The following is a 56,354-nucleotide window of genomic DNA, read 5'->3' on the forward strand; positions in this document are numbered from 1 at the left end:
AAGGGACGGGTCCTCATCGACTGGGGCCCGATTCCCGGCAGTTACGGCTGGGTCTTCCCGAAGGGGGACACCCTCACGGTCGGCGTGATCTCGGCGCGCGGCGAGGGCGCGGCGACCAAGCGGTATCTGGAGGACTTCGTCGCCCGGCTCGGCCTGTCCGGCTTCGAACCGAGCATCTCCTCCGGCCACCTCACCCGCTGCCGGGCCGACGACTCCCCGCTGTCGCGGGGGCGGGTGCTGGTGTGCGGTGACGCGGCGGGGCTGCTGGAGCCGTGGACGCGGGAGGGCATCTCCTTCGCCCTGCGCTCGGGGCGGCTCGCGGGGGAGTGGGCGGTGCGGATCGCCGAGGCGCACGACGCGGTGGACACCCGCCGCCAGGCGCTGAACTACGCGTTCGCCGTGAAGGCCGGCCTCGGCGTCGAGATGAGCGTCGGCAAGCGGATGCTGACGGTCTTCGAGCGTCGGCCTGGCCTGTTCCACGCGGCGCTCACGGGCTTCCGGCCCGCGTGGAACGCGTTCAAGGAGATCACCCAGGGGTCGACCTCGCTCGGCGAGATCGTCCGCACCCACCCCATGGCCCAGCGGGCCCTGATGGCGCTCGGACCACGTCCGGAGAGCGCCGGGGCCGCCGGGGGCGTGGACGCCGGTGAGGGCGGCCGGGGTGCGGAGGGCGCCGGGGGCCGCGCCGGCGGCGAGAGCGGGGAGGGGCGCGAGGGACGCGAGGGCGCTTCCTGAGCGTTCAGCTCGCGACCGTGATCCGGAAGACCGGGTGGTCGGGTGCGATGCGGCGCAGGTCGGCGTCGGGAGAGTCGGGGCCGACGCCGTTGAAGAACACGCCGACCTCCGCCTTCCACCGCTTGAGGTAGGCGCGCAGCAGCGGGACCTTGTCGTCGTCGCCGACCTCCGTGGCGGTGAAGACGTCCACGTGCTTGCCGAGGTGCAGCTCGCCGCCGCCGGCCGCCCGCATGTTGTGCGTCCACTGGACGTGACCCCGCGGCGCCACCAGGTACTGCTGCCCGTCCACGACCAGCAGGTTCACCGGCGTGGTGCGCCACTCGCCGCTCTTGCGGCCGCGGACCGCGAGCACTCGCGAGCCCCAGACGCTGATCCCGCGGCGGGTCATCCACGCCACCATGCGGTTGAAGACGTTGACCGTGAACCAGCCGGGCTTCTTGACGTGCGTGGACATGGTGACCCCCATGGAGTGCCGGGTATCGAGTACCGGGTGAGTGAGTGGCGCTCTCTTTTGTGAGCACTGCTCTCGCTTGATGAACAGTCTGCATGAAACGGTGCTCCGAAGCAAGAGCAGTGCTCTCGCTTTATTGCACTGCTCTCGTCTGCGTGCACTGCTCTCGTCTGCGTGCACTGCTCTCGTTTCATGGGACACTGCCACCCATGAGCACCGCACACAGCGCCCGCGCCCGAGCCCGGATCGAGATCACCGCCGCCATCAAGGACGCGGCGCGCAGACAGCTCGCCGCCGAGGGCGCCGCCAAGCTCTCCCTGCGCGCGGTGGCCCGCGAGCTCGGCATGGTCTCCTCGGCGCTCTACCGCTACTTCCCCAGCCGCGACGACCTGCTGACCGCGCTCATCATCGACGCCTACGACTCCGTCGGCGCCGCGGCCGAGGCGGCGCACGAGGCCGCCGCCGACGCCGCCCCCGTCGAGCGCTGGACCGCGGTCTGCGAGGCCGTACGCGCCTGGGCCCTAAACCACCCCCACGAGTACGCCCTGATCTACGGCTCCCCGGTCCCCGGCTACACCGCCCCCGACACCACCGTCCCCGCCGCCTCCCGCGTCGGCCTCGTCCTGATCACGATCGTCCGCGACGCCCTCCACGGCCCCGGCGTGACCTTCCCCCCGCTCCCCGCCGACCTCCGCCCCGAAGCCGAACGCCTCCGCGCCGACATCGCCCCCGACCTCCCCCCGGCGGTGGCCACGGCCCTGGTCGCGGCCTGGGCCGAGCTGTTCGGCCTGGTGGGTTTCGAACTGTTCGGACAGTTCAACCGGGTGATCGAGGACCGGGACAGATTCTTCCGCCACGCGGCCGAGCGACTGGGCCGCGGCGTGGGCCTGCGGTAGGCGTACTTCCCCGGGAGTACGGGTGATCGCCACGCCCGGTGGACGCCGTGGGGGTGTGGGGGCGTCTAGCGTGGCGGCATGGACGAGCAGGGCGTACGCGGAGGGGGGCCGCCGGGGCGGTGGCGCGGGGCGCCGTGGGCGGGGCGTTGGGGTGGGGAGGAGCAGGCGGGGCGGTGGCCGTGGCGGTCGACCGTGGCCCTCACCGTCTTCGTGCTGGTCGGCTCCCACTTCGCAGCGCAGCAGCAGGAGGGCAGGCGGGCCGACCTCGACGTCTTCGCGCGGGTGCTGCTGCTGGCCGGCTCGGGTCTGCTGCTGTGGCGGCGGCGCCACCCGGTGCTCGTCGTGTACGGCACGGCCGCCGCGGCCATGGTGTACCTGGGCGCCGGATACCCGTACGGGCCGGTGTACCTGACCGTGGCACTGGCCTGCTTCAGCGCGGTGGCCGCCGGCCATCGCAAGGCCGCCTGGGGGGCGGTGGGGATGCTGTGGGCCGGGCACGCGCTGGTCGCCCACTGGCTCTATCGCCGCCTGCCACCGGCCGGCGACGCGGCGGCCTCCTGGGGGCAGGAACTCGTGATCGCCGCCTGGGTGGTGGCGATCGTCGCGGTCGCCGAGCTGACCCGGACCCGGCGCGAGCAGTGGGCCCGCGAGCGGGCCGAGCGCGCGCAGGCGGCGCGGCGGCGGGCCGACGAGGAACGGCTGCGGATCGCCCGCGAGCTGCACGACGTCCTCGCCCACAGCATCTCCGTCATCAACGTCCAGGCCGGCGTCGGCCTCGCCCTCCTCGACACCGACCCCGAACAGGCCCGCACCGCGCTGACCACCATCAAGGCCGCCAGCAAGGAGGCCCTCGGCGAGGTGCGCCAGGTGCTCGACACGCTGCGTACGCCAGGGGAGGCGCCGCGTGCGCCGGCCCCCGGCCTCGACCGGCTTCCCGAGCTGGTGGCGCAGGCGGCGAGCGCCGGACTCACCGTGGACGTCGAGGGCCGGCCGCCCCGGCTCGCCCCGGGCACCGACCTCGCCGCCTTCCGTATCGTCCAGGAGGCGCTCACCAACGTCGTACGGCACTCCGGCTCACGGCATGCGCGGGTGCGCCTCGACCACGACGCCCGCGCGCTCAGCCTGCGCGTCGACGACGACGGGCCCGCCACCGGCGCCGACGCGGGCGGCAGCGGCAACGGGCTGGCCGGAATGCGGGAGCGGGCCGCCGCGCTCGGTGGCACGATCGAGGCGGGCCCACGCCCCGACGGGGGGTTCCGGGTGCTCGCCGTGCTGCCGCTCGACGGGAGCGCGGTGGGCGGCGCCCCCGAGAACGCTAAGGAGGACAACCGGTGATCCGCGTACTGCTCGCCGACGACCAGTCGCTCGTGCGGGCCGGTTTCCGGGCGCTGCTCGACGCGCAGCCCGACATCGAGGTGGCCGGCGAGGCCTCCGACGGCGAGGAGGCCCTGCGCAAGGTGCGCGAACTGCGCCCGGACGTCGTCCTGATGGACATCCGCATGCCCACCCTGGACGGGCTGGCCGCGACCCGCCGTATCACCGAGGACGCGGCGCTCGGCGAGGTGAGGGTGGTCATGCTGACGACCTTCGAGCTGGACGAGTACGTCTTCGAGGCGATCCGCTCGGGCGCCTCCGGCTTCCTGGTCAAGGACACCGAACCGGACGAACTCCTGCGCGCGGTACGGGCCGTGGTGGGCGGCGACGCGCTGCTGTCACCGGGGGTGACGCGCCGGCTGATCGCCGAGTTCGCCGCCCGCTCCAAGGAGCCCGCGGCCGAGGGCGTCCTCGCCGGACTCACCGACCGGGAACGGGAGGTGATGGCCCTGGTCGGCATCGGCCTGTCCAACGAGGAGATCGCCCGCCGCCTGGTGGTCAGCCCGCTCACCGCCAAGACCCACGTCAGCCGCACCATGGTCAAGCTCGGCGCCCGGGACCGGGCCCAACTGGTCGTCTTGGCCTACGAGTCGGGCCTGGTCCGCCCGGGCTGGCTCGGCTGATCCCCCGCAGCCGTGCGCCCGGCGAGGCAAGCAGCCCTCGCCGGGCGCACGTGGGGGAGGCGGTCCCCCTCAGTCGCGTACGGTGACGCGCTCCGCCTCCAGGGAGGTGGACTTGGCGACCACGAGGGACCGCTGCGGGCGGCGGGTGCGCAGACCCGTGAGGGTGATCAGCAGGCCGGCCACGGCGATCCCGGTCACCACGATCAGCCCGGGACGGTAACTGTCCAGGACGGCCTGCGCGTCGGCGTGCGCGGGGGCGTTCGCGGTCACCACCGCCGTCACGACGGCCAGGAAGATCGCGCCGCCGACCTGGACCGAGGTGTTGAGCAGCCCGGAGACCATGCCCTGCTCGTGGTCCTCGACCCCGGTGGTGGCCTGGATGTTGAGCGAGGGGAAGACCAGCGCGCAGGCCGCGCCGATCAGCAGCATCGACGGCAGGACGACGGCGGCGTACGCCGGGCTGAGGTCGACGCGCAGGAACAGCGCGTACGCGCCGGCCATCAGCGCGAAGCCCACCAGGATCAGCCGCTGTGTGCCGAACCGGTCGACGACGGCGCCGACCTTCGTGGAGGACACCGCGACCAGCGCGCCGGCCGGCAGGAAGGCCAGCGCCGTGTGCAGCGCGGACCAGCCCAGCAGCGTCTGCATGTACAGGGTGGCCAGGAACTGGAAGCCGACGTACGACCCGAAGAACGCCATCGCGCCCAGCTGGGCCCGGATCTGGTTGCCGGAGCGCAGCACGCCCAGCCGGATCAGCGGGCCGGGCGAGCGGCGCTCGACGGCGACGAACACGGTGAGCAGCACGGCGACGGCGAGGAAGGACAGCAGGGTGCGCGCCGACCCCCAGCCGGCCTCCGGTGCCTGGACGACGGTGAACACGAGCAGGAGCATCGAGGCGGTGCCGAGGACCGCGCCCGGGACGTCGTAGCCGTTGTGGTCCTTCTCGCGTTCGCTGCGCGGCAGCAGCTTCAGTCCGGCCAGCAGGGCGAGTACGGCGATGGGCGCGGGCAGCAGCATGGTCAGCCGCCAACTGGCCTCGGTGAGCAGGCCGGAGAGGACCAGGCCCATCGAGAAGCCGGTGGCCGCGCAGGTGGTGTAGATGGACAGGGCGCGGTTGCGCAGCGGGCCCTCGGCGAAGGTCGTGGTGATGATCGACAGACCGGCCGGTGCGGTGAAGGCCGCGCTCAGACCCTTGACGAAGCGGCTGGCGATCAGCAGCGGACCGGAGTCGACGAGCCCGCCGAGCAGGGAGGCGACGGCGAAGACGCCCAGGGCGACCAGAAAGACCTGGCGCCGGCCGAGCAGGTCGGCGGTGCGGCCGCCGAGGAGCAGCAGACCGCCGTAGCCGAGGATGTAGCCGCTGACGACCCATTGCAGCGCCGAGGTGGACAGATCGAGATCGGAACCGATGGACGGCAGGGCGACGCCGACCATCGACACGTCCAGCGCGTCCAGGAACATCGCGGCGCACAGCACCAGCAGGGTGCCCCACAGCCTGGGCGTCCAGCGTCCCTCGGAAACGGTGGTGGTGAGCGGAGAGGTCATGCCCCCAGACACTACATGCACGTGCATGAGATGCAAGCGCATTTAATTCTGATGCAACGAGTTTGTTTCTCTGCTAGGGTCCGGCCATGGCGGCGAAGAAGGCCGAGCAGGCGCTCGTGGACCAGTGGCGGGACATCCTCGCGCTCCATGCGCGCACCCAGTGCGAACTGGACCGCGCGCTGCACGGGCACGGCCTGTGCGCCAGCGACTTCGAGGTGCTGGACGTGCTGGCCGGCGACGCCTGCGCCTACCGCGTGCAGGAGATCTCCGAGCGCGTGCATCTGAGCCAGAGCGCGCTGTCCCGGCTGATCGCCCGGCTGGAGAAGGACGGCCTCGTCGAGCGCGCGATGTGCCCCGAGGACCGCCGCGGCGTCCGCGTGGCTCTCACCCCGAAGGGCCGCACGCTGCACGGCGAGGTGCTGCCGGTGCAGCGCGCGGTGCTGACGCGGATGCTCAGCTCCGCCTGACGCCGGTTGCTCACCTCCACGTCGCCGCGCGGCCGCTCGGCTTCACCCGACCGCCGACCTCTCCCGCCACAGCCCCGCGACCGAGGCGTCCCCGGTCACGCTCGGGAAGGGCGCCCGGTTCCACAGCGCCACGTACAACTGCCGGGAATCCCCGGCCACTTCGCAGTCCGCGTCCCCCGCGTCGTCCCGCACGGTCACGGGCGGCTCCGCGGACAGGCGTACGGTCCACACGGCACCCGCCACGTCCGTCGCCCGCACCCGCAGCACCCGGGGCTCGGCGCAGCGGACCGCGCTCCTGCGGCGGGCGTGGAAGCCGCTCAGCAGCTCGTCGATGCCGTCGACGGCGAAGTCCGGGGCGATACCGGAGGGCGTGCCGCCCCGCGCCGACTCCGCGTCCACGCGGTGCACCGTGGTCTCGTGCGCCTGCCGCCGCGCCCAGAACACCAGCGGCGACGGCGCGGGCAGGAAGTGCCAGCACTCCACGTCCGGCGAGGCGGAGGCCAGGGTGTCGACGAGCCACCGGTGACCCTCGCGGAACCAGGCCATGAGCTCGGCGCCGTCCAGCTCGGGCAGCCCGCCCTCGGGCCGGGGGGAGGTGTGCCCCTCGGCGACGAACGCGCCCGCCCACCGGTGCACCATCCCCGTGTGCCGTACGAGGTCACGCACCTGCCAGCCGGGACACGTCGGCACCTTGGCGTCGACCCCGGCCTCCTCCGCGGCCGCCGCCAGCAGCCGTCCCTCCCGGTCCAGGACCCGCACGAACTCGGATGTCTCCATGAGGAGAGTGTGCCGGTTGGAGTGCGGTCGAGGGGATGAGCCGGACATGATGGAGGCGTACGGCCGTGCCGCCCGACGAGTCCGGGAGACCGATGACGCCATGAGTTCCTTCTCACCCGGCTTCCGCGGGCGCGCCCGCTCGCTCGCCGACAGACTGCCGCCCGGCCAGTATCCGACCGAACAGTTCCCCGTGCTGTCCGCCGGCCCCACGCCCCGGGTGTCCACCGACACCTGGACCTTCACCGTCACCACGGAACTCGGCGAGACGCACACCTGGACGTGGGCGGAGATGATGGCCCTGCCGCAGCAGGAGACCGTCACCGACATCCACTGCGTGACCCGCTGGTCCAAGTTCGACACCCGGTGGCGCGGCGTCCCCCTCGACGCCTTCTTCGAGGACGTCGAGACGGCCGCGGACTTCGTCACCGTGCACAGCCACGGCGGCTACACCACCAACCTGCCGCTGGAGGACCTCCTCGACGGCCGTGCCTGGCTCGCCCACACCTACGACGACGAGCCCCTCGCCCCGGAGCACGGAGGACCGGCCCGGCTCCTCGTGCCGCACCTGTACTTCTGGAAGTCGGCCAAGTGGGTGCGCGGACTGCGGCTCACCCACGAGGACGAACCCGGCTTCTGGGAGTCGGTCGGCTACCACAACTACGGCGACCCCTGGCGCGAGCAGCGCAACTGGGGGGACTGACATGGCGGCCCTCGCCTGGCGCCCGGCCCGGCTCGTCGAGCGCCGCCCGCTGACCGCCACCGCCCGCGCCCTCGTCCTCACGGTGCCGGGCTGGCCCGGCCACCTCGCCGGCCAGCACGTCGACGTGCGGCTGACGGCCGACGACGGCTACCAGGCCGTGCGCAGCTACTCCCTCGCCGCGCCGGCCGACGGCGACCGCATCGAGCTGGGCGTGCAGGCCGTGGCCGACGGGGAGGTCTCGCCCTACCTGGCCGACGGGCTGCCGCAGGGCGCCGAGGTGGAGGTGCGCGGTCCGCTCGGCAACTGGTTCGTCTGGCGGCCGGAGCGGCCCGAGCCGGTGCTGCTGGTCGCCGGCGGCTCCGGGGTCGTGCCGCTGATGGCCATGGTCCGGGCCCACCGGGAGACCCGGTCGGTCGCCCCGTTCCACCTGCTGTACTCGGTGCGCACCCCGGACGAGGTCTGGTACGGCGACGAGCTGACCGACCGCGGCCCGAGCCTCGACGTCCACCTGCTCTTCACCCGCCAGGCGCCGCCCGGCAGTCCGCGCGCGGTGGGCCGCCTCGCCCAGGAGGACCTGGAGAAAAGGGCGGGCCGTCTCGATCCGGCCAGTCCCGTCTACGTCTGCGGCCCCACCGCCTTCGTCGAGACGGCCGCCGACCTGCTCACCGGCCTGGGCCGGGACCCCGCCACCATCCGCACCGAACGCTTCGGCTGACCGGAGGCCCCGATGCCCGACGACACCACCCACCCCGGCCCCATCCACCCGGACACCGCCGACGCCGACTCGGCCCGCCTCGACACCACCCGCCTGGACGGCAACTGCCTGGCCGGCCCGCTCTCGGAGATCCTCTCCGCGGAGCCGACGACCGCCTGGTGGCGCTGCCCGGAGTGCGCGCGCTCCGGTCCGCTCGCCCAGCTGCACGTCTACGGTCCCGAGCCGGGCCTGACCGCCCGCTGCCCCGGATGCGCGTACATCGCCCTGAGACTGGTCAGGGAGGGCGAGCACATCTGGCTGACCCTCGGCGGCGGCACCGGTGCCTTCCGGTTCCGCACCGCCTGACCCGCGACCGAGCGGGAGGCCCAAGTACCTTGTGTGGCGGGGGAGTTGGTCGCCGCCGTGTACCCGCCGAGCGGCCCGCTGACATGGTCGGGCCGGTGTTCGTGCCTGCCGGGTCGGTGAACTGACGGTACGTCAGGAATGCACCTGCTCACGAGGCGTGCGGCGCAGCAGGAGGTTCATGGCGGTGAGGGTGAGGACCGTCTCGCCGCGCTGGTTGAGGACCTCGACACCGGTGTGGACGAGCCCGCGGTCCGGCTTGGAGCGCGAGACGCGTGCCTGCCGGACGGTCGTGCGGATGGAGAGGCTGTCGCCGGGGCGCACCGGCCGGACCCAGCGCAGTTCGTCGATGCCCGGGGAGGCCAGGCCGGCCGTCTTGCTGATGTAGTGGTCGGCGTACAGGCGCATCATGACGGCGCAGGTGTGCCAGCCGCTCGCGATCAGCCCCTTGAAGGGGCCGCGTTCGGCCGCCGCGGGGTCGGTGTGGATGCTCTGCGGGTCGAACGCGCCGGCGAAGCGGAGGATCTCCTCCTCGGTCACCGTGATGCTGCCGTACGCGAACACCGAGCCCGGCACGTAGTCCTCGAAGCAACGGTCCTCGATGGGGGCGGCGAAGTCGGCGTCGCCGAGCGCGGTCGTGGCGGGTGTCGTCATTCCCCGCAGCATAGGCCGAGCACGTCCGCGAGTTCCCCGAGATCGCCCACCGTGTACGTCGGCTCGCTCATCGTCCGTGGGTAACCGGCCGCCCCGCGCCGCACCCAGGCCCCCAGCAGCCCGGCCCGCCGGGCGCCGTCCACGTCCCAGGGGTGCACGGCGACCAGCAGGGCCTGGTCGGGGCGGGTGCCGGCCCGCTCGACGGCGTGGTGGTAGGCGGCCGGCGCGGGTTTCCAGCGACGCGGTCCGCCCACGTCGAGGACCGCCTCGAAACGGTCCAGCAGGCCGGCACCGGACAGCAGCCGTTCGGTCAGCTCCGCGCTGCCGTTGGTCATCGTCACCAGCCGGAACCCGGCCTCGCTCAACCGCCGTACGCCGTCCGGGACGTCGGGGTGCACCGGCAGGTGCGCGAAGCCGTCCACGACGTGCCGGGCCGCGGCCTCCACGTCGCCGGTCCACCCCTCGACGGCGGGCAGCAGGCCGCGCAGCCCGTCGAGGGCGACCTCCGCGAAACCGGCGTACGCCCCGGCCGCCGTGAGCGCGAAACCGTCCCGCAGCACCCCCGCGAACCAGGTCGGCAGCAGTTCCGGTGGCGCCCCGACCTCGGCGAGGCGGGTGCGTAGCGGGGTGAGGTCGCTGAGGGTCTCGTTCACGTCGAAGACCAGGACCCGCGGGCCCGGGCGGCCTGCGTCGGACACGGTGGCGCTCCCTTCCGGTGGGCGGACCACCTGCTCAACGGCCTGCCGTGTGGCGGGTCACGGCACCGATGAGCGCGGCCGTCGCGGCCAGGGCCGCCACGCTGGTGAGCGCGACGGGCAGCGAGAACCAGTCCGCCATGAACCCGATGGCGGGCGGTCCGAGGAGCATGCCGCCGTAGCCGAGGGTGGAGGCGATCGCGACGCCGTCGGGGCCGGCGAGGCGCCCGGCGCGTTCGACGGCGACGGGGAACAGGTTGGCCAGGCCCAGCCCGGTGATCACGAAGCCGAGGAACGCGGCCCACAGGGCGGGGGCGAGCGCGCCGAGCAGCATGCCGGCGGCGGCCGTCGTGCCGCCGTACACCAAAGTGCTGGTCCGTCCGAGCCGCTCCAGCAGCCGGGTGCCGGTGAGCCGGCCGACGGTCATGGCCAGCGCGAAGCAGGAGTAGCCGACGGCCGCGGCGCCCGGGCCGGCGTCCAGGTCCTGCTCCAGGTGCAGGGCGCTCCAGTCGGCCAGCGCGCCCTCGCCGTAGGCCGTGCACAGGGCGATCAGACCGAAGGTGATCACCAGGCCGCGGGTGCGGGGGTCGAGGCGGCGCCGCGCGGGCCGCGCGGAGGCGTCCTTCGGTGTGCTCTCCGGCGGTCTGGGGGAGGGGATGCGCAGCAGGGTGCGCCCGGCCAGGGCGGTCACGACCAGGCCGATCACCGTCAGGCACAGCAGATGCCGGGTGGGGGAGAGGAGACCGGCGACCAGCCCGCCCAGGCCCGCGCCGAGCATGCCCCCGAGGCTGAACGCGGCGTGGAAACTGGGCATGATCGGCCGGCCCAGCGCGGTGACCAGGTCGACGGCGGCGCTGTTGAAGGCCACGTTGATGCCGCCGTAGGCACTGCCGAAGACGAGGAGCACGGCGCCGAGGGCGAGGGCCGAGTGAGTGAGCGGGGGCAGGGCGACGCTCAGCGACAGCAGGACACCGCAGACCACGGTCATGAGGTGGCTGCCGAACCGGCGGCAGAGCCGGCCGGTGAGCATCATCGTGACGACCGCGCCGGCGGAGACCCCGAGCAGGGCGAGTCCGAGAGCGCTGGCGGAGGCGCCGGTCTGGGCCTTGATGGCGGGGATGCGGACGACCCAGCCGGCGAAGACGAAGCCGTCGAGGGCGAAGAAGACGGTGAGGACGAGACGGAGTCGGGTGAGGTCGCTGCCGGTGCCCGGCACGGCGCTGTGCATACGGGATTTGTTTATCAGCGGCACAAAATAAAGGCTAGGTGGGGTGCGGGCGCGGGGCAAGGCTTACGCGGAACGTCCGCCGCCGCGGGCGATATGCTCCGGCGCATGCGGTTGTCGGGGGATGTCGCGGCCGGGGCCGACTCGATGGCGGTCGGTGGTCATGCCGGGTAGGCGCAGTGCGCTGCTCATCGCGACGGGCGTGTACGCGGATCCGGCGCTGAGGACGCTGCGCTCACCGGTCCGGGACGCCGGCGGGCTCGCGGAGGTCCTCGGGGATCCGGACATCGGCGGGTTCGAGGTCACGCGGGTCGTCGACCGGCCGCAGCCGGAGGTCGCCCGGTCCCTCGAAGCCTTCTTCCTGGACCGAAGCCGGGACGACCTGCTGTTGCTGCACGTCTCGTGCCACGGCGTGAAGGACGACGACGGCAGGCTCTACTTCGCCGCCCGGGACACCGACCGCCGGCTCCTGGCGTCCACCGCGACCTCCGCCGAGTTCGTCCACGAGCAGATGCGCCGCTGCCGGGCGAGGTCGATCGTGGTGCTCCTCGACTGCTGCTACAGCGGCGCCTTCCTGCCCGGGGCGAAGGGCGACGCGGCGGTGCACGTGAGGGAGGAACTGGCGGGCCACGGGCGGGCGGTGCTCACCGCCACGAACCGTACCGAGTACGCGTGGGAGGGCGACGTTCTCACGCGGCTGGCGCCCGAACCCTCCCGGTTCACCGGAGCCGTGATCGAGGGCCTGCGCACCGGGGAGGCGGACCGGGACGGGGACGGGTTCGTCGATGTCCACGAGCTGTACGGATACGTCTACGAGCGGATCCTGGCCGCCGGGGTGAAGCAGAGTCCGCAGATGTGGGCCGAGCTCGAATACCGGGTGCCCATCGCGCGAGCCGCCCGGCGGGCCGGGCAGCTCCCCGCCGTGGTCGCCCAAGGGGCGGAGGAGCCCGTGGTGTTCAAGGGTTACACCGCGAGCGTGACCCTCTACTCGGACCGGGCCGAGATCAGGCGCACGCTCATGGGGAGGGCCACCGGCGCCCGGGACTGTGTGATCCCCTTCGCCGACGTCGTCAAGGTGCAGTCCAAGGAGCCCACCCTCCTCGGCAACGGTTACGTACAGCTCGCCACCGCGCAGGACGGCTACCAGCTGCGGACCGTGAGCGCGAAGCCCGAGCAGGGGGTGGCGAACAACTCGCGCACCGTCATGTTCAGTTGGAACCAGCGGGAGACGTACGCGGCCTGCCTGGCGGCGGTCACCGCGCGGGTGCGGCGGACGGTCTGAGGCGGGGTGTGCTTCAGGTGGGGCGGCGTCTCAGGTGGGGCGGGTTCGCGAAGGCGCCGGCGGCGCGGGCCTGCGCCCGTCCCGCGGTGCCGGCTGCTCGGTGATGTGTCAACCAGATCTACACTGACCTCATGGAGGAGACGGTCCGCTGGCTGACGCCGGAGGAGCAGCAGGCGTGGCGGGGCATTCTGCGGCTGCAGGACAGGCTGCGCGGCCGGCTGGCGCGCCTGCTGCAGTCCGAGTCCCATGTGTCCGCCGCGGACTTCGCGGTGCTGGTGGAGCTGACCGACGTACCGGACGGGCGGCGGCGGTTCGTGGAGCTCGCCAGGGCGCTGGAGTGGGAGAAGAGCCGGATGTCGCACCACGTCTCCCGTATGGTCGGGCGCGGGCTGGTGGTGCGGGACGAGTGCCCCGAGGACGGGCGCGGCGCCTTCGTGGTGATCACGGACGCCGGACGGGAGATGATCGAGGCCGCCGCCCCGAGACACGTGGAGGCGGTGCGCGAGCTGTTCCTCGACCACGTCACCCCGGCTGAGCTGCGGACCCTGGCCGAGATCGCCGAGCGCGTGCTGCGGAGGCTGGACGAGGAGCCGCCGTCCTGACCGCCGCGAGGGGGGAATAGAGGGGCGCGGCGTCGGGTTGCACGGACAGCGTTGACGTGTCAACCAGATGGAGGGGCCACGATGACCGACACCTTCAACCAGTACCCGGCGAACGACGGTGTGGCGCCCGACCGCTGGGCCAGTGCCCTGCACCTGTTCGACGACGGCGTCGGCGTCCCGCACGAGGAGACCACCCTGGAACGCTGGGAGCGGGCCCGGCTGCTGTTCGAGGCGAGGGACTACATCGGGGCCGCACGCCTGCTCACCGCCGTGGTGGAGGAGGCGCCGGAACAGACCGGCCCCCGGCTGCTGCTGGCCCGCGCCTACTACCACTCGGCCCAGCTGCGGCGCGCCGAGGAGCAGTTGCGGCGCATCGTCGAGCGTGACCCGGTGGAGCACTACGCCCATCTGATGCTGGGCCGCACGCTGCAACGCCAGGGACGCGGGGCCGAGGCGGAGCCGTGGCTGCGGATGGCCGCCGCGTTCTCGGGCGAGTTCCGGGACGACGACTGAGCGCCGCTCCGCTTCCGGGACACGGGCACTCCCGCGCGCGGGCGGTCGGGCCGGTCGTGCTTGCCGCCGTGTTCCGGGCTCCGGCACGATCGCCCCACCCGCCTCCCACGCAACGGGCGGCGGCGGTCGAGGAGGTCCGGTGGGCAGACGATGGCTGTTCGTCTCGGCGGCCGTGGCGCTCATCGCCGTCGCCGTGACGGTGGTGCTGCTGCCCGGCCACAAGGCCGACGCCGGATCCGGCCGGGCCGGCCCCGTCGCCCGTACGCAGGCGGACGCCCCGGCCGCCGACGGCTCCTCGACCCCGTCCGCCCCCGCGAGAAGCACGTCGGCGCGGCCCTCGGCGGAGGCCAGGGCGACCGCCGCGCCCAGGCAGCACGCCCCCGCGCGCACCGCCCCGGCGAAGCCGTCCACGGCCGCCACCGCCGAAGCGGCCTCCGGGACCGCCCCGCTGGCGGGGCGCATCCGCCCCGGCGTCACCTACCGGGGCGTCGCCACCTTCTACGACTCCGACGGCACCGGCGCCTGCCTGTACGACGCGAGCTCCGACGTCATGACCGGGGCGATGAACACCGCCGACTACGAGTCGGCCAAGGCGTGCGGCGCGTACGTGCGGGTCCGCGCGGCCAGCGGCGCCGCGATCACGGTCCGTATCACCAACGAGTGCCCCGGGGAGTGCGCGCCCGGGCAGATCGACCTCAGCGCCGAGGCGTTCGCCAGACTCGCCGCTCCCTCGGCCGGCCGCATCCCGATCACCTGGCAGCTCGCCAGCCCCGGCGCGGTCGGCACGCTGTCCATCCGCTACAAGACCGGCTCCACCCGGTACTGGTGCGGCATCCAGGTACTGGACCACCGCAATCCGCTGGCCCGGCTCGAAGTGCAAGCCGGCGGCTCCTGGCGGCAGTTGACGCGCACCGACTACAACTACTTCCTCTCCGGGGACGGCGGCGGCTGCGGCGGTCCGATCAGGGTCACCGACATCTACGGGCAGCGGCTCACGGTCGACGGGATCACGATCCGGCCGAACGCCGTGCAGCCGACCAGGGTCCAGTTCGCCGAGCACTGAGCGCCAGGCGCTGAACGCCGACTGCCGGGCCGGGCTCAGGAGGTGGGCGTCCCGCCGGGCGTGGCCCGGGCGGCGACCAGCCAGCAGGCCCCGGTGAAGCGGACCTCCGCGCCGTGGACGTAGACGTCGAACGCGGCCCGCACCCGGTCGACGACCTGCGCGCGCGTGTCCTCGTCCACCTCGCGCAGGGCCTGGCCGACCGGTCCGAGCCGGCTGAAGTAGGGGATCAGCTCCGGCTCGGGCATCGTGCAGGGCACGTCGACCGCCCGGAGGTCGATCCCGTGCCAGCCGCTGTCGGCCAGGATGCCCCGCACCCGGTCGGGGTCGGCGAAGGCGAACTGCCCCGGCTCGTCGGGCCGGCGGACGGGCAGGTGCGGCAGGAGCGGGGCCGCGGCGCGCTCGGCCGTCGTCATGAACGGGTTCTCCGCGAGGCCGCGCCAGGCGACGAACCGGAGCACGCCCGTGTCCTTCGCCGCCCGCCTGAGCCGGGTGAAGGCCGCCACGGGGTCGTCGAAGAACATCACCCCGAAACGGGAGACGACGGCATCGAAGGAGGCCGGTTCGAACGCGTACCGCTGTGCGTCGGCGCGGACGAAGGACACCGGTGCGCCCCGCCGGCCCGCTCCCTCCCGGTCGGCGCGCTGCTGGGCGGCCGTGATCATCGGCTCGGAGATGTCGACGCCGACGCACCGGCCGCCCGGACCGAGCCGACGGGCGAGGGCGAGCGTGGTGCCGCCGGTGCCGCAGCCGACGTCGAGCAGGTGCCCCGCGGGGCCGACGGCGCTGCCCAAGGCGTCGAGGAGCAGCTCCTCGTAGGGCCTCAGCACCTGGTCGAGCACCGCCTGCGACGCAACCCAGGCCTGCCCGGCCGACCCGTTCCAGCGGGCCGACTGCTCCTCGCCGGTCCTGCGCGTGACAGCCATGACCGTCTCCTCTCCTTGCCTTCGCCGGGGCGGGATGCCAGCGTGCTGCTTGAAGCCGACTTGAGGTCAAGGATGACGGAACTGGACATCGCCGAGGTGGCGCAGCGCGCCGGGGTGCGTCCCTCCACGCTGCGGTACTACGAGGAGAAGGGGCTGATCGCCTCCAGCGGCAGACGCGGGCTGCGCCGTCAGTACGACCCGCAGGTGCTGGAACGCCTCGCGCTGATCGGCCTGGGACGGGCCGCGGGGTTCTCGCTCGACGAGATCGCCGGGATGTTCGGGCCGGACGGACGGCTCCGCATCGACCGGCACCTGCCGGCGGGCAAGGCGGCGGAATTCGACCGGCGGATCCGCGAACTGCGTGTCCTGCGCGACTCGTTGCGTCATGCCGCCGCCTGCTCCGCGCCGAGCCACCTCGAATGCCCGGCCTTCCGCCGCCTGCTGCGTGTGGAGCAGGAGCGCCGCGGCAGGGCCGACCACCCCTCTCGTCTCCCTATGTAGACACCGTCTTCCATTTGAGACGACTCCGGGAGAGGATGACCCTCCTTGAACCAGAGGGGGAGGCCGTCTTGGGCGTCTGGTCCGCGCTGCTGCTCGTCGTTGCGGGCGTCGCCTCCGGGCTGAGCGGGTCCATCGCCGGGCTCGCCTCGCTGTTCAGCTATCCCGCACTGCTCGCCGCCGGGCTCCCGCCGGTGGCCGCCAACGTGACCAACACCGTGGCGCTGTTCACCAACACCCTCGGCGCGGCGGCCGGTTCCCGGGAGGAGCTGCGAGGCCAGCGCCGGCGTCTCGTGCGGCTCGCGGTCCTCGCGGCGGTGGGCGGCGCGGCCGGGGCGGCGCTGCTGCTGTCCACGCCCGCGTCGGCGTTCGACCGGGTCGTGCCGTGGCTGATCGCGCTGGGCTCGGCGCTCATCCTGGCCCGCGACCCCCTGCGTCGACTGGCGGCGAGCCGGTCGTGGTCCGGCGACGGCGGGCCGCGCGGCCGGCTGCCGCTGGCCTGCGCGGTGCTCCTGGTGGGACTCTACGGCGGCTACTTCGGCGCGGCGGCGGGCGTTCTGATGCTGGCGGTGCTGTCCCTGTCCGTGAACGAGTCGCTGCGCGTGACCAATGCCGTGAAGAACATCGCCACCGGTGCGGCCAACGTGACCGCCGCGGTGGCCTACGCCTTCCTCGCGCCCGTGGACTGGTCCGCCGCGGCGGCCCTGGGCCTCGGCTGCCTGCTGGGCAGCCGGATCGGGCCCGTCGTCGTACGGCGCCTGCCGGAGCGGCCGTTGCGGGTGGCCGTCGCCCTGGCGGGGCTGGGGCTGGCCGTCTCCCTCTGGCGATCGTAGATCGATTCGTGCGCACCCCATTGACCGACCGGGATCATGCATCTAGCCTCCGTCCTCATATGTAGACGCGGTCTTCGTATGAGAACAAGAGATCAGTTCAAGAGAGAACAGTTCAAAGGAGAACTGCCGCATGCCGCTCCTTGTGGTAGCAGTCAGCGTTCTGGTCCTGCTCGTGCTGATGACGAAGCTGAGACTGAACGGCTTCGCCGCCCTGCTCCTGGTCGCCGTGGGCGTCGCCCTGGTCCGGGGCCTGCCGCTGGAGGACATCCCGGACGTCCTGTCCGAGGGCATCGGAGACCAGATCGGTGACACCATGCTCACCATCGGGCTCGGCGCCATGGTCGGCCGGGTGATGGGGGATTCGGGTGCCGCCCAGCGCATCGCCGGACGACTGCTCGACCTGTGCGGACCGCGCTGGGTGCAGCTCGCCATGGTGCTGTCCGCGATGCTCATCGGCGTCACCATGTTCTACGAGGTCGCCTTCGTCATCATCGTCCCGGTCGCCTTCACCCTCGTCCGCGTCACCCGCTCCAACCTGCTCTGGGTGGGGCTGCCGATGTCCATCGCGCTGTCCACCATGCACAGCTTCCTGCCACCGCACCCCGGCCCCACCGCGGTGGCCGCCACCTTCCACGCCTCCGTCGGACTGACCCTGTTCTACGGCCTGTTCATCGCCGTCCCGGTCGGCGCGCTGGTCGCCCTGGTCTGGCCGCGGCTGCCCTTCGTGCGGACGATGAACCCCGCGATCCCCAAGGGCCTGGTCAGCGAGCGCGTCTTCGACGACGAGGAGATGCCGGGCATGGGCTGGTCGCTGTCGGTGGCCCTGCTGCCCGTGGTGCTGATCGCCGGAGCCGCGGTGACCGACCTCGCCGACTCCGGGGACGGGCCGCTGCTGCACTTCGTCGCCTTCATCGGCTCCGCGCCCATCGCCCTGCTGCTCACCCTGCTGGTCGCCGTCTGGGCGTTCGGACCGCGGACCGGGCGCAGCCTGGCGGAGGTCGGCACCTCCTGCCGGGAGGCCGCCCAGGCGATGGCGATGATCCTGCTGGTGATCGGCGCGGGCGGCGCCTTCAAGAACGTCCTCGTCGAGGGCGGGATCTCCGACTACATCAAGGACTCCACCGACCACTGGTCCATATCGCCGATCATCCTGGCCTGGCTGATCGCCGTCATCCTGCGCGTGGCCCTCGGCTCCGCCACCGTCGCCGTCGTCACCGCCTCCGGCGTGGCGCTGCCGCTGCTCGCGGGCAGCGGTGTCCACCCCGAGGTCATGGTGCTCGCCGTCTCCTGCGGATCCATCGCCTTCTCACACGTCAACGACCCGGGCTTCTGGATGTTCAAGGAGTACTTCAACCTCTCGGTCATCGACGCGATCAAGGCGCGTACGACGTACACAACGGTGCTCGCCGTCCTCGGCCTGGGCGGTGTACTCGTCCTGGAACAGGTGCTGGACGCCCTGAAGGTCTGAGGCACGCGCACGGCACACACCCGGCACGCGCAGAGCACGCACAGTCCCCGTCGCCCACTCACGAGAGCGGTCCGCCCGTCATGAGCCAGCCCGTCGTCACCAAGTTCTCCGTCTACCCGGTCGCCGGCCGGGACTCCATGCTCCTCAACCTCTCCGGCGCGCACGCCCCCTACTTCACCCGCAACGTCCTCGTCCTCGAAGACTCCGAAGGGCGCACGGGATTGGGCGAGGTGCCCGGCGGCGAACCCATCACGCGCACCCTGCGCGAGGCCGAACACCTCGTGGTGGGCGCCCGGCTCGGCGACCACAACCGCGTCCTGCGCGCGATGCACGACACCTTCGCGGACCGCGACGCGGGCGGCCGCGGCGCCCAGACCTTCGACCTGCGCACCACCGTGCACGCCGTCACGGCCGTCGAGTCGGCCCTGCTGGACCTGCTCGGCCAGCACCTCGGCGTCCCGGTCGCCGCCCTGCTCGGCGACGGCCAGCAGCGCGACACCGTACGGATGCTGGGCTACCTCTTCTACGTCGGCGACCCGGACCGCACGGACCTGGACTACGTCCGCGAACCCGACGCGGACGTCGAGTGGTACCGCATCCGGCACGAGGAGGCGCTGACCCCGCAGGCCATCGTCCGCCAGGCGGAGGCCACGTACGACCGCTACGGCTTCCGCGACTTCAAGCTCAAGGGCGGTGTCCTGCCCGGCAGCGAGGAGGTGAAGGCCGTCACCGCGCTCAAGGAGCGCTTCCCCGACGCCCGCGTCACCCTCGACCCCAACGGCGCCTGGTCCCTGCGCGAGGCCGTCGGACTGTGCCGTCCGCTCCTCGGCACGCTCGCCTACGCCGAGGACCCCTGCGGTGCCGAGGACGGCTACTCGGGCCGGGAGATCCTCGCCGAGTTCCGCCGGGCCACCGGACTGCCCACCGCCACCAACATGATCGCCACGGACTGGCGGCAGCTCACCCACGCCCTCGCCCTGCAGTCGGTGTCCATCCCGCTCGCCGACCCGCACTTCTGGACCCTGCGGGGATCGGTCCGGGTCGCGCAACTGTGCCAGGCGACCGGGCTGACCTGGGGCTGCCACTCCAACAACCACTTCGACATCTCCCTGGCGATGATGACCCACTGCGGGGCCGCCGCCCCGGGCGAGTACAACGCCCTCGACACGCACTGGATCTGGCAGGAGGGGCTGGAGCGGCTCACCGTGGAGCCCCCGCGCATCGTCGGCGGCGAGGTCGCCGTCCCCGACGCGCCCGGGCTCGGTGTCCGCCTGGACGCCGAACGGCTGCGGGCGGCGCACGAGCTGTACCGGACGCTGGGCTCGGCGAGCCGTGACGACGCCGTCGGGATGCGCTATCTGGTCGAGGACTGGACGTTCGACGCGAAGCGCCCGTGCCTGGTGCGCTGAGTCCGCGCGGGCGCCTAACCTCCGGTAAACCTGCACACCGTTCACCGGCAGGCCGCCCGGAACCTGAACGACCGTCACGACCGCGCCGGCCCGAGCCGCACGGCGACGGCCCGCGACAGCGGTGGGTGCAGCGGAGCGACAGGGCGTGTGAAGGAGTCCGCATACTCGGTCACCGCGCCGTCACGCCCGTGAAGCCCGGCGCCACAGCACTCCTGCGCCGGGCTCGCGACGGCTGGAAGTTCGCAGGTGGGCGTGGTTTGATCTGCGAACTCAGCCGTTCACCAGTGCACATTCGAAGGGAATCGCACGCCATGAACCTCGCCCCCCAGGTCGCCACGACCGAGATCTCCGACGCCGACCTGGACCACGTCTCCGGCGGCCTCGCGGCCGGCGGTTCCGGCGGCCTGTTCCTCAACACGCCGCTCGGCGACGTCTGCGCCGGCCTGGAGGCCGTCGTGTCGCCCGAGGGCCTGGAGGCCGGCCTGAGCCTCCACGGCACCGCCGCCTGACGCCGCGCAACGCGCACCTCGGGGCCCCGGATCGGCTGATCCGGGGCCCCGGACCGTGAACGAGCCGGTCAGCTCCCGGAGTCGAACCACGCCATCGGATCGGTGTACTGGCCGTCGAGGATGACCTCGAAGTGCAGATGGGGCCCGGTGGACAGGCCGGTGGAGCCCACCAGCCCGACCGGGGCGCCGGCCGTCACGGTCTGGCCCGCCGTGACCTGGAGGGCCGAGAGGTGGCTGTAGGTCGTCTCCAGCCGCTTGCCGTCGAGGGTGCCGTGGTCGATGACGACCCGGTTGCCGTACGCCGTCGTCATCCCCGCGAACTCGACCCGGCCCGCCCGCGCGGCGGAGACCTGGGCCCCGGCGGGCGCGCCGAAGTCCACACCGGTGTGCAGCTTGGTCACCCCGGTCAGCGGGTGCTTGCGCGATCCGAAGGGCGAGGTGACCGTCATGGTGGCGACCGGCGGCGACAGCCAGGCGGCGGTGCTCCGGCCGTCGTTCTGCTCGGGGTTCCGCTGCACGAGGGCGTCGTACTGCGGCAGCCGCGCCTTGACCTCGCGGACGAACGCCCGGGCGCTGCCGGGCACTTGACCCGCCTTCGCCACCGCGTCCGGGCCGGCCGTGTACGCGGCGAGCGTGAGGTCGGCGAGGTCGCCGTTGACGGTGCCCTTGGTCCGCAGGCCGGTCACCTTCTTCGCGAGCGAGCAGTCCCGGCGGCCCAGGGCCATGATCGCGTCCACCGCGTCGTGCGGCGAGGAACGGCCGTTGGCGTCGTCGTCGCGGCCCCAGATCCGCCACTGCGCGTCCGTGAAACGCGCGATGCCGTGCTGCGAGAGGCTGGCGGAGTCGTCGTGCCACCCCGAGAGCCGATCGATCTGGGCGGCGAGCAGGGCGGGTGTGACGGCCGTGCAGGCGGCGGTGGCCTTGCGCAGCCAGGGAACGTAGGAGCCGTCGACGTTGCCGACGGACTGCGCGGCCGGGTCCGGGTCCTGGGACAGGACGGGGGAGAGGCCGCCGGTGAGCGCGAGGAACGTCGACACGCCGGTGAGGGCGAGCAGACCGGGCGCCACGATCAGCGCGAACGGGCCCGGTCGGCGCGGCTTCTTCGGAGTGTGAGGAGAAGGCAGAGAAGGGAGAGGAGAGGGAGGAGCGGGACCGACGGCTTGCGGTGCGTGGTCGCCCGCACTTCCCGCCGTACCGTCCTTCTCCTCGCTCACGCTCGGGACGGTAACGGCTCCCCGACCGGACGTCACCGGCCTGCGGGGCAGACTGGCCTGCCCGAAGAGGCAGCGGTGACGTCCGGCGGGGCGTTCAGGCCGTCACGGGGCCACGGCACGCCCCGTCTGCGGCGAGATCCTGCCGGCGCACAGGCCGCGGGCGGCCAGCCCCTGCGCGATGCGCGGGACGGCGGCCAGGGTGTTGGCGGCCCAGTCGTGCATGAGGATGATCTGGCCGTTGGTCAGGCGCCCGGCGGCCGCCACGATGGCGTCCGTACTGGCGCCGTTCCAGTCCTGCGAGTCGACGTCCCAGATGATCTCGGTCAGGCCGTACTTGGCCTCGACCGCCTTGACCGTGGAGTTGGTCTCGCCGTACGGCGGCCGGAACAGCTGCGGCGTGCCGCCGCCCGCGGCGGCGATGGCCTGCTGGGTCCGGGAGATCTCCGAGTCGACCTGGGACTGGGCGAGTTGGGTCAGATGCGGGTGCGTGTAGCTGTGGTTGCCGACCCACATGCCGGCCGCGACCTCGGCCCGCACCTGGGCGGGGTAGGCGGCGGCGTACTGGCCCTCGTTGAACATGGTGGCCCGCAGCCCGTTCTGCTTCAGCGCGTTCAGCAGGGCGGACGTGTTGCCGGACGGGCCGTCGTCGTAGGTGAGTCCGACGTAGCCGTAGCAGGTCGCGGCCTGCGCGGGGGCGGTGCCCAGGGTGAGCGTGCCGGCAGCGGCGAGGGCGACGGCCGCGGCGGCCGCCAGCGGGCGTAAGGGGAGGCGGCCCGCGCTGCTCATGACGCCACCGTGATGTTGGAGCTGCCGCTGCTCTGGTAGCCCTCGGTGGCGAGGATCATGTAGTAGGCGAAGCTGCCCAGGGGCATCCCCGCGCGTGCCCAGGCGTCGAAGTGGTTGCCGGTGGTGATGCTGCCGCCGGTCCGCTTCGACTGGCGCACGCTCCAGTACTGGTTGAAGGTCTTGGTGCCCTCGACGGACGGGGCGTTGTACCGCGTCGTCTGGTAGATGTCGTACGTGCCGCCGTCGGTGGTGACCGTGCCCTTGTACGTTCCCGTGGGCCGGTAGTTGCCCCAGTTGTCGACGATGTAGTACTCGACGAGCGGGTTCGACGTCCATCCGTACAGCGACAGGTAGCCGTTGCCGGAGGGGTTGAAGCTGCCCGAGTAGTTCACGGTCCTGCGCGAGCCGTTGCTCCAGCCCTTGCCGCAGACGAAGTTCCCGGTGTTGCTCCAGGTGGTGCTGTAGTTGCCGCCGGAGCCCAGGGTCATGGAGACCGTGCCCTGGGAGTCCGTCCAGAACGAGTAGTAGAAGCCGTTGTTGGTGCCGGTCTGGTTCGTGGTGATGACCGTGGCCGCCCGTGCGGTGCCGGGCAGCGCCAGCGTCGCCGTGGCGCCCAGCAGCAGGGCGCAGGCGCCCCTGCGGCTCATGGGGTGTGCGGGTACGGCGTTCATGTGGGGGTTTCCTCCTCGACGTCCGAGGCCGGGTTTTGGTCGAACAGTGTTGGCCTGTCCCCGTCAAGCGTCAATAGTTTCGGCAATAAAGGCGAAACATTCGCGGTACCCGAAACCGTTCGTGGCAAAATATGTGCTGCTCAAACGTCAAGGGCGAACGTAGGGTTCACATATTCCGGCGACAGGCGTCATGCGGCTAGATCAAAGCCGACCGGCTGCCCTTCGAATGTTTCGAAGATTTTCCGGTGATCGGTGGCGGTACGGAGCTGAGGGCCGCCGTGTCCGACCTGGCGAGGCGGCTCCGGCCGTCGCCGCGGGGGTGGCACTGTGGGTGCACAGACCCTGATCCGAGGAGGCTGACACGATGGCCGTGGTCGTCTGGATCGTCGAGGGCACCTGGCCCGCCTGCGTGGACGCCGCCCGCGACCACGCGCCGGCCGACGCCGACATCGTGCTGCTGCACGTCACCCCGGCCGACGTGCCGGGTGTGGCGCACGGCGCCTTCGCCGGGCTGCTCGGCCGCGGCCACCCCGAGAGGGACCCCGGAACCCGGGTGGAGCGCCTCGCCGCCGTCTCCGCCGAACAGCTCCTGCGGGCCGCCGCCGACCGGCTGGGCCGGCCCTGCACCCGTACCGAGCGCACCGGACGCGTCGAACGCGAGGTCGTGGCGGCGGCCGAGGAAGCCGACCTGCTCGTGCTGGCCCGCGACGGCGACCGCACCCATCTGGGGCCGCGCAGTCTCGGCCCGACCAGCCGCTTCGTCGTGGACCACGCGCCGTGCCCGGTCCTCCTCGTCTGGCCCGAACCGGCCCCCGGCCTCACCACCATCCCGCCCCCGCCCCCGCACGGGTGACGGCCCATTGCCCCCGGTGCCGGCGCGGTGGCCGGAGCGGGAACGTCATGCCGGTCGTCCCTGCCGGGTCGCCGGTGCGCGGGAACCGGTGCAGGGCCTTGGCCTCGGTCGGCAGCAGGCCGGCGCGCACGGCGAGGAGGGCGGCGATGGGCGGCTCGTGGGCGCGGGCGTCCCGTCCGCGCAGTTCGTTGGACGCCGCGAAGGCGGGGGCGAGGTCGTGCCCGCCGTCGAGGCTGACCTTGGCGAAGGCGACCAGGGCGCGCGCCGGCCGTTCCCGATGGGCGTCGGGTTCGGCCTCGGACAGCTCGCCCAGGCGGCGCACCGCCTCCGTCACGGCGGCCGGGGCCTCCTCGTGCCGCCCCGCAGCGGCGAGGGCGGAGCCCAACGCGGCGAGGAACTCGGCGAGTCCGAGCCCGTGGACGTCCGGCGCGGCCCCGGCCAGACGGCGCCGGATCGCCAGAGCCTGCTCGGCACGGGTTAGGGACTCCTGGGGCCGGCCGCAGTGGCCGAGACGGGTGCTCAGGTTGGCCAGGGAGCGGGCGAGCGCGGACTCGTAGGCGGCCGGGTTGGCCTTGGCGAACTGCTCCAAGACCTCCATGGCCTCCTCTTCGACCCGCAGGCCCTCTTCCCAGCGCCACAGATCCCGCAGCCGCTGCCCGAGGTTGGACAGCGAACGGGCCGGCCCGGGAGACCAGGCCCGCTCGGCCGGCGTCAGCGCGGCGGCGACCTGCTGCGACAGCGCCCGCAACTCCGCACTCGCTTCCGGGTGTTGACGGACGAACTCCTCAAGGTGTGACTGTCACACGGCCGTCAGCGCCTGCCGTACGACGCCGGTGCGCGCCGGCTGCCAGGCACTGGTGGCCATGGCGGCCACCACCGTCGTCGCGAGCGCGGCCTCCGAACCGGGCCTGCCGTATCCCTCTCGCCTGGTGCCGTGGTCGCCGCCCCCGCCTCCACCAGGACCACGCGGGCCGCGCCGGCGACAAGACCTGAAGCTGTCTGGTTTCGCTGGTCGTCGGGGGCTGTGGGTGGGGTGAAAGCGGGGTGAGGGCGGGGTGAAAGCGGGTGGGCGCAGGCTCTGTGTCACAAGGAAACGGCGGCCCAAGACCTAAGGGGTTCTCAAGATGGCGATCGCGCTCAGTGTTCAGGACAAGGCGACGCTGCGGACGGCTGCGTGGGGTGCGGTGTCGTTGATGGCGGCGGCGGGTGCGGCGGGTTCGGCGCATCGGGTGGCCACCCACGGCAGCGTCGCGCTGACGTCGGCGACGGGTGCGGTGGGGCGTCTGCTGGCGGAGCGGGGGCGGGTGACGGGGCTGGGGGGCAGGTCGGTGGCGGAGCTGGCGGAACGGGTGCTGCCGGCGTTGACCGAGACGATGGGTGTGCTGCGGGGGGTGGATCCGGTGGAGGCGGACAACTTCCGCGGGACGGTGCTGGTGGCGGTGGAGGCGGCGGCGCGGGGGGACCGGCGTGAGCCGGGTCCGGCGCTGGTGGAGATGGGCCGGAAGATCACTCAAGCCCTCGACGCCGCCTGAGCCGAGCAGCGTGGTGCCGGCTCACAGCAGCCCGTTGCGCCGGCACCAGCTCTCGGCGTCCTCGCCCCCGGCTTCCAGGATCCGCCGCCACCGCTCGTCGGCGGTGACGGCCTCCAGGACCGTCGGGTGGATGTCGAAGACCTTGACCAGCCCGGTGATGCGGAAGAGCCGGATGATCCGCTCGGAGCCGATGGCGAGCCGGAGCGAACCCTCCTGTGTGCGCACGCGGTTGAGGGCGCTCACCAGGGCTCCGAGCCCCGTCGAGTCCAGGAACTCCACCTCGCGCAGGTCCGCCACGACGTGCACGACGCCCCTGTCGACGAGCCCGGTCACTTCCTCACGCAGTTTCGGGGCGGTGTAGACGTCGATCTCACCGCCCACGCGCACGACGGCGCCGCCGCCTTCCGCGACGGTGGACTCAAGCTGGAAGTGCCGCACTTCTGCCTCCGATGCTCCGGACCGACCGAGCCCGCGTGTCATCGCGCGAGTTGACAGTGAAACGCCTGCAATGACAGTAGGAGCAGCCTCGCATGCTGTCAATGCCGGGCGTTATGTGTCATGCTGGGGAATGACATGTGAGGGGTGAGCCGGTGAGGGTCGAGGAAGCCGTCGGGCAGCAGATCGCGCGCCTTCGGGAGGCCAGGCGGATGTCACTGGCCGAGCTGGGCGAAGCGCTGGGCAGGTATCTGGACAAGCCGTGGAGCCGGCAGGCCGTGCATCAGGCCGAACGCGGCCGACGCGCCTTCACGGCCACGGAGTTGACCGCCATCGCCCTGGCCCTGGACACGTCGATCCCGGCCCTGTTCGTCGCCGACACGGGCGAGGAGCCGATCGAGATGCCGGGCAGGCCGGTGTCGCCCGAGGAGTACCGGGCGGTGCTGCTGCACGCCGACAAGGACACGCCGCTGGACGGCGTCGAGGAACTGATCTCCGCCCTGCACGACATCGAAGAGGTGCTCTCCCGGCCCGCGCTGGTCCGTCTGGCCAAGATCGGACGGGTGGCGGAGCAGGTCGCGGCCGTCCAGGCGACGCACCGGCTCTGAGGACGCCGGAGGCCGGACCGCAACACCGCGCGGTACGGCGCCGGGGCACGCCGCGGCGGTCGTCGGCGCAGGCGACCTCCCTGGGTGGCGTGCCGCGTTCTCGGGGCGCAGGCCCAGTCCAGCACAGGCCGCACCCCGAGCAGCTGCGCTGCGTCCACCGCACCTCCTCCCGCGTCCCGTCGCCTCGCATGTCACAGCTCACCGGGCTGTCTCGTCCCAGGTCTCGTAGAGGGACTGCGGAAGCGGAAGGTGATGGTCATGCGGGTGTTCGTGGCGGGCGGCAGCGGGGTCCTGGGGCGGCGGCTGGTGCCGCAGCTGGTGGCGCGCGGCCATGAGGTGACGGCCACCACCACCAGCGCGGCGAAGCTCGGTCTGCTGCAGCGGCTGGGCGCGGACGGCGTCGTGATGGACGGTCTGGACGCGGCGCAGGTCGGGGAGGCGGTGGCCGCGGCCCGGCCGGACGTGATCGTGCACCAGATGACGGCCATCTCCCCGGCGCACGCCGGCAAACCCGACCTGAAACACCCGGACCGCTGGTTCGCGCTGACCAACCGGCTGCGCACGGAGGGCACGGACCACCTGCTGGCCGCCGCCGACGCGACCGGCGTCCCGCATGTCGTCGCCCAGGGGTACGCCAGCTGGAACGGCGTGCGCCGGGGCGGCTGGGTGAAGACCGAGGAGGACCCGCTCGACCCGATGGCGGGGACCGCCGCGCAGGCCGGGACGGAGGCGATGCGCCACGTCGAGGAGGCCGTCCTCAAGGCGGGCGGCGCGGTGCTGCGCTACGGCGCGTTCTACGGACCCGGTGCCATGGACGACCAGGTCACGCTGGTACGCAAGCGGCAGTACCCGCTCGTCGGGGCGGCCACCGGCTACAGCTCCTGGATCCACCTCGACGACGCGGCGAGCGCCACCGTCCTGGCCGTGGAGCAGCGGGCGAGGGGCGTGTTCAACATCGTCGACGACGAACCGGCCCCCGCGAACGCGTGGCTGCCGTACCTGGCCGAGTGCGCGGGGGCGAAACCGCCGATGCGGGTGCCGAAGTGGCTGGCCCGGCTGCTCGCCGGGGAGCAGGCGGTGATCATGATGACCGAGGGCCGCGGCTTCTCCAACGCCAAGGCGAAGCGGGAACTGGGCTGGCAGCCGCGGTACCCCTCGTGGCGTCAGGGGTTCAGGGAGGAGCTGGCGTGAAGGGGACCGAACCGTCCGCCCAGGCGGCCGGGACCGACGAGCCGGCGGCGCGCACGGCCGAGTTCGAGGAGCTGCGGCCACTGCTCTTCGCGATCGCCTACCGCATCCTCGGCAGCGTCAGCGAGGCCGAGGACGCGGTGCAGGAGACCTGGCTGCGCTGGCAGACCGCCGCGACGCGTCCCACGTCGACCAAGGCCTACCTGTCGGCCGTGGTGACGCGGATCTCGATCGACGTCCTGCGCTCGGCCCGGGTGCGGCGCGAGGAGTACGTCGGGCCGTGGTTCCCGGAGCCGCTGCTCACCGATCCCTACCAGGACCCCGAGCGCTCGGCCGAGCTCGCCGACTCGCTGTCGATGGCGGCGTTGCTGCTGCTGGAGCGGCTGACGCCGCTGGAGCGCGCGGTCTTCGTGCTGCGGGAGGTGTTCGGGTTCGGCTTCCCGCAGATCGCCTCGGCCGTGGACCGCTCCGAGGCGGCCTGCCGCCAGCTCGCCGTGCGGGCCCGCCGGCACATGGACGCGGGCCGGCCCCGGTTCGAGGCCGACCGCAGGGAACGCGAGGAACTCGCCGGACGCTTCTTCGACGCCTTCCGGGAGGGCGACGTCGACGCACTGCGCGAACTGCTCGCCGCCGACGTCCAGATGATCGGCGACGGCGGCGGCAAGGCCCCGCAGCTGGCGGGCCCGATCATCGGCTCCCAGCAGGCGACGCGGGCGCTCGCCCAGCTCCAGCCCGGCTTCGTGCACGTCGGCGTCGTGGCACAGCCGCGCGAGGTGAACGGCCAGCCGGGCGCGGTCTTCCGCGACCGCGACGGCAGGATCGTCAGCATCATGACCCTCGACATCCTCGACGGCCGCATCCAGACGATCCGCTCGGTGCTCAACCCCGACAAGCTCGGGCACGTGGGCCCGGTGGCCGACGCGTGGGCGCTGCGCCGCGAGGCGGAGGAGGCCGAAAGCCACCGTACGGACGACTGACCGCCGCCGTCACGCGGCCAGGACCCGGCGCGGCCGGCCCGGCGCGTGGCGGCGGGCCCTGCGCAGGAACGGCGCCTCCACGACGTAGTACGACAGCAGCGCGAGCAGCACGGTCAGCACCACCGCGGCACTCAGCCGCCCCTCCTTGACGCCGAGGGAGCCCAGCAGCCGCAGGACGGGGTAGTGCCACAGGTACATCCCGTAGCTCAGCTTGCGGCCCGTCCAGGCCAGCGGTGTCAGCGCCAGCAGCCGCGACAGCCATCCCTCGGGCCGCAGTTCGAGCCCCGCGACGAGGGTGGCCGACACCGCCGCCACCAGCAGGAACCCGGCGGTGTACCAGACGGGGGTCAGAACCCCGGCGTCCCCGGTCACCGGCACCCGCCAGGCCACCAGCGCCAGCAGCCCCAAGGCCGGCGCCGCGAGCCGCCCGGCCCAGGTGCGCAGCAGCGCCAGCCGGGGATCGTCCGTGCGCAGCCGGGCCAGCGCCACGGCGACCAGGGCGCCCGCCAGCAGCTCGTCGGCGCGGGTGTCGGTGCCGTTGTAGATGCGGTGCGCCGCGTCCGGGTTCCACAGCACGCAGCGCCACAGGAAGGGCAGCAGGCACAGCGCGGCCGTGCACAGCAGGACGGCGCGGGCGCGCAGGCAGCGCAGCAGGAGCAGCAGCAGGAGCGGCCACAGCAGGTAGAACTGCTCCTCCACGCCCAGCGACCAGGTGTGCGCGAGCGGGCCGGTGACATCGGAGTACGGTCCGGGCTCCATGGCCCGTACGACGTTGGTCAGGAACGTCGCCGCCACGGCCACGGCCTGCCAGGCGCCGTCGAAACCCCGCAGCGAGGTGGCCGCCGCCAGCACCGCGCACACCGCGCACAGCGCCAGCAGCGCGGGGACGAGGCGCAGCCAGCGCCGGCGGTAGAAGGAGGCGAGAGCGATGCCGCCGCTGCGCGCGTACTCGGCGAGCAGCAGGCGGGTGATGACGAAGCCGGAGATGGTGAAGAAGACGTCCACGGCCACCGAACCGCCCGGCAGCAGGTCCGACCGCGCGTGGTAGACGAGCACCAGCACGATCGCCACTGTCCGCAGTCCGTCCAGCCCGTCCACCCGCCCGCTGCGCAGGACCGCCGACGGAAACCCCCGGCCGGCACCCGGTGCCGCCGGGGCACCGGGTCTCCGGGCGTCGGCCGCCCTGTCCACTGCTGCCAGCTCGATGTCCGCCGCGGCCGTCGTGTCCGGAGCCTTCACCATGAACGAGTTCGCTTCCCGCCTGCCGACTGGTTCGAAGTAACCCCGTGCGCCTGTCCGCAAAACTCGATCACATGCCTGTCCATCGGAAGCCGGACGTGTGAGACGGGCCTCAGAACGGACGGGAAGCGCGCGTCCTGGCGGCCGTGCTGAGCGGCGGCTGCCGGCGCGCAGGGGCGTCATGCCGGCCTCGACCCGGCGCCGCGCAGCCGTCGGGGGGCCGGTGACCCGGACCGTCGTGGCCGGGCAGGCGCACCGGCACGCGCGATCGTGCGGGCCGTGTGATCAGCCCACCGCGGCCGGCCCGAGGAACTGCGCGAGCAGCCTGTTCCCGGACCACGGCGGCCTTTTCCTGGGCACGTGTCGTGACGTCGGTCTTGGCGGCGAGCGCTGCACTGGCGTCGCTGGGGGAGTCGGGGCGGCGGCCGGACCGCGTGCGGCCGGGTGATCCAGGAGCGCCCGTGGCCGTCGTCGGCGTCTGCCCGTCCATCGCGTGGTCCGCGCCCGGTGTTCCCCTGCGTGGGGGACGGGCCGGAGTCCGGCCGGGTCAGGTGGTGGCGGGTTCGCTCCGTACCTCGTCGTCGACGGGCACGGGTGCCGCCGGCGTGGTGCTCCGGGCGCGCACGGTCGTGACGACGCCGAGCACGGCCATGGCGAGGCAGCCGAGCAGGATGACGGTGGACGACGCCTTGAGCATCGACAGGCCCGAGCCCGTCAGCAGCACCACCAGGGCCCAGCGCACCGCGGAACCGGTGATGCGGGCGGAGACGAGCGCGCCCAGCACGACGCCGGGTATCGCGCCGATCAGCAGGGTCGCGGCGAGGCCCAGGTCGGCGTCCCCGACCAGCAGGTGCCCCAGGGCGGCGGCGGCCACCATCGGGATCGCCTGCACGAGGTCGGTGCCGACGAGGTGGTTGGCCTTGAGCCGGGGGTGGACCAGCATCAGCATCACGATGATCAGGGAGCCGGAGCCGACCGACGTCATCCCGACGATGACACCGCCGACGAGCCCGATCAGCAGGGTCGCCACGGGCCGCACGGGCACCTGCGCGTCCTCGGTGGCGGTGGCCGCGCGGCGGCGGTCGAGCCAGATGCGGGTGAGCATGCCGACGACGGCGAGCAGCAGCGCGGCGCCGACGACGTACTTGACGCGCTGCTGCAGGGTGTCCCCGTCGCCGAGGGCCCGCAGCAGGAAGACCCCGCCGAACGCGGCCGGGACGGCGGTCGGCAGCAGCCACCGCACGATGTCCCAGCGCACGGTTCCGGCCCGCTGGTGCACGAGCGCGCCGAAGGGCTTCATGAACACCGACGCGGCCAGGTCGCTGCCGATGGCAGCCGTGGGGTTCACCCCGAACACCATGACCATGATCGGGGTCATGAGGGCGCCGCCGCCCATGCCGGTGAGTCCCACGGCGAAGCCCACGAGGGCCCCCGCGACGATGATCGGGGCGGAGAAGTCCATGCGCCACACCATACGAAGCTTTCCTATGGGAAAGATATGGAAGGCGCCGGTTTCTCGCGTGCTGAGATGCCGGGCAGGGGCCGGGTGGACAGGGCCGCCGCGCTACGCTGCCGTGCCATGCCGGCAACGCGCCTCGACACGACCCGGATCCGGGCGGCCCGCACGGTCGTCGACCCGCTGTTCCTCGACACCCCGCTCTACCGCTGCGAGGCCCTGGAACCCGGCCTCGGGTGCGAGGTCAGCATCAAGCTCGAAACGGCCAACCCGGTCCGCAGTTTCAAGGCCCGCGGCACCGAGGTGTTCACGGGCCGGCTCGCCGAGCAAGGCCGGCGGGCCGTCGTGTGCGCAAGCTCGGGCAACCTCGGCCAGGCCCTCGCCTGGTCGGGCCGCCGCCGGGGCCTCGACGTCACCGTTGTCGCCTCCCGTTTCGCGACCGCGGCCAAGCTCGACCGCGTCCGCGCACTGGGCGCCCGCCTGGAACTGGTGGACGGCGACCACGAGGCGGCGCGCGAGCGGGCCGCGGCCCTGGCGCGGCACGACGGCGTCCGGCTGCTGGAGGACAGCCTGGACATCGAGAGCTGCGAGGGCGCGGCGACCATCGGCCTGGAACTGGCCGAGGCGGAGCCGTCCTTCGACGCCGTTCTGCTGGCGCTCGGCGGCGGGGCGCTGGTCACCGGCGTGGGCCATGTGCTGAAGGAACTGGCGCCCACGGTCGAGGTGGTCTGCGTGCAGCCGCTGGCCGCGCCGGCGATGACGCGCTCCTTCCGCGAGCGGCGCGTCGTGACCACCGACTCGGCCGACACCATCGCCGACGGCGTCGCCGGGCGGCGCCCCATCCCGGCCGTCCTGGACGACCTCCTCCTGGTCGCCGACGACGCCGTCCTGGTCCGGGAGACGTCGATCATCGCTGGCATGCGGATGCTGCACGACCACGCCGGCCTCGTCGTCGAACCCTCCGCCGCGCTCGGCATCGCGGCGGTCCTGGAGAACCGGGACCGCTTCGCCGGCCGGCACGTGGTCACGGTCGTGTGCGGCAGCAACGTCGACGCGGACGCGTACCGGCGCTGGATCGACACGGCTCCCCGCCTCTGACGCCCGTTCCGGTCCCGGCGCCGTCAGGCAGTCGTCCGTACGGAAATCGTTTTATGTGCGATGACGGTATACTTGCCTCGCCCGTGAGGGCCACTGACGTGGCCCGATGCACTGCTGTCATGGCGAGGGGGTGGACGCCATCTCGGCTCGCCCTGCTCGTATCCAGGACGTCGCCGCCGCCGCAGGCGTCTCGGTGTCCACGGTGTCCAACGTCCTGAACCGGCCCGAACGCGTCAACGCCCGGACCGCCGCACGGGTCCGCGACGCGGTCGCCGCGCTCGACTACGTCCCGCACCCCGGCGCCGCCGGTCTGCGCACCGGGCACTCGTCGTCGATCGGGCTGGTCCTGCCGGACGTCGCCAACTCCTTCTACGCCCGCATCGCCCGGGGCGCCGCCGACGCCGCCTACGACCACGGCTACGCGCTCGTGCTCTGCCACAGCGGGGACGCGTCCGAGCGGGAGCAGGGTTACTTCACCATGCTCGTCGAGCAGCGGGCCGTCGGCGTCGTCGTCGTGCCGCTGAGCGCCGACCCGGGCCGGCTGAGCCGGCTGCGCGACCGGGGCATCCCGCTGGTCCTGGCGGACCGCGCGATGCCCGACCGGGACGGCTGCTCCGCCTCCGTCGACGACATCGCCGGCGGCCGGATCGCCGTGCAGCACCTGCTGGACGGCGGGGCGCGGGACATCCTCGTCGTCAACGGCGAGCGCGGCATCCGCCAGTGCGCCGACCGGTACCAGGGCGCGCGGCAGGCCGTGCGCAGCAGGCGCGAGGCACGCCTGGACCAGGTCGTGGCCGAGGAGATGACCGTCGCCTACGGCACGAAGATCGCCGAGCAGCTCGAAGAACTGCCCGACGGTGTCTTCTGCACCAACGACTTCCTCGCCGCCGGCCTGTGCCGGGGCCTGACCGACCGGGGCGTGCGCATCCCGGAGGACGTGCAGGTCGTCGGCTACGGCGACCTCGACATCGCGAGCTTCGGCGCCACCACCCTGACCACCGTCCGCCAGCCCGTCGAGGACCTCGGCCGGGCGGCGGTGGAGATGCTGCTCGACGAGATCGAGGCCCGCGCCGAACACACCCATGAAACGCGGGTGTTCGCGCCCGACCTCGTCGTACGGGACTCCACGCGCCCGGCGACGGGCGGCTAGAGCTCGGCCTGACGCAGCGTCACCGGCCCGAACAGCCCCGACGCCAACTGGTCCGGGAAGGCCCAGACGGTCGGCGTGGCCGCCGCGAGATACGGCGCCAGCGTGTTGTACACGGTCACCTCGACGCGGACGGTGCGCCCGGCGGCCCCGGGCAGCGTGAAGCGGTACGGCGCGCAGAACGCCTCGCCCACGACCTCGCCGTCCAGCGCCACCTCGACGCTGCCCCGCACCCGCCCCAGATCCAGCACCGGGTCCGCCCCGGGCGGCACCGTCAGCTCCCGCGAGTACGCCACGCCCCCGCTCCAACTCCCCAGCCCCAGCGCGCTCCAGTCGCCGAGCGGCAGCGGCGCCGGTACGGTACGCACCCGCGCCGGTCCCCGCCACACGGAGCCGCCTCGTGGCACGGCCGTCGGCGCGGTGACCACCTCGATAGGCGTGGGCTTTGCCAACGGGCGCTCCAGCGTGAGGAGTTGCCCGTCCAGAGCGAGTTCCGCGCCGTCGCCGACCCGGACCCGCGCGCCGAGTTCCAGGGGCAGCTCGACCGACACGGTGCCGGCGGGCAGGGTGAAGCGGAAGTGCTGCGGTGCCGGGCGGACGTCGTCCGTGCACCGCACGGGCAGGACCGGGGCGCCGAGCGCCGGCGGGCCGCCCAGCCAGTCGGCGTGGGGCAGCGGGTGCGGTCGTACGGCGGCATGGCAGTGCTGCAACTCGCCCCGCCGGACGGTGTCCTCGACGGTGTACCCCCGCCAGCCGCCGGTCTCGGCCGTCCAGCCCGCGCCGCTGACCCAGGCCGCCGACCGCGCCGCCAGGTCCACGAACACCGCCTCCCGGGTGGCGCCGTCCGTCACCACGTCGAGCACGAACTCCCCCTCCGGCAGCGTCACCTCGTGACGGAAGAACATGGGCACGGCACCCCAGTCGGCCTCGTAGTACTCGACCTTCTCCTGCCGCGCCACCACCACACCGTCGAGCAGCACGGTGACCGCCGTCGCCGCCCCCACGACGAGCACCGCGTCCGAGGCGCCGCCGGGCGGGCGCAGCCGCGCGCGGTAGGTCACCGGCCCGTCCGGCCGCACCCCGTCCGGCAGCCGCATGAAGCGCGGCCGGGGCGGGAAGGCGTCCGGCCCGGTGAGGCAGAAGCAACTCCCGAGCGGCGTACCGTCCTTGCCCGAGATCGTCAGCGGGCGCCCGTCGGCGTCCGACAGCTCGTACTCCAGCACGTTGCGGGAGCGCTCCACCGTGACCCGGGCGGATGCGAGGTAGCCCGCGGTGCCCGCGTGCAGGGGCTCGCCGTTCCACCACACCCGCTTGACCGCCTCCGCGCCCACGTGCAGCTCGGCCGGCCCCCGGTGACCGGTCTCCACGATCGTCCGCACACGGGCGGCACCGCCGGGCCCCGGCACCGGGACGCGGACGAACTCCTCGTTCACCAGGCCCTTGGTGCCCAGCAGCCCGCTCTGCTCCCGGCTCCCGCGACTCGACGAGTACACGGCGGCGTCCCAGCCGGGCGCGAGGGGCTGCTCACCGGACAGCACCCGCTCGACGGCGGCCGGGTCGAGCGGCCGGGGCGGCCGGGTGGCGGACGGCAGGACACGGACCCGGTCGCCGTACGTGGCACGCACCTCCCGCCACGCGCTCCCGTCCTCGCTCCACCGCATGTCCCAGATCTGCGGTTCGGCCACGGACGACCCGGCGGGCAGCGCGAGATCGCCCCACCGGTTGTCCAGGGTGGGAACCAGCCGGCCCTGCCAGCCGGCGGAGACGTCGACGGTCCCGGACGGCTCGGGCCGGTCAAGTGCCGTGCGACGCGCGGGAGTCCCCTCCCGCCACACGACGAGAGCGGCGGGAGCGCCGTCCAGCCGTGCCTCGATGACCGAGACGCCGTCGGCGCGGACGGTCACCGGCGCGGGAGCGCGGCTGCCGGTCGCCGGGTTCCAGACCTCGGCCTGCGCCACGGGCGCGCGGACCGTCAGCAAGCGGGTGCGGGCGTAGCGCCCGGGGTCGATCGTGTGACGGCTCCGGGGCGGGTGCGCACGGGCGTCGGGGAACGCCCCCGGCACCAGGGCGACCCCCTCGTTGCCCAACCGGCGCACCAGCAGGGGCACGTCGGCCGTGACGTGCCCGGCCGTGTCCGCCACCGCCGCCGCCCCGGCCTCCGCGTCCCGCACCCGCTCCAGGCGCGGATGGGCCACGAGCGCCGCCACCACCGAGTCGTCCCCGGCCAGCCCGGCCGCCGACGCCGGAGGGCTGCCCACGACCACCACCCGCCCGCCCGCGTCCAGCAGTTCGGTCAGCCGCCGCGCGGTCTCCTCCTCCAGGACGCTCACCGAGGGCAGCAGCAGCGCGCCGTAGGCGAGGTCCCTGATGCGCAGGGCGCCGTCGGCCGCCTTGGCGCGCTGGACCGAGTCGTCGTCGATGACGTCGAAGGCGATCCGGTGGGCGTCGAGGCGGCCCACGCGGGGGTGGAGCCAGTTGTTCGTACCGCACAGCTCCAGGTAGTGGCGCTGCGTCCGGTCCGCTTCCGCATGCCCCTCGCCGAGGCGGTCGTCGCCGAAATGGCGCACGGGCGCGTCCAGCGGGACCAGGGACTGCATCGTGCTGGTCGGGTACAGCACCGCCACGCCCGCGTCGTAGGTGCCCCAGGACATGATCGAGCAGATCCGGGCCACGGCCCGCGAGAACGCCGGGTACTGCGCCCAGTAGGGCTGGCGCCAGTCGGTGGAGGGCGGGGCCCACTCGAACCAGCCGCCCGCGGTGCCGAAGTAACTGGCGTGCGGGTTGTAGAGGTTGGCGCCGCTGCGCAGGAACGGCAGCAGCCAGTCGTAGGTGTCCTCCAGGGTGCCGCCCCAGCCGGAGGAGTGGAACGCCTCCATCCAGACCCGCTCGTGGCCGTAGAGGTGGGCCATGGAGGAGTGGACCTTGGCGTCGCCGTGGTGGTCGCTGCCGGCGGCGTCGAACCAGCGGTGGGTGCGGAAGTAGTCGGTGTAGAGCTGTGTGCACTGGGCCGGGTAGCCCGCGCGGGCGGGGTTGCTCTGGTCGCAGCCCAGCAGCATGCCGCGGTCGCGGTGCCAGTCGGCGAGCGGCCGGAACAGTGCCTCCTCGGTGAGTTCGGCGCGGACGGCGTAGTAGTCGGCGCGGATCTTCGCGGCCCGGGCGGAGGCGGCCGTGCCGAAGAGGGCCGGCAGGTGGTCGAGCAGGTCGTAGCCGCGCCGGGCGCGGAACTCGGCTGCGAATCGGCGGCTGAAGGTGTTCGTGGCGGGGAGTTCGTCCTGGAAGCTGCCCGCGACGACGTTGCCCAGGTACTCGGGCACGCGGCGGTCGAACTCGTGGTGCACGGCGTCCATCAGCGCGGCGACGGCGTGCGGGTCCAGGTAGTCCAGCGCCGTGGGGACGGCGGTGACCAGGTGGGCCGCCGACGCCGGATCGGACACGCGGCGCCCGTCGGCGTCGTACGCGCCCACCAGCGTCTCGCCGTCCGGTACGCGGCCCGTGCGGAGGCGCAGGGCCAGGCCCGTGGCCTCGGGACGGCGGCGGGTGACGGCTCCCTGTACGTTGGCGCCGGAGAACCCGATCTGGTCGTAGAACCACAGCCGCGTGCCGAGCCCGGCGGCGATCTCGCAGGCGTCGGTGAAGCGCGCCCACCACTCCTCGCCGAACCACGCCGGCTCGTCCGCCCGGGCGTCCCAACTCGGGCCACTGGGCGCCAGGTTGATGACCACGAGGTTGTGCACGCCGCCGGCCGCGAAGGCACGCAGCTGCCACGCCAGGCGTTCCCGGGTGACTTCGGCACCCGACCACCACCACAGGGGAGCGGGACCGAAGTCCCGGGGCGGGTCGGCGAAGAGCTGTCGGAGCGCGGGGGAGATCACGAAGGCGCATCCTTCCCCTAAAACGTTTTTCGGCCGTCCTCACCGTAGGAGAGCTGGACGGTTCACGCCATAGTCCCGACGCGCCCGCGTCACGCGGCGGATGTCTGCGCGGCACCTTGTTGGAACGTTTTTCGCCCCCTACATTCTTCGTGACCCGGCCCCCACCGCGATGTCACGAGACGACGGAGTCGCACCATGGCCGAACAACCCATCCCCAAGCACCTGTGGAAGGCCGCGGCCCTGTCGGGCATGGCCTCCTATCTCGACGCCGGACTGATCGTCAGCATTTCGGTGAACCTGGCCATCTACCGGCACAGTTACCACATGGGCGTGTGGATGGCCGGCGCGATCAGCGCGATCGTCACCATCTGCATCGCCGTCGGCTCGCTGTTCGGCGGGCGCCTCGCCGACCTCTTCGGCCGCCGCCGGGTCTACAACTGGGACATCTTCTGCTTCGCGCTGGGCGCCACCGTCATCACCCTCGCGCCGAACGACATCGTCCTGCTGGCCGGCGTCCTGGTGGCCGGCCTCGCCGCGGGCGCCGACCTGCCGACCTCCCTGGCGGTGGTCTCGGACGCCGCCCCCGCCGCCGCCCGCGGCCGGCTCATCGCCTTCACGCAGGTCATGTGGACCCTGGGCATCATGGTCGCCGTCTTCCTCGGCTTCGTCCTGTCGACCACCGGCATGACCGGGGCCCGGCTGATCACCGGCCAGCTGGCCGTGGCGGCACTCGTCACCTGGCAGCTGCGCTCCCGGCTGAAGGTGACGGAACATCAGGAGCCGCCGCAGACCGAGGAGCCGGCTCAGGCGGACGTCCCGCGCGGGGTCGCCCTGCGCAACGTGTGGACGCGGGCCGCGCTGCTGCCCATGGCGGCGACCTTCCTCTACTACGTCACCTGGGGACTCGGCGCCAACACCTTCGGCCAGTTCGGCACCTACCTGCTGGTCACCGTCAGCGACGCCTCCCAGAGCCTGGCCACCGGGATCAACCTGGCCGTCATCCCCCTCAACCTGCTGCTGGTCATGGCCTACGTCCGCGTCGCCGACACCCCCTGGCGCGACCGGCTCTTCCACGTGGCCGCCGTGATCCAGATCCTCTCCTTCGCCATCGCCTCCCTCACCGCCGGCGCCCTCGCCGGCATGCTGGTCTTCTTCGTCCTCTACCAGTTCTCCAACCCCTTCGCGGGAGAGGCGAGTTACAAGGTCTGGTCGCAGTTCACCCTGCCTCCCGACACCCGCGGCACCACCCAGGGCCTCACCTACGCCCTCTCCCGCGGGGTCTTCGCCGTCGCCGCCTTCTTCACCCCCGCCCTGCTCGACCGGAGTCCGGCCGTCCTGCTGTGGACGATCACCGCGTGCATGGCGGTGGCGGCACTCGTCGGCCTCTTCATCATCCACGTCCTGGTCCGGCGCTCCGCCCGCACCGCCCACGCCCGCACCGACCTGCGCACCGCCAGCGCCTGAGCCGAAGCCCACCCCGAAGGAGCGCCGATCATGGCCACGAGCGCTGACCGCGCCGCCGCAGGAACCACCGCCCTGCACGACCTGCTGCCACCCGTCACCCGGCGCCGCACCCGCATCGGCCTCGTCGCCGGCGGACTCGGCACCTACTGGCCGCAGTTCCCCGGACTGCTGCCCCAACTGCGGGACTCGGCCGCCCATGTCGCCGAGCGCTTCCGCGCGATGGACGCCGAGGTCACCGACGTCGGGTTCATCTCCGACGACCGCGAAGGAGCCCAGGCCGCCGAGCGGTTGCGGCGGGCGGACTGCGACCTGATCGTGCTGTTCCTGACGACGTACCTCACCTCGTCGATGGTCCTGCCGATCGCCCGCCGCTCGCACACGCCCGTCCTCGTCATCGACCTCCAGCCGACGCCGAGGATGGACCACGCGTCCTTCGACACCGGAGCCTGGCTGGCCTACTGCGGACAGTGCCCGGTGCCGGAGGTCGGCAACGTCTTCCGGCGCGCGGGCATCCCCTTCCGGTCGGTCTCCGGCTGGCTGCACCAGGAGTCCGCCTGGCGGCGCATCGAGCAGTGGATCCGCGCCGCCCACGTGCGCGCCGCGCTGCGGCACGCCCGGCACGGTCTGATGGGGCACCTGTATCCGGGGATGCTGGACGTGTCGACGGACCTGACGCTGCTGCCCACGACGTTCGGCTCGCACGTGGAGGTGCTGGAGTTCGACGACCTGCGGCACCGCGTCGAGCAGGTGACCGAGGCGGAGACCCGCGACCGCATGGACCTCGCCCGTCAGGTCTTCACCCTCGACGACAGCGTGGTGGACGAGGACTTCGCCTGGGGCGCGACCGTGTCGGTCGCCCTCGACCGGCTCGTGGCGGACTTCGGACTCGACACCCTCGCCTACTACCACCGCGGGCTCGACGGCGAACTGCACGAACGGCTCGGCGCGGGCATGATCCTGGGCGCCTCCCTGCTCACCGCCCGGGGCGTGCCCGCGGCCGGCGAGTACGAACTGCGCACCTCCGTAGCCCAGTTGGCCTCCCACAGCGTGGGCGCGGGCGGGTCCTTCACCGAGATCCAGGCGCTGAACTTCGAGGACGGCGTGGTCGAGATGGGCCACGACGGGCCCGGCCACCTCGCCGTCAGCGCCCGTGACCCGCTGCTGCGCGGGCTCGGCGTCTACCACGGCAAGCGCGGCTGGGGCGTGAGCGTCGAGTTCGACGTCCGGCCCGGGCCCGTCACCCTGCTGGGCCTCGGCCAGGACGCCGACGGCACGCTCCGCTTCGTCACCTCCGAGGGCACGGTCGTGCCCGGGCCGCTGCTGGAGATCGGCAACACCACCAGCCGCGTCGACTTCGGCCGCGACCCCGGCGAGTGGGTCGACGCCTGGAGCGCCACGGGCGTCGGCCACCACTGGTCCCTGGCCGTGGGCAGCCACGCGGCGGACTTCGCATCCGCCGCGAGCCTCCTCGCCATCGACCACCACCAGGTGTGAACCGCCCACGGACAGAGGCGCCCCGACAGCGGACAGAGTTGCGCGCCGGTGACCGGCACAGGTGGCCCCGCCCGTCGGCGGAGACGCCCCGCCGATCGGCACAAGTGGCCCCGCCCGTCGGCACAGGTGGCCCCGCCAGTCGGCAGAGGTGGCGTCACCCCGTGGTAGAGGTGCCCCGGCCGTCGGCGGAGGTGTCCTCGCCCCGCGGGAGGGGTGTCCTGGCCGTCGGCAGGAGTGGTCCCGTCCGTGGGTGGAGATGACCTGGCCGTCGGCGGAGGTGACGGGTCGTCGACACGGGAGGCCCGTCCGCCGGCATGGGAGAGGCGCCCGTCGGCATGGGAGCCGGAGCCCCGCCCGTCGGCGGAGGTGGCCTCGCCCCGCGGGAGGGGTGTCCTGGCCGTCGGCAGGAGTGGTCCCGTCCGTGGGTGGAGATGACCTGGCCGTCGGCGGAGGTGACGGGTCGTCGACACGGGAGGCCCGTCCGTCGGCATGGGAGAGGCGCCCGTCGGCATGGGAGCCGGAGCCCCGGCCGTCGGCGGAGGTGGCCTCGCCCCGCGGGAGGGGTGTCCTGGCCGTCGGCAGGAGTGGTCCCGTCCGTGGGTGGAGATGACCTGGCCGTCGGCGGAGGTGACGGGTCGTCGACACGGGAGGCCCGTCCGTCGGCATGGGAGAGGTGCCCGTCGGCATGGGAGCCGGAGCCCCGGCCGTCGGCGGAGGTGGCCTCGCCCCGCGGGAGGGGTGTCCTGGCCGTCGGTAGAGGCGCCCTGGCCGTCGGCAGAAGTGATCCCGTCCGTCGGTGGAGATGACCGGGCCACCGGCGGAGGTGACGGGCCGCCGACACGGGAGACCCAGCTTCCGGCATGGGACAGCCGGCTTCCGGCGTGGGACAGCAGGCTTCCGGCGTGGGACAGCCGGCTTCCGGCGTGGGAGAGTCGGCTTCCGGCGTGGGAGAGTCGGCTTCCGGCGTGGGACAGCCGGCTTCCTGCGTGGGACAGCCGGCCTCCGGTGTGGGAGAGTCGGCCTCCGGTGTGGGTGGCTGGGGTCAGTGGGTGGTGAGCACCATGCGGAATCGGGCCCGGCCGGCCAGCATCTTTCCGTATGCCGCCTCCACCTGGTCCAGCGGCAGTGCCTCGGTCATCGGGCGGATGCCGTGCAGGGCGCTGAAGGCCATGGTGTCCTGGACGTCCTGCGCCGTGCCGGACGGGTGCCCGCGGACGATCCTGCCGCGCATCAGCAGCTGGTTCGGGCTGATGCCCAGCGGCTCGGCATCGGCTCCGATGGCGACCAGCTCACCGCGGTGCGAGAGCCCGTCCACCGTCGCCGTGATCGCCTGCGAGTTCGCCGCGGTCGCCAGGACGACCTTGGCGCCACCGAGCGACCGCAGCGCCTCGGCGACGGGAGTCTCCGCCGTGCTGTCGACGTAGTGGTGGGCGCCGAGCCGCTTGGCGAAGTCCGCCTTCTCGGCCCCGCGGGCGATCGCCACCGTCTCGAAGCCCATGGCGACCGCGTACTGCACCCCCAGATGGCCGAGCCCGCCGAGGCCGAGCACGGCGACCAGATCGCCGTGCCGGGCGGAGCTGCGCCGCAGCCCGTTGAACACGGTCACGCCCGCGCAGGCCAGGGGCCCCGCGTCGGTCGCCGACAGCGCCTCGGGAATCCTGGCCAGCGCGTCGACCGGCGCGACCATCGCCTCCGCGAAGCCGCCGTCGTAGCGCCAGCCCGGCACCTTCAGGTTGTCGCACACGATGAAGTCGCCCTGCCGGCACGGCACGCAGTGGCCGCAGCTGCCGCCGAACCAGCCGACCGCCACCCGGTCGCCGACCTGCCAGCCCTGGTCCGCGGCTCCCTCCCCGAGCTCGTCGATCCGGCCGGCCGCCTCGTGCCCGGGCACCACCGGGAACCGGACCCCCGGCAGCAGGGCGTTGACGAAGGCGGCGTCACTGTGACAGATCCCGCAGGCCTCCACGGCGATCCGCACATGCCCCGGACCCGGCCTCGGCACCTCACGCTCGACGATCTCGAACGGTCCGCCGGCGGCGGCTGCTTGCGCGACTCGATAAGTGGCCATGGACTGCTTCTACTCCTTCACACCGGAGGGGAAAAGCTCTCCGGCCACCCTAGGGAAGGTCTTCACGGCAGCCCCCAAGGCGCGCCCGGCACGGTCGTCGCCACCGGCGCGACCACCAGCTCCGGCCGCTCACCTGCGTACAGCAGCACCTCCCGGCCCTGGGGCAGGTCGACGGCGAGCGTGCCCTCGCCCTCGGCGCGGGTGCGGGCCGGGGTGCCGTCGTCGAGGAGGGCGGTCACCGGGCCACCGGTCAGGGAGTGGCGCAGGACGAGCGGCTCACCGGCCAGGCTGCGCACCCGGACGAACCGGGTGACCCCGCCCGAGCGGACGGCGGTGACGAGGAAGGCGCCCTGCGTGCGGAAGTCGTGCAGCGTGACGTCCGCCCATGTGCCCGGCACGGCCGGGAAGACCCGGACGACCCCGCCCCAGCTCTGGCAGAGCATGTCGTGCAGGGACTGCGACGCCGACAGCGGGGTCTCGATGACCGGCCCGGCCTCGGTGTAGTGGGTGTTGGCCTGGCACGGGTAGCGGGCGGCCGGGTCGAAGAACTTCTCCAGATACGACAGTGCCGTGTCGCCCCGGCCCATCATCGCGTACATCGACGCGGCGCCCGTGTAGCTGTAGCCGCGGTGCGCGCCGGTCAGCGCGTGCCAGTGCGCGACCGACTTCTCGATCAGCTCCCGCTGCTCGGGCTGGTCCCAGTTGACGAGGTACAGCGGGTAGACCATCAGCAGATGGGAGTAGTGGCGGTGCGACTGGGCGTACGGCGTCCGAGCTCCGATCATGAAGCCGTTGTCGTCGGTCGGATACGGCGTGAGCCTGGCCAGCAGCTCCTGCCAGCGCGGCCTCAGCGGGTCGTCGACACCGAGGAGCTCGGCCGACTCCAGGAGCGTGGTGCAGCCCCAACGGATCAGCGCCAGGTCGTAGTTGGTGTCCTTCGGCGGGACGACGGGGTACTCGGGGGAGAGCGTCGAGGGCAGGTGCAGTCGGCCGTCGGCCTCGGGCTGGAGGAAGTGCAGGTAGTAGTTGACCGTGCGGCGCAGCAGCGGGTAGACCGTGTCGCGCAGCAGCGAGACGTCCATGGTGTGGCGGTAGCTCAGCCACACGTTGTGCAACGCCCAGGTCAGATCGCCGACTTCGGCCCCGGTGCCGGGCAGGTCGACGGCGCGGTCGGCGAACATGTCGGAGCTGCGGCCGATTCCGGCACTGTCCGAGCGGTAGGCGGCGGGCACGTTCGCGGTGAGCTGCTCCTGGTTGCGGCGCAGGGTGCTGGAGAGGGAGTCCAGTTCGGGATGGTTGGAGGCGTTGATCAGCCAGTACTCCAGCTGCACGTTGAGGTTCCACCACACGGCGGGCCACGGGGTGGGTTCGAGCCAGGGACCGGTGGTGGCCATCACGGGGCCGTCCGCGCGGCTGGCCGAGGCGACCTTGTAGAGCTGGATCCAGTGGAAGCTCTGCAGCCGCTCGTCGGGGAACGACACGAAGCTCTTGCGGTGGAAGCCGTGCCACCAGCGCGTGTGCCGGCGGCGCAGCACGGTGCAGGGGGCCGCGCGCCGGATGCGGCGGAGGGCCTCCTCGCCGGCCCGGGTGTTGGACGGGTGGCTGTGGCTGACGGTCAGTAAGAGGGTGTCGCCGGTGACGCGGTAGGCGGTCGCCGTCTGGCCGCCGCCGACGAGGGGCTGCAGGACCTGTTCGACATCGCCGGTGGTCCGGGTGGTCCACGGCGGGTTGGGCACGTACGCGGCGGGCGGTGCCTCCTGGATCCTGCGGGGGCTGACGGCCTCCTCGGGGTGGAACGTCCAGCGGACCCGCTCCTCCCCGCCGGCCGTCACGCGGGCGGCGAGCAGGCCGTCGTGGATGAACGCCGAGAGGGCCAGGGTCCCCCGGTCCGTGGTGACGGTGCCGGTGAGTTCGGCGTTCCACAGGCTCAGCCGCCAGTCGACGGCGGTGACGGTGCCGACCGGATCGAGGGTCAGGTGTCCCACGGGCAGCCGGCAGGTACCCCAGGTGCTGCCCAACTCGGGGCGGTGGTCCTGCACTTCGCCGTGCTGCACGGTGAAGCGGACGCCCTTGGTCTCCGCGTCCTGGTAGACCATCGAGCCCAGCCGGCCGTCCCCGAGGAACGGCCCCTCGTGCCAGACCGTGGGCAGCCGCCGCCACACCAGGTCCTGCCCGTGCAGGAAGTGCGCCCAGGCGCCGTCCGAGTCCATGCGGTTGCGCAGCTTCCACGGGTGTGCGGCGGCACTCGGGGTACCGGCCTCGGCGACGGCGGGCACGACGGCAAGGGCCGTCCCGCCCAGCGCGGAGCCGAGCACAGCTCTTCGAGAGGTCATGCAGGTGCCTCCAAGGGAACGGCTCGATACATCGGATCTATAGCCGGACTCAAGCTAGAAGTGGGCACGGAAGCACGTCAATACGCCTGATGAGGTGAAGAGAGATCCGATGTGAGGTGGGGTAGGGGCTGAACTTCGCGGATTGGGGACGCAGTTGGCGTGGACCTGACCGTCCGGCGCCGCTATTCTCCGGTCCGTACCAATGAGAGCGCTCTCAGGTTCGGCTGTTCCACCCCCACCTTGCTGGAACGACGAAGGGCAACTCCCGTGAGACGCAAGCGACTCCTGCACAGCGGCCTGGCCGCCCTGCTGATGCTCGGCGGCTGGACCGCCGCCGGTGCCCACGCCGCCTCGGCGACCGACGCCACCACGGCGAGCGACACCACCGCGGCGCAGCCCGCCTCCGCCGGGCTGCTGGCGGCCCTGCAGCGGGACTTCGGACTCACCAGGTCCCAGGCCGCCGCCCGCCTGAAGGCCGAGCGCACGGCCACGAACCTCGCCCCCACGGCACGGCGCGCGGCCGGCACGGCGTACGCGGGCTCCTGGTTCGACGCCACGAGCGGCCGGCTGACCGTGGCCGTCACCGCGAACGCCCCCACGGCGACCCGTCAGGCGGTGCGCGCCACCGGCGCGGCCGTGCGCACCGTACGCCACAGCGCCCGCCAACTGGACGCCGCCAAGGCCCGGATCGACCGCATGTCCGCCCCCTCGGGCGTGCGCAGCTGGCACGTCGACCCGAAGGCCAACACGGTCGTGATCGACGTGGTCAGGAGCGCGCGGGCTGACAACGATGTCCAGCGCTTCCTGACCCGGGCCCGGGCAGCCGGCCCGGTCACCGTCGAGACGGTCTCCGCCGGACCCCGCACCCTCGCGGCGGGCACGGTCGGCGGTGACCCCTTCTACACCGGCAACGTCCGCTGCTCCATAGGGTTCTCGGTGTACGGCGGCTTCGTCACCGCCGGGCACTGCGGGCAGCCGTACGCCGCGGTCTACGGCTGGGACGGCTCCTACGTCGGCACCTTCCAGGGCTCCTCGTTCCCCGACAACGACTACGCCTGGGTCAGCGTCGGCAGCGGATGGTGGACCGTCCCGGTGGTGCTGGGCTGGGGCACGGTCTCCGACCAACTGGTGCGCGGCTCGGCCGTGGCCCCCGTCGGCTCCTCCATCTGCCGCTCCGGTTCCACCACGCACTGGCACTGCGGCACGGTCCTCGCCCTGAACGAGACCGTCAACTACAGCCAGGGCGCGGTGCACGAACTGACCAAGACCAACGTCTGCGCCGAACCGGGCGACTCCGGTGGCTCGTTCATCAGCGGCGACCAGGCGCAGGGGGTCACCTCCGGCGGCTGGGGCAACTGCACGAGCGGTGGGGAGACCTGGTTCCAGCCGGTCAACGAGATCCTCAACCGCTATGGTCTGACGCTGCACACCGCCTGACCGCGACGCGGAGGGGCCGCCGCCGATGCGCGCGGCGGCCCCGCCCGCCGTCGCGGGCTCCGTGTCCCGGGCTGCGTGACAAGCCCGTCAGAGACGCATCAAAAGCCTGGTCAGAGCACATACTTGACGATGCGGGGGTGTCCCGCGGTTCTCTGACGGGGAGTTGCAAGGTGAACGATGGCGGCAAGGGGCTCGGCAAGGTCGAGGTGAAGCTCCGGTGGGACCCGAGCCCGTACGGGGAACCGCCCCGGCACCTCGACATCATGGCCACGACCTACGCGGCGGACGATCCCTACGGGAAGCCGGTGTACGTCGTCCACACCGAGAGCCGGTCGCCCGACGGCACGATCAACATGAGCCGGCACAGCGAGACCGGCATGGGCTACGGGTTCGTCGAGGTGATGGTGCTGGAGTTCGACCGGCTGTCGCCCGTCTACGGGCGGGTGGTGGTCGGCGTGGCGATCCACCAGGACGGCGGCCCGCGGACGTTCGGCGACATGTCCAACGCGGGGGTGGTCGTCGTCGAGGGCTACCGGCAGCTGCTGGCGGACGACTTCACACAGGTCGCCGACGCCACGGCGGCCACGGTCGTGGAGTTCAGCCGCGACGCGTCCGGAGCCTGGGGACTGCGGGAGATGATCCGGGGGTTCGACACCGACCCGGTGGCGTTCACGGCGGAGATGGGACGCGCACGGTAGCGCACCCGGACCTGTGGTCGTCAGCGCACGCCGTCCAGCAGGTCCGCGACCTCCGCGAACACCCTGTCTCCCGCCTGTGCCGCGGCGGGGGACAGGGTGTCGAGTGTCAGGAACCCGTGGACCATCCCGGCCTCGCAGCGGTGCCGGACCGCGACGCCCGCCTCGGCGAGCCGCGCCGCATAGGCGTCGCCCTCGTCCCGCAGCGGGTCGTGCTCGGCGGTGACGACGACGGCGGGCGGCAACCCGCCCAGGTCGGCGGCGTGCAGCGGGCTCACCCGGGGGTCGGCCCGCCGGGCCGGGTCCGGGACCCACTGCTCGGCCCCCCACGCGACGTCGTCGGTCGTCAGCCCCCACCCCGTGGCCTTCGTCCGGGCGCTGGGGGAGGAGAGGGTGAGATCGGTGTTGGGGTACGCCAGCACCTGGGCGGCCGGCACCGGCCCGCCCTCGTCGCGCAGGCGCAGGCAGGCCAGGGCGGCGAGGTTCCCGCCGGCACTGTCGCCCATCACGACGACCGGCCCGCCGTCGGCCGCCGCCCACCGCAGGACGGCCACACAGTCGTCGACGGCGGCCGGCCACGGGTGCTCGGGAGCCCGGCGGTAGTCGACGCCCAGCACGGCCGCGCCGGTGGCGAGCGCCAGCCGGCGGCAGGCCCGGTCGTGCGATTCCAGATCGCCGATCGTCCACATCCCGCCGTGCAGGAACACCACCAGCGGGCGGGAGGCGGCCGACGGACGGTAGAGCCGGGCCCGCACGGCCGGCGATCCGCCGGCCGGCAGATCCTCGACGTGCTCGACCCGGGGCCCCGGCGGCCGGGCCTCGGCCCGCAGCCGCTGCGCGCGCCGCAGCTCCACCGCGCCCACGACCCGGGCGGGAGGACCCGGATCCCGTCGAACGGCGCTGACGAAGGCGGTCAGTTCGGCATCGGCCAGGGACGGAGGCGTGGGTTCGGACACGGAGGCCAGGATGCCACCGTGATCGGCGGGCCGCGGCCCAACACGGCGTGCGCGGAAAGGGTGTTCAGGCGCGCAGAGGGGCCGGGAGGCACTTCTGAACTGACCGTCATGGCCCTCTACGACACCCTCGGCGCGCCCCACGCCGCCCGCGGCGATGCCGTGGACGTACGTCAACGTCCGTGCGGGCGCGGCGGCCTTCCGCGAGCGGTTCCGGCTGGTGTGTGAGTACCCGCCCGAGGCGGCCGCCTGACGACACGCGTGCCGTGCCGACCGGTCGGCTGGCCGGGCTGCTGGGGTGTGACGGCCTCGGCGTCGGCTGTCGGATGCTGATGAGGGGCGACTGAAGCGGGCGTTCCCCTGCCGGGAAGGCCGCACAGGCGTCATGATGCGAGGTATGACGACTCGCGACGATATGGACGGATTCGGCGCCCAGGGCCCGTTGCCGCCACTGCCGGAGGACTGGGAACGCTGTCTGGTCGTGGCGGCGCATCCGGACGACATCGAGTACGGGACGGCGTCGGCCGTCGCCCGCTGGACGGCCCAGGGCAAGCAGGTCGCGTACTTGCTCGTCACCCGGGGCGAGGCGGGCATCGACGCACTGCACCCCGACCAGGCGGGACCGCTGCGCGAGGCCGAGGAGCGGGCCGGGGCGCGTGAAGTCGGCGTCACCGACGTGGAGTTCCTCGACCACCGCGACGGAATCGTCGAGTACGGCCCGGCCCTGCGCCGGGACATCGTGCGGTCCGTCCGCAGGCACCGGCCCGACATCCTGGTCTCGGGGCCGTACGCCGTCCGGATGGTCGCCGGGATGACCAACCAGGCCGACCACCGCGTGGTGGGCCTGGCCGCGCTGGACGCGGCGCGGGACGCCGGCAACCGGTGGATCTTCCCGGAACTGGCCGAGGAGGGCCTCCAGCCCTGGGGCGGCATCCGCTTCGTCTGCGTCGGCGGCGCCGACCGGCCCACCCACGGCGTCGACGTCACCGGGGAGCCGCTGGAGCGCGGCATCGCCTCGCTGGCCGCGCACGCCGAGTACACCAAGGGCCTCGGCGCCCAGGGCTTCGAGCCCCGCCCCTTCCTGACCTGGGCGGCCCAGCGGGGCGGCCCGGCGCTGGGTGTCGAGGCCGCGGTCCTGTTCGACGTGCACTGGATCGCCTTCCAGGGGCCGCCGCCCTGGGAACAGTGAGCACCACAGTTGGCCGTGGATGTCGTTGAGGCGGGGCTGCCGGTACGCCAGTGTGTACTGCCATGGCCCGTGACTGGAGCAGTTCCTTCCGTCCGACCCGTCGTCAACTCCTCGCCGCCGCGGGCGCCGTACCCCTCGTGGGCGCGCTTCCCGCGGCGGCCGACGCCACCACCGCCACCACTTCCCTGGCGTTCACCCGCGCCACCAACGGCTCGGCGACCCTGGACCCCACCGGCGGCGGGCTCGTCGCCGAGGTGCAGGGCACCCTGTGGTCCCTGCCCCGCACCGGCGGCACCGCCCGCCCGCTCACCCCGGCCGACCTGGAACCAGGCCGCCCCACCCACTCCCCGGACGGCACCCTCGTCGCCTTCTCCGCCTACCGGGACGGCCGGTTCCACCTGTGGACCGTGCGCCCCGACGGCTCCGGCCTGCGGCGGCGCACCGACGGCCCCTGGGACGACCGAGGCCCGGCCTGGTCGCCGGACGGCACCCGGCTCGCCTTCTCCTCCGAACGCGGCGGCGACCCCGTGGCCGGCAGCCCGTACCGCATCCACGTCCTCGACCTGGGCACCGGCCGCATCAGCCGCGTCACCGGTCTGACCGGCCAGGACGGCCCCCTCCAGGACGGCCCGTGGGAGGACTTCGACCCCACCTGGACACCGGACGGCACGCACATCCTGTTCGTCCGCGCGAAGACGGTCACCACCTCCCTGGGCCTGAGCGTGGACGCCCGCACGATCGCCGCCGTCCCCGCCGACGGCGCCGGCCCGGTCGCCGTCCGGTACACGGAGACCGAGGCCGCGCAGCTCATGACGCCCGCCCTCGCCCCCGACGGCCGACTGGCCCTCCTGCGCACCACCCCCTCCCCGAACGTCTCCTGCACCCTCGTCGTCGACGGCCGCCGCGTCCCCGTCACCGGTGACATCGCCCCGGTGCCCCCGCGCTGGACGCCCGAGGGGGAGCTGCTCCTGACGGTCGACGGCGCCTTCACCCTCGTACGACCGGACGATCCCGCGCAGCCGCGGACGCTGCCCTTCGACGGCGTGCTTCCCGTGCGGCGGCCGCGGTACCGGACCAAGCGGTACGACCTGGGGGAGGGGCGGGCGCGGCCGGTGCGCGGCGTCCATCTGCCCGCGCTGTCGCCCGACGGCCGGCAGATCGCCTTCGCCGCGCTCGACTCGCTGTGGCTGGCGGGGAGTTCGGGCGGACGGCCGCCCAGGCGGCTGCACCGGTCGGCGCTCACCCGGTACCTCCTCGGGCCCTCCTGGGCGCCCGACGGGCGATCGCTCGTGTACGCCGACGACCGGGACGGCCTCCTCGGGGTGTACCGGCACGATCTGGCCACCGGAGCGGAGAGCGCCCTCGCCACCGGCGGCCGGGTCCACCCGGCGCTCTCGCCCGACGGCCGCCGGCTGGCCTGCCTCGACCTGACCGGCCACCTCCTGGTCCGCGACCTGGCGACCGGCGAGGAACGCGTCCTGGCCGCGCCCCTGGGCGGCGGCGGGCTGCCCGGCCGCCCCAGCTGGTCGCCCGACGGCCGCCACCTCGCCCTGTGCGACCGCAACCGCCTCAACTCCCGCTTCCGGGAGGGCTACAACCTGGTCCGCGTCGTCGACACCGCGACCGGCGCAGACCGGCTGCACGCGGTGGCGCCGCACACCTCGATCGCCGACCGGTACGACTCGGGGCCCGTCTGGTCACCCGACGGCCGCTGGATGGCGGTGATCGTCGAGTCGGCGCTGTGTCTGGTGCCGGTCGACGCCGACGGCGCCCCGCGCGGCGACCTGCACACCCTCACCGCCGAACCGGCCGACCACCCCTCCTGGTCCGCCGACTCCGCCACGCTGCTGTACCTCTCCGCCGGCCGGCTCCGGCTGATCGGCGTCGACGGCGGCGCGCCGCGCACCGTACGCGTGCCGCTCGACGCGCCCCGGCCCACCCCCGCCGACGTCGTGGTGCACGCCGGCAGGCTGTGGGACGGCACCGGCGAGACGACCCGCGACGACGTCGACATCGTCGTACGCGGCGGACGGATCGCGGCGGTGGAGCCGCACCGCTCCGCACGGCGCGAGGCCCTCCGGCGCGTGGACGCCTCCGACCGTACGGTCGTCCCCGGACTGTGGGACACCCACACCCACCCCTGGCAGAGCACCTACGGCGGACGCCAGACCGTCGGCCAGCTCACCTACGGCATCACCACCGCCGTCTCCCTCGGCGGCTTCGCCTACGAACAGGCCCGCGTGCGCGAGACGGTGGCCGCCGGGCAACTCGCCGGGCCCCGGCTGCTGGCCACCGGCGAACTCCTCGACGGGGCCCGCGTCGCCTACAGCATGGGCCGCGCCCACCGCACCCGGCAGGGACTGCGGCGTTCGCTGGCGCGCGGTGCCGCGCTGGACTGGGACTTCGTCAAGACCTATGTACGGGCGCCGGGTTGGGTGATGAAGGAGGCGGCGCGGTTCGCCCACGAGCGGCTCGGCGTGCGCACCGGAGGGCACCTGCTCTCCCCCGGCGTGCAGCTCGGCCAGGACCTGACGACCCATCTGCAGGCCACGCAGCGCGCCGAGTTCGGGCATGCCGTCACGGCCACGGGACACGCCTACCAGGACGTCGTGGAGATCTACACCGCGCGCGGTGTCCGCTTCTCCCTCATCGCCACGCCGTTCAGCGCCGTGCCGCTTCTCGGCGCGGACCCGTCCCTCGCCGACGATCCCCGGGTCACGGTGGTGATGCCGCCGTGGGACACCGCCACCGTCCGGCAGGCGGCCGGTGTCGCGCCCACCGCCGCCCAACTCGCCGTCCTGCGCACGGAGACCGACGTCTACCGGCGCGTGCTGGCCGGCGGCGGTCTGGTCGCCCTCGGCACGGACCAGCCGCTCGTCCCCGTCGGCCTCGCCCTCCACCTGGGCCTGCGCGCCCTGCACCAGGGCGGTCTGTCCCCGGCGCAGGCACTGCGCACGGCGACCGTCCTGCCGGCCCGGCTGTTCGGGCTCGACCAGGACCTCGGCACCGTCGAGGAGGGCAGACTCGCCGACCTGACCGTGGTCGACGGCGACCCCTTCACCGACTTCGCCACCCTCGTGCGGACCGTGTCGGTCCTCAGGGGCGGAGTGCCGTACACCACCGAGGAGTTGGTCGCCGCCTTCGAGCCGGTGGCCGTACGGGAGGACTGGCTGCGGGTGGGCCGGCTGATGCGCCGCGACGGTTGCTGCGACGGCCACGCGACGGGCTGAGCCCGGCCGGGGCCGGCCGGAGGAAGTCCCGGCGAGGTGGCGCCGGCCGTGCGGGCGAACGGCCGGCGCCACGACCGCGTGGGCGGCCTCGGAACGCGGCGGGAACGGGTCAGAGGTCGAACTCGTGCGGCGGCAGGTCCAGGGTGAAGCACGCCTCACGGACGACGGCCTGCTCGGTCTTGTCGAAGTCGCCGTCGGCGCCGCCGATCACGATGCCGATCTGGATGACGGCCCGCGCCTCGGCAGGCTTCTTCTTCGCCTTGGCGATCTCCTGCAACACGCTGACCTTGCCGAAGGCGAAGTCCGCGGTCAGCTTGCCCAGGTTCTCCTCGAAACGGCGGCGCAGATCGTCGGCGGGGAAGTTCTGCAGCACCTCGTTGGTCGCGATGAGCTGGGCCACGCGCTGCCGCTCCGCCGGGTCGATCGTGCCGTCGGCCGCGGCGACCAGCGCGCACATCGCCATGCTCGCGTCGCGAAAGGCACCGCTCTTGAGGTCGTTCTTCTTCGCCACGAGCTGCGTCTGCATCTGCGACGCGGACTCCTTGAAGCGGTCCCACAGGGCCATGAGAACTCCATGCGTTGATGGTCGTAACAGGCATACGGCACCGTGGAAACTCGCGGCACGTCAGGTAAGTTCCGCCTGTTCCGGGGATGTTCACCAGCCCTGTGCCAGGCCGTCGACCATCAGGGTGGCCACCGTGGAGTTCGACGCCCCGCCCGCGGACCGGTCGACGCCGGTCACCCTGGAGGACGTACAGGCCGCCCTGCGCCTCGGGCACCGACGTCACCCTGACCGCGCTGGCGCGCCACCCCGACCCGCTGGACCGACAACACCCGCCAGGCGGCGGCCTACCGCAAGGGGCGGGTGTTCCTGGCCGGCGACGCCGCGCACGTGCACCCGCCCTTCGGCGGCCAGGGCCTCAACCTCGGCGTCGGCGACGCGACGAACCCCGGCCGGAAGCTCGGCGCGGTGATCGCCGGGTGGGCGCCCGAGGACCTGCTCGACACCTACGACACCGAACGCCGGCCGCTCGGGGCCCGGGTGCTGGACTGGACGCGCGCCCAGATCGGCGTGCTGCGCGGAGACGCCAAGTCGGCCGCGTTGCGCGACATCGTCGCCGACCTGCTGAGCACCCGGGACGGCACGACGTACGCGGTCAAGAAGGTCTCCGGCGTCACCCAGCGCGTCGACCTGCCCGGCGACCACCCGCCGGCCGGCCGGCACGCTCCCGACCTGTGGCTTGAGGACGGCTCCCGCCTGGCCGACCACGGTCACCGCGGCGGGTCACTGCTCCTGGACCGCACCGCGGACGGCACCCTCGCCCGTCTCGCCGCCGCCCGGGCCGGACGGGTCACCGACGCCCCCGCGACGCCGGCCGGCGTTCTGGTGCGACCGGACGGGGTGGTCGCCTGGGCCTGCGACGCCGAGGACACCGCCGCCGTCCCGGCGCTGGAAGCCGCCCTGCGCCTGGGCGGGCGCACCCGTCCGGTGAGCCCACCCCGTGTTCCCCGGGCGGCCGCCGGCGCCCATGATGCGGGCATGAAGATTCCCGACCGACGGATCGAACTGTTCGACGGCACCGGCAGCGAGCACCGGTTCACCGGCCCCGCCACCGGCGACGAACGGACCATGCTGGTGGCCGTGCTCGACGCCCAGCGCGAAACGCTGAGACTGAAGTGCTCCGGTCTGGGGCCCGAGTTGGCGCGGCGGTCCGTGTCCCCGTCCTCGCTCTCGCTGCTCGGCCTCGTCCGGCACCTCGCCGACGTGGAACGCCGCTGGTTCCGTGCGGTACTCGCCGGACAGGACGTCGAACTGCGCTTCTCCTCGGCGGACGTCCCCGAGGGCGACTTCGACGGGGCGAGCCCCGATCCCGAGGTCGTCGAGGCGTCCTGGGCCGCCTGGGACGCCGAAGTCGCCTTCGCGCAGGCGTTCGTCGCCGACGCGCCGCACCTCGACGTCGAGGGCCGGGACGCGTGGCGGGGCACCGTCTCCCTGCGCTGGGTGATCATCCACATGATCGAGGAGTACGCCCGTCACAACGGCCACGCCGACCTGATCCGCGAACGCATCGACGGAGCGGTCGGCGTGTGATCACCGGCGGCCGAGCCGGCTCGCACCCGGCGTGGCTCAGCCGGCCGTCCAGTGGTGTGCGGCGATCCCGGTCAGGATCACGTCGATGCCGGCGGCGAAGTCCTCGCGGTCGTCGTGGTCGCGCAGCTGCCCGGCGACCTCGCGCGTGAACCGGTACTCCTCGGGATCGAGCCGCGTCCACGCCGTCGCCACGGTGTCGGGGCGCGGCGATCGCCTTGCCGGGGGCGAACGCATCGGGCGCCGGGTGCGGGCGCTCGGGGGCACCGGGAACCGAACGGCGTCCTGCGCACGTACGCCCAACTCACCAAGGACCGCGAGTGGTTCGCGGACATCGGCTTCACCGACGCCGACGCGGCGAAGGCCCGGATCGCCGCGGAGTTCGACGGCTGGGCGCCGGAACTCACCGCGCTGATCGCCGACGGCGACACACCGCCGGTCCTGCGCAGCCCGCACACCCTGCCCGTCCGGCACCGCTGGGAGCGCGTCCCCGGCGCCACCCTGGTCGGCGACAGCGCCCACCTGATGCCGCCCAACGGCGAGGGCGCCAACCTCGCGCTGTCCGACGGCTCCGAACTCGGCCAGACCCGGGCCGCGCACCCCGATGACATCGAGGCCGCGCTCACCGTGTAGGAGGAGGCCATGTTCCCGCGCAGCGCCGAGGTCGCCGCCGAGGACACCCTCGACCTCTGCATCGGCGAGAACGCCCCGTACAGCCTCATCGAGTTCTTCACCCGGGCCGGGTGAGCAGGGCAGATCGGGTGAGCCGGGTCCGTCCACGTGACCGCGAGGCGAGCCCTCGTACCGCCGTTGCTCAAGCCACCGCCCGGCAGCGGCCATGTGCATCCCTCACCTCAACGGCTTGACGTGTACTTGGCAAAGTGGCTTCATGGGAGCGCTCCCACCACCTATCCGGAAGCCTGCACTTCTTGGCGCTCACTCCTTGGAGCCGTAGTGAGATCAACAAGAAGCACGACCCGCACCCGCCCCTTGGCCGCCCTTCTGGCCGCCCTCGCGGCCCTCTTCGGCCTCGCCCTCGTCGGCGCGGCGTTCCCCGCGGCCGCCCAGCCCGCCTCGCCCGCCGTCCAGGCCGTCGGCCTGCACATCGGCGACGGCCGCCTGCTGGAGGGCAACGGCAACGACTTCATCATGCGCGGCGTCAACCACGCCCACACCTGGTACCCCGACAGGACCCGGCAGTCGCTCGCCGACATCAAGGCCCTCGGCGCCAACACGGTCCGCGTCGTGCTCGCCGACGGCCACCGCTGGAGCGCCGACGGCGCCGCCGACGTGGCCGACGTCGTCGCCCAGTGCAAGGCCAACCGGCTCATCTGCGTGCTGGAGGTGCACGACACCACCGGCTACGGCGAGGACAGCGCGGCCGGCACGCTCGACGAGGCGGCCGACTACTGGATCGGCCTGAAGGACGTGCTCGCCGGCCAGGAGAACTACATCGTCATCAACATCGGCAACGAGCCCTGGGGCAACACCGACCCCGACGGCTGGACCGCCCCCACCATCGCCGCCGTCAAGAAGCTGCGCGCCGCCGGGTTCGAGCACACCCTGATGGTGGACGCGCCCAACTGGGGCCAGGACTGGCAGGGCGTCATGCGGGCCAACGCCCAGTCGGTGTACGCCGCCGACCCCACCGGCAACCTGATCTTCTCGATCCACATGTACAGCGTCTTCGACACCGCCCAGGAGATCACCGACTACCTGCACGCCTTCGTCGACGCCAGACTCCCCATCCTGGTCGGCGAGTTCGGTGGCCCAGCCGACCAGTACGGCGACCCGGACGAGGACACCATCATGGCCACGGCCCAGCAGCTCGGCCTCGGCTACCTGGCCTGGTCCTGGAGCGGCAACACCGACCCCGTCCTCGACCTGGCCCTCAACTTCGACCCCACCCAGCTCAGTTCGTGGGGCCAGCGCATCTTCAACGGCGCCAACGGCATCGCGCGGACCGCCAGGGAAGCCACCGTCTTCAGCGGCGGCTCCGCCGACACCCAGGCCCCCACCACGCCCGG

At 73.2% G+C, this 56,354-nt stretch carries 50 protein-coding genes and 3 pseudogenes (2 of these 53 running past the window's edge); 34 read left to right on the forward strand and 19 right to left on the reverse strand.

Translation table 11 applies throughout. The features are described from left to right. Nucleotides 1–735 carry the 3' portion of a geranylgeranyl reductase family protein gene (locus ACYF6T_RS04310; RefSeq protein WP_461693516.1) on the forward strand. Its footprint begins 597 nt before the window's first position, so the window shows 735 of its 1,332 coding nt (coding positions 598–1,332); its start codon lies off the left edge, out of view; the stop codon is at nt 733–735. 4 nt (nt 736–739) lie between these two features. Here ACYF6T_RS04310 and ACYF6T_RS04315 read toward each other — a convergent pair whose 3' ends face one another. Then, nucleotides 740–1,189, reverse strand: coding sequence for a nitroreductase family deazaflavin-dependent oxidoreductase (locus ACYF6T_RS04315; protein ID WP_461693518.1), 450 nt, complete (start codon nt 1,187–1,189; stop codon nt 740–742). A gap of 206 nt (nt 1,190–1,395) precedes the next feature. Between ACYF6T_RS04315 and ACYF6T_RS04320 the strand changes: the two genes are divergently transcribed. The 3 genes from ACYF6T_RS04320 (at nt 1,396) to ACYF6T_RS04330 (ending at nt 4,079) form a co-directional block, all read left to right on the forward strand. Continuing rightward, the gene (locus ACYF6T_RS04320; RefSeq protein ID WP_461693520.1) at nt 1,396–2,082 is read left to right on the forward strand and encodes a TetR/AcrR family transcriptional regulator; all 687 of its coding nucleotides are present in this window, start codon (nt 1,396–1,398) and stop codon (nt 2,080–2,082) included. A 78-nt stretch (nt 2,083–2,160) separates the two neighbouring features. Then, nucleotides 2,161–3,417: a sensor histidine kinase gene (locus ACYF6T_RS04325; RefSeq protein ID WP_461693521.1), complete on the forward strand. Its 1,257-nt coding sequence runs from the start codon at nt 2,161–2,163 to the stop codon at nt 3,415–3,417. Then, nucleotides 3,414–4,079: a response regulator gene (locus ACYF6T_RS04330; protein ID WP_461693523.1), complete on the forward strand. Its 666-nt coding sequence runs from the start codon at nt 3,414–3,416 to the stop codon at nt 4,077–4,079. Before ACYF6T_RS04325 ends, ACYF6T_RS04330 begins: the two co-directional genes overlap by 4 nt. A 69-nt stretch (nt 4,080–4,148) precedes the next feature. On the opposite strand, the gene ACYF6T_RS04335 is transcribed toward ACYF6T_RS04330, so the two are convergent. Further along, complete coding sequence (locus ACYF6T_RS04335; protein ID WP_461693524.1) at nt 4,149–5,624, reverse strand: MFS transporter; 1,476 nt, start codon at nt 5,622–5,624, stop codon at nt 4,149–4,151. Between the two features lie 86 nt (nt 5,625–5,710). Between ACYF6T_RS04335 and ACYF6T_RS04340 the strand changes: the two genes are divergently transcribed. Continuing rightward, nucleotides 5,711–6,091, forward strand: a complete 381-nt coding sequence (locus ACYF6T_RS04340; protein WP_461693525.1) for a MarR family winged helix-turn-helix transcriptional regulator — start codon at nt 5,711–5,713, stop codon at nt 6,089–6,091. A 42-nt stretch (nt 6,092–6,133) separates the two neighbouring features. Here the strand turns inward: ACYF6T_RS04340 and ACYF6T_RS04345 are convergent, their stop codons facing one another. After that, nucleotides 6,134–6,868 (reverse strand): maleylpyruvate isomerase family mycothiol-dependent enzyme, encoded by a 735-nt coding sequence (locus ACYF6T_RS04345; protein WP_461693526.1) that lies wholly within the window; start codon nt 6,866–6,868, stop codon nt 6,134–6,136. A gap of 100 nt (nt 6,869–6,968) precedes the next feature. Between ACYF6T_RS04345 and ACYF6T_RS04350 the strand changes: the two genes are divergently transcribed. The 3 genes from ACYF6T_RS04350 to ACYF6T_RS04360 are packed head-to-tail and all read left to right on the forward strand — an operon-like array spanning nt 6,969 to nt 8,628. Then, on the forward strand, nt 6,969–7,568 hold the full coding sequence (locus ACYF6T_RS04350) for a molybdopterin-dependent oxidoreductase (protein ID WP_461693528.1): 600 nt from the start codon (nt 6,969–6,971) through the stop codon (nt 7,566–7,568). A 1-nt stretch (nt 7,569) separates the two neighbouring features. Further along, a complete protein-coding gene (locus ACYF6T_RS04355) occupies nt 7,570–8,283 on the forward strand; it encodes a ferredoxin reductase (protein ID WP_461693529.1) in 714 nt (237 codons plus the stop codon). A gap of 12 nt (nt 8,284–8,295) precedes the next feature. After that, nucleotides 8,296–8,628 carry a DUF6510 family protein gene (locus ACYF6T_RS04360; RefSeq protein ID WP_461693531.1) on the forward strand — a complete coding sequence of 111 codons (333 nt, stop codon included), beginning with the start codon at nt 8,296–8,298 and terminating at the stop codon, nt 8,626–8,628. 132 nt (nt 8,629–8,760) lie between these two features. On the opposite strand, the gene ACYF6T_RS04365 is transcribed toward ACYF6T_RS04360, so the two are convergent. The 3 genes from ACYF6T_RS04365 to ACYF6T_RS04375 are packed head-to-tail and all read right to left on the reverse strand — an operon-like array spanning nt 8,761 to nt 11,190. After that, entirely contained in the window at nt 8,761–9,279 is a 519-nt protein-coding gene (locus ACYF6T_RS04365) for a MaoC family dehydratase (protein ID WP_461693532.1), read from the reverse strand. Beyond that, nucleotides 9,276–9,977: a haloacid dehalogenase type II gene (locus ACYF6T_RS04370; protein WP_461693534.1), complete on the reverse strand. Its 702-nt coding sequence runs from the start codon at nt 9,975–9,977 to the stop codon at nt 9,276–9,278. The genes ACYF6T_RS04365 and ACYF6T_RS04370 overlap by 4 nt, the downstream gene beginning before the upstream one ends. A gap of 34 nt (nt 9,978–10,011) precedes the next feature. Continuing rightward, complete coding sequence (locus ACYF6T_RS04375) at nt 10,012–11,190, reverse strand: MFS transporter (protein WP_461693716.1); 1,179 nt, start codon at nt 11,188–11,190, stop codon at nt 10,012–10,014. A gap of 172 nt (nt 11,191–11,362) precedes the next feature. Here ACYF6T_RS04375 and ACYF6T_RS04380 point away from each other — a divergent pair, with 172 nt between their 5' ends. From ACYF6T_RS04380 to ACYF6T_RS04395, 4 genes are all read left to right on the forward strand, one after another. Continuing rightward, entirely contained in the window at nt 11,363–12,481 is a 1,119-nt protein-coding gene (locus tag ACYF6T_RS04380; RefSeq protein ID WP_461693536.1) for a caspase family protein, read from the forward strand. A gap of 131 nt (nt 12,482–12,612) precedes the next feature. After that, nucleotides 12,613–13,083 (forward strand): MarR family winged helix-turn-helix transcriptional regulator, encoded by a 471-nt coding sequence (locus ACYF6T_RS04385; RefSeq protein ID WP_461693537.1) that lies wholly within the window; start codon nt 12,613–12,615, stop codon nt 13,081–13,083. Nucleotides 13,084–13,164: 81 nt separating this feature from the next. Then, on the forward strand, nt 13,165–13,596 hold the full coding sequence (locus ACYF6T_RS04390; RefSeq protein ID WP_461693538.1) for a tetratricopeptide repeat protein: 432 nt from the start codon (nt 13,165–13,167) through the stop codon (nt 13,594–13,596). Between the two features lie 139 nt (nt 13,597–13,735). Next, complete coding sequence (locus ACYF6T_RS04395; protein WP_461693539.1) at nt 13,736–14,659, forward strand: expansin EXLX1 family cellulose-binding protein; 924 nt, start codon at nt 13,736–13,738, stop codon at nt 14,657–14,659. A gap of 35 nt (nt 14,660–14,694) precedes the next feature. Here the strand turns inward: ACYF6T_RS04395 and ACYF6T_RS04400 are convergent, their stop codons facing one another. Further along, nucleotides 14,695–15,582 carry a class I SAM-dependent methyltransferase gene (locus ACYF6T_RS04400; protein ID WP_461693541.1) on the reverse strand — a complete coding sequence of 296 codons (888 nt, stop codon included), beginning with the start codon at nt 15,580–15,582 and terminating at the stop codon, nt 14,695–14,697. 72 nt (nt 15,583–15,654) lie between these two features. Here ACYF6T_RS04400 and ACYF6T_RS04405 point away from each other — a divergent pair, with 72 nt between their 5' ends. The 5 genes from ACYF6T_RS04405 to ACYF6T_RS04425 all read left to right on the forward strand — a co-directional run bounded on the left by ACYF6T_RS04405 (nt 15,655) and on the right by ACYF6T_RS04425 (nt 20,299). After that, on the forward strand, nt 15,655–16,083 hold the full coding sequence (locus ACYF6T_RS04405; protein ID WP_461693543.1) for a helix-turn-helix domain-containing protein: 429 nt from the start codon (nt 15,655–15,657) through the stop codon (nt 16,081–16,083). Between the two features lie 68 nt (nt 16,084–16,151). Continuing rightward, on the forward strand, nt 16,152–16,913 hold the full coding sequence (locus ACYF6T_RS04410) for a sulfite exporter TauE/SafE family protein (protein WP_461693544.1): 762 nt from the start codon (nt 16,152–16,154) through the stop codon (nt 16,911–16,913). Between the two features lie 91 nt (nt 16,914–17,004). Beyond that, nucleotides 17,005–18,381, forward strand: a complete 1,377-nt coding sequence (locus ACYF6T_RS04415; protein WP_461693717.1) for a gluconate:H+ symporter — start codon at nt 17,005–17,007, stop codon at nt 18,379–18,381. A gap of 80 nt (nt 18,382–18,461) precedes the next feature. Continuing rightward, nucleotides 18,462–19,790, forward strand: a complete 1,329-nt coding sequence (locus ACYF6T_RS04420) for an enolase C-terminal domain-like protein (RefSeq protein ID WP_461693545.1) — start codon at nt 18,462–18,464, stop codon at nt 19,788–19,790. A 311-nt stretch (nt 19,791–20,101) separates the two neighbouring features. Further along, complete coding sequence (locus ACYF6T_RS04425; RefSeq protein ID WP_461693546.1) at nt 20,102–20,299, forward strand: hypothetical protein; 198 nt, start codon at nt 20,102–20,104, stop codon at nt 20,297–20,299. Between the two features lie 68 nt (nt 20,300–20,367). On the opposite strand, the gene ACYF6T_RS04430 is transcribed toward ACYF6T_RS04425, so the two are convergent. From ACYF6T_RS04430 to ACYF6T_RS04440, 3 genes are all read right to left on the reverse strand, one after another. Beyond that, on the reverse strand, nt 20,368–21,423 hold the full coding sequence (locus ACYF6T_RS04430) for a M23 family metallopeptidase (RefSeq protein WP_461693719.1): 1,056 nt from the start codon (nt 21,421–21,423) through the stop codon (nt 20,368–20,370). Between the two features lie 192 nt (nt 21,424–21,615). After that, nucleotides 21,616–22,299: a polysaccharide deacetylase family protein gene (locus tag ACYF6T_RS04435; RefSeq protein ID WP_461693548.1), complete on the reverse strand. Its 684-nt coding sequence runs from the start codon at nt 22,297–22,299 to the stop codon at nt 21,616–21,618. Next, nucleotides 22,296–22,970, reverse strand: coding sequence for a glycoside hydrolase family 11 protein (locus ACYF6T_RS04440; protein ID WP_461693550.1), 675 nt, complete (start codon nt 22,968–22,970; stop codon nt 22,296–22,298). The genes ACYF6T_RS04435 and ACYF6T_RS04440 overlap by 4 nt, the downstream gene beginning before the upstream one ends. A gap of 364 nt (nt 22,971–23,334) precedes the next feature. On the opposite strand from ACYF6T_RS04440, the gene ACYF6T_RS04445 reads away from it, so the two are divergent. Next, on the forward strand, nt 23,335–23,823 hold the full coding sequence (locus ACYF6T_RS04445; protein WP_461693551.1) for a universal stress protein: 489 nt from the start codon (nt 23,335–23,337) through the stop codon (nt 23,821–23,823). On the opposite strand, the gene ACYF6T_RS04450 is transcribed toward ACYF6T_RS04445, so the two are convergent. After that, nucleotides 23,789–24,571 (reverse strand): tetratricopeptide repeat protein, encoded by a 783-nt coding sequence (locus ACYF6T_RS04450; protein ID WP_461693553.1) that lies wholly within the window; start codon nt 24,569–24,571, stop codon nt 23,789–23,791. The genes ACYF6T_RS04445 and ACYF6T_RS04450 overlap by 35 nt on opposite strands. 376 nt (nt 24,572–24,947) lie before the next feature. Between ACYF6T_RS04450 and ACYF6T_RS04455 the strand changes: the two genes are divergently transcribed. Then, nucleotides 24,948–25,355, forward strand: coding sequence for a hypothetical protein (locus ACYF6T_RS04455; protein ID WP_461693554.1), 408 nt, complete (start codon nt 24,948–24,950; stop codon nt 25,353–25,355). A gap of 93 nt (nt 25,356–25,448) precedes the next feature. Here the strand turns inward: ACYF6T_RS04455 and ACYF6T_RS04460 are convergent. Beyond that, nucleotides 25,449–25,793: pseudogene (locus tag ACYF6T_RS04460) on the reverse strand (STAS domain-containing protein); the annotation flags it as partial. 152 nt (nt 25,794–25,945) lie between these two features. Between ACYF6T_RS04460 and ACYF6T_RS04465 the strand changes: the two are divergent. The 3 genes from ACYF6T_RS04465 (at nt 25,946) to ACYF6T_RS04475 (ending at nt 28,563) form a co-directional block, all read left to right on the forward strand. Further along, entirely contained in the window at nt 25,946–26,398 is a 453-nt protein-coding gene (locus ACYF6T_RS04465; protein ID WP_461693556.1) for a helix-turn-helix domain-containing protein, read from the forward strand. Nucleotides 26,399–26,650: 252 nt separating this feature from the next. Continuing rightward, nucleotides 26,651–27,589, forward strand: a complete 939-nt coding sequence (locus tag ACYF6T_RS04470; RefSeq protein WP_461693557.1) for an NAD-dependent epimerase/dehydratase family protein — start codon at nt 26,651–26,653, stop codon at nt 27,587–27,589. Next, entirely contained in the window at nt 27,586–28,563 is a 978-nt protein-coding gene (locus ACYF6T_RS04475) for an RNA polymerase sigma-70 factor (protein WP_461693558.1), read from the forward strand. Before ACYF6T_RS04470 ends, ACYF6T_RS04475 begins: the two co-directional genes overlap by 4 nt. A 9-nt stretch (nt 28,564–28,572) precedes the next feature. On the opposite strand, the gene ACYF6T_RS04480 is transcribed toward ACYF6T_RS04475, so the two are convergent. Together ACYF6T_RS04480 and ACYF6T_RS04485 are read right to left on the reverse strand one after the other, a co-directional pair. Next, nucleotides 28,573–29,805, reverse strand: a complete 1,233-nt coding sequence (locus ACYF6T_RS04480) for an acyltransferase family protein (protein WP_461693560.1) — start codon at nt 29,803–29,805, stop codon at nt 28,573–28,575. A gap of 544 nt (nt 29,806–30,349) precedes the next feature. After that, nucleotides 30,350–31,264: a sulfite exporter TauE/SafE family protein gene (locus tag ACYF6T_RS04485; protein WP_461693562.1), complete on the reverse strand. Its 915-nt coding sequence runs from the start codon at nt 31,262–31,264 to the stop codon at nt 30,350–30,352. 117 nt (nt 31,265–31,381) lie between these two features. Between ACYF6T_RS04485 and ACYF6T_RS04490 the strand changes: the two genes are divergently transcribed. Beyond that, a complete protein-coding gene (locus tag ACYF6T_RS04490) occupies nt 31,382–32,356 on the forward strand; it encodes a threonine ammonia-lyase (protein WP_461693563.1) in 975 nt (324 codons plus the stop codon). 130 nt (nt 32,357–32,486) lie between these two features. After that, complete coding sequence (locus ACYF6T_RS04495) at nt 32,487–33,506, forward strand: LacI family DNA-binding transcriptional regulator (RefSeq protein ID WP_461693565.1); 1,020 nt, start codon at nt 32,487–32,489, stop codon at nt 33,504–33,506. On the opposite strand, the gene ACYF6T_RS04500 is transcribed toward ACYF6T_RS04495, so the two are convergent. Then, a complete protein-coding gene (locus ACYF6T_RS04500) occupies nt 33,503–37,375 on the reverse strand; it encodes a glycosyl hydrolase (protein ID WP_461693566.1) in 3,873 nt (1,290 codons plus the stop codon). The two genes, ACYF6T_RS04495 and ACYF6T_RS04500, sit on opposite strands and share 4 nt — an antisense overlap. Before the next feature lie 195 nt (nt 37,376–37,570). Between ACYF6T_RS04500 and ACYF6T_RS04505 the strand changes: the two genes are divergently transcribed. Both ACYF6T_RS04505 and ACYF6T_RS04510 read left to right on the forward strand, forming a co-directional pair. Then, nucleotides 37,571–38,839 carry an MFS transporter gene (locus tag ACYF6T_RS04505; RefSeq protein ID WP_461693567.1) on the forward strand — a complete coding sequence of 423 codons (1,269 nt, stop codon included), beginning with the start codon at nt 37,571–37,573 and terminating at the stop codon, nt 38,837–38,839. A gap of 30 nt (nt 38,840–38,869) precedes the next feature. Then, nucleotides 38,870–40,333, forward strand: a complete 1,464-nt coding sequence (locus ACYF6T_RS04510) for an arabinose isomerase (protein WP_461693569.1) — start codon at nt 38,870–38,872, stop codon at nt 40,331–40,333. 1,042 nt (nt 40,334–41,375) lie between these two features. Here the strand turns inward: ACYF6T_RS04510 and ACYF6T_RS04515 are convergent. Together ACYF6T_RS04515 and ACYF6T_RS04520 are read right to left on the reverse strand one after the other, a co-directional pair. Continuing rightward, nucleotides 41,376–42,401: an alcohol dehydrogenase gene (locus ACYF6T_RS04515; protein WP_461693570.1), complete on the reverse strand. Its 1,026-nt coding sequence runs from the start codon at nt 42,399–42,401 to the stop codon at nt 41,376–41,378. A gap of 62 nt (nt 42,402–42,463) precedes the next feature. Further along, complete coding sequence (locus tag ACYF6T_RS04520; protein ID WP_461693571.1) at nt 42,464–44,734, reverse strand: glycosyl hydrolase family 95 catalytic domain-containing protein; 2,271 nt, start codon at nt 44,732–44,734, stop codon at nt 42,464–42,466. A 267-nt stretch (nt 44,735–45,001) separates the two neighbouring features. On the opposite strand from ACYF6T_RS04520, the gene ACYF6T_RS04525 reads away from it, so the two are divergent. Further along, nucleotides 45,002–46,171 carry a S1 family peptidase gene (locus ACYF6T_RS04525; protein ID WP_461693573.1) on the forward strand — a complete coding sequence of 390 codons (1,170 nt, stop codon included), beginning with the start codon at nt 45,002–45,004 and terminating at the stop codon, nt 46,169–46,171. Nucleotides 46,172–46,341: 170 nt separating this feature from the next. Further along, nucleotides 46,342–46,869, forward strand: coding sequence for a TerD family protein (locus ACYF6T_RS04530; protein WP_461693575.1), 528 nt, complete (start codon nt 46,342–46,344; stop codon nt 46,867–46,869). A 20-nt stretch (nt 46,870–46,889) separates the two neighbouring features. Here the strand turns inward: ACYF6T_RS04530 and ACYF6T_RS04535 are convergent, their stop codons facing one another. Then, the gene (locus ACYF6T_RS04535) at nt 46,890–47,822 is read right to left on the reverse strand and encodes an alpha/beta hydrolase (RefSeq protein WP_461693576.1); all 933 of its coding nucleotides are present in this window, start codon (nt 47,820–47,822) and stop codon (nt 46,890–46,892) included. A gap of 394 nt (nt 47,823–48,216) precedes the next feature. Between ACYF6T_RS04535 and ACYF6T_RS04540 the strand changes: the two genes are divergently transcribed. Then, nucleotides 48,217–49,008: a PIG-L deacetylase family protein gene (locus ACYF6T_RS04540; protein ID WP_461693578.1), complete on the forward strand. Its 792-nt coding sequence runs from the start codon at nt 48,217–48,219 to the stop codon at nt 49,006–49,008. A 62-nt stretch (nt 49,009–49,070) separates the two neighbouring features. After that, nucleotides 49,071–52,238, forward strand: coding sequence for an amidohydrolase family protein (locus ACYF6T_RS04545; protein WP_461693579.1), 3,168 nt, complete (start codon nt 49,071–49,073; stop codon nt 52,236–52,238). 109 nt (nt 52,239–52,347) lie between these two features. Here the strand turns inward: ACYF6T_RS04545 and ACYF6T_RS04550 are convergent, their stop codons facing one another. After that, nucleotides 52,348–52,803, reverse strand: a complete 456-nt coding sequence (locus ACYF6T_RS04550; RefSeq protein ID WP_461693581.1) for a tellurite resistance TerB family protein — start codon at nt 52,801–52,803, stop codon at nt 52,348–52,350. Nucleotides 52,804–53,103: 300 nt separating this feature from the next. Between ACYF6T_RS04550 and ACYF6T_RS04555 the strand changes: the two are divergent. From ACYF6T_RS04555 to ACYF6T_RS04570, 4 genes and pseudogenes are all read left to right on the forward strand, one after another. After that, nucleotides 53,104–53,646 (forward strand): annotated as a pseudogene (locus ACYF6T_RS04555) (FAD-dependent monooxygenase); the annotation flags it as partial. Between the two features lie 132 nt (nt 53,647–53,778). After that, on the forward strand, nt 53,779–54,330 hold the full coding sequence (locus ACYF6T_RS04560; protein WP_461693721.1) for a DinB family protein: 552 nt from the start codon (nt 53,779–53,781) through the stop codon (nt 54,328–54,330). Between the two features lie 237 nt (nt 54,331–54,567). Then, a pseudogene (locus ACYF6T_RS04565) lies at nt 54,568–55,074 on the forward strand (FAD-dependent oxidoreductase); the annotation flags it as partial. A 207-nt stretch (nt 55,075–55,281) separates the two neighbouring features. Further along, nucleotides 55,282–56,354: the 5' portion of a cellulase family glycosylhydrolase gene (locus ACYF6T_RS04570; RefSeq protein ID WP_461693582.1), read on the forward strand. Its footprint extends 589 nt past the window's final position; the window shows 1,073 of its 1,662 coding nt (coding positions 1–1,073); its start codon is at nt 55,282–55,284; its stop codon lies off the right edge, out of view.

This window comes from Streptomyces sp. 7R007 (assembly GCF_054850255.1).

Coding starts and splice junctions, on each gene's coding strand:
- ACYF6T_RS04315 (WP_461693518.1), bottom strand. CDS start 1,189: ATGTCCACGCACGTCAAGAAGCCCGGCTGGTTCACGGTCAACGTCTTC.
- ACYF6T_RS04320 (WP_461693520.1), top strand. CDS start 1,396: ATGAGCACCGCACACAGCGCCCGCGCCCGAGCCCGGATCGAGATCACC.
- ACYF6T_RS04325 (WP_461693521.1), top strand. CDS start 2,161: ATGGACGAGCAGGGCGTACGCGGAGGGGGGCCGCCGGGGCGGTGGCGC.
- ACYF6T_RS04335 (WP_461693524.1), bottom strand. CDS start 5,624: ATGACCTCTCCGCTCACCACCACCGTTTCCGAGGGACGCTGGACGCCC.
- ACYF6T_RS04340 (WP_461693525.1), top strand. CDS start 5,711: ATGGCGGCGAAGAAGGCCGAGCAGGCGCTCGTGGACCAGTGGCGGGAC.
- ACYF6T_RS04345 (WP_461693526.1), bottom strand. CDS start 6,868: ATGGAGACATCCGAGTTCGTGCGGGTCCTGGACCGGGAGGGACGGCTG.
- ACYF6T_RS04350 (WP_461693528.1), top strand. CDS start 6,969: ATGAGTTCCTTCTCACCCGGCTTCCGCGGGCGCGCCCGCTCGCTCGCC.
- ACYF6T_RS04355 (WP_461693529.1), top strand. CDS start 7,570: ATGGCGGCCCTCGCCTGGCGCCCGGCCCGGCTCGTCGAGCGCCGCCCG.
- ACYF6T_RS04360 (WP_461693531.1), top strand. CDS start 8,296: ATGCCCGACGACACCACCCACCCCGGCCCCATCCACCCGGACACCGCC.
- ACYF6T_RS04365 (WP_461693532.1), bottom strand. CDS start 9,279: ATGACGACACCCGCCACGACCGCGCTCGGCGACGCCGACTTCGCCGCC.
- ACYF6T_RS04380 (WP_461693536.1), top strand. CDS start 11,363: ATGCCGGGTAGGCGCAGTGCGCTGCTCATCGCGACGGGCGTGTACGCG.
- ACYF6T_RS04385 (WP_461693537.1), top strand. CDS start 12,613: ATGGAGGAGACGGTCCGCTGGCTGACGCCGGAGGAGCAGCAGGCGTGG.
- ACYF6T_RS04390 (WP_461693538.1), top strand. CDS start 13,165: ATGACCGACACCTTCAACCAGTACCCGGCGAACGACGGTGTGGCGCCC.
- ACYF6T_RS04400 (WP_461693541.1), bottom strand. CDS start 15,582: ATGGCTGTCACGCGCAGGACCGGCGAGGAGCAGTCGGCCCGCTGGAAC.
- ACYF6T_RS04405 (WP_461693543.1), top strand. CDS start 15,655: ATGACGGAACTGGACATCGCCGAGGTGGCGCAGCGCGCCGGGGTGCGT.
- ACYF6T_RS04420 (WP_461693545.1), top strand. CDS start 18,462: ATGAGCCAGCCCGTCGTCACCAAGTTCTCCGTCTACCCGGTCGCCGGC.
- ACYF6T_RS04425 (WP_461693546.1), top strand. CDS start 20,102: ATGAACCTCGCCCCCCAGGTCGCCACGACCGAGATCTCCGACGCCGAC.
- ACYF6T_RS04435 (WP_461693548.1), bottom strand. CDS start 22,299: ATGAGCAGCGCGGGCCGCCTCCCCTTACGCCCGCTGGCGGCCGCCGCG.
- ACYF6T_RS04440 (WP_461693550.1), bottom strand. CDS start 22,970: ATGAACGCCGTACCCGCACACCCCATGAGCCGCAGGGGCGCCTGCGCC.
- ACYF6T_RS04445 (WP_461693551.1), top strand. CDS start 23,335: ATGGCCGTGGTCGTCTGGATCGTCGAGGGCACCTGGCCCGCCTGCGTG.
- ACYF6T_RS04455 (WP_461693554.1), top strand. CDS start 24,948: ATGGCGATCGCGCTCAGTGTTCAGGACAAGGCGACGCTGCGGACGGCT.
- ACYF6T_RS04470 (WP_461693557.1), top strand. CDS start 26,651: ATGGTCATGCGGGTGTTCGTGGCGGGCGGCAGCGGGGTCCTGGGGCGG.
- ACYF6T_RS04480 (WP_461693560.1), bottom strand. CDS start 29,805: ATGGTGAAGGCTCCGGACACGACGGCCGCGGCGGACATCGAGCTGGCA.
- ACYF6T_RS04485 (WP_461693562.1), bottom strand. CDS start 31,264: ATGGACTTCTCCGCCCCGATCATCGTCGCGGGGGCCCTCGTGGGCTTC.
- ACYF6T_RS04490 (WP_461693563.1), top strand. CDS start 31,382: ATGCCGGCAACGCGCCTCGACACGACCCGGATCCGGGCGGCCCGCACG.
- ACYF6T_RS04505 (WP_461693567.1), top strand. CDS start 37,571: ATGGCCGAACAACCCATCCCCAAGCACCTGTGGAAGGCCGCGGCCCTG.
- ACYF6T_RS04510 (WP_461693569.1), top strand. CDS start 38,870: ATGGCCACGAGCGCTGACCGCGCCGCCGCAGGAACCACCGCCCTGCAC.
- ACYF6T_RS04515 (WP_461693570.1), bottom strand. CDS start 42,401: ATGGCCACTTATCGAGTCGCGCAAGCAGCCGCCGCCGGCGGACCGTTC.
- ACYF6T_RS04520 (WP_461693571.1), bottom strand. CDS start 44,734: ATGACCTCTCGAAGAGCTGTGCTCGGCTCCGCGCTGGGCGGGACGGCC.
- ACYF6T_RS04540 (WP_461693578.1), top strand. CDS start 48,217: ATGACGACTCGCGACGATATGGACGGATTCGGCGCCCAGGGCCCGTTG.
- ACYF6T_RS04545 (WP_461693579.1), top strand. CDS start 49,071: ATGGCCCGTGACTGGAGCAGTTCCTTCCGTCCGACCCGTCGTCAACTC.
- ACYF6T_RS04550 (WP_461693581.1), bottom strand. CDS start 52,803: ATGGCCCTGTGGGACCGCTTCAAGGAGTCCGCGTCGCAGATGCAGACG.
- ACYF6T_RS04560 (WP_461693721.1), top strand. CDS start 53,779: ATGAAGATTCCCGACCGACGGATCGAACTGTTCGACGGCACCGGCAGC.